51 protein-coding genes are annotated in these 54571 nt (G+C 65.9%); 23 read left to right on the top strand and 28 right to left on the bottom strand.

Going from position 1 to position 54571, the window contains the following annotated elements; all coding sequences use genetic code 11:
* Together ACO2RV_RS22060 and ACO2RV_RS22055 are read right to left on the bottom strand one after the other, a co-directional pair.
* Positions 1-739, bottom strand: a 739-nt coding sequence (locus ACO2RV_RS22060) for an electron transfer flavoprotein subunit beta/FixA family protein (RefSeq protein ID WP_423296390.1), incomplete at its 3' end; no start/stop codon positions are given.
* 27 nt (positions 740-766) lie between these two features.
* Positions 767-2806, bottom strand: a complete 2040-nt coding sequence (locus ACO2RV_RS22055) for an NAD(P)-binding protein (RefSeq protein WP_423296389.1) — start codon at positions 2804-2806, stop codon at positions 767-769.
* A 129-nt stretch (positions 2807-2935) separates the two neighbouring features.
* Here ACO2RV_RS22055 and ACO2RV_RS22050 point away from each other — a divergent pair, with 129 nt between their 5' ends.
* A complete protein-coding gene (locus ACO2RV_RS22050; RefSeq protein WP_423296388.1) occupies positions 2936-3742 on the top strand; it encodes a pyrroline-5-carboxylate reductase family protein in 807 nt (268 codons plus the stop codon).
* Here the strand turns inward: ACO2RV_RS22050 and ACO2RV_RS22045 are convergent.
* On the bottom strand, positions 3719-4735 hold the full coding sequence (locus ACO2RV_RS22045) for an Ldh family oxidoreductase (RefSeq protein WP_423296387.1): 1017 nt from the start codon (positions 4733-4735) through the stop codon (positions 3719-3721). The two genes, ACO2RV_RS22050 and ACO2RV_RS22045, sit on opposite strands and share 24 nt — an antisense overlap.
* 1 nt (position 4736) lies before the next feature.
* Positions 4737-6722: an FAD-dependent oxidoreductase gene (locus ACO2RV_RS22040; protein ID WP_423296386.1), complete on the bottom strand. Its 1986-nt coding sequence runs from the start codon at positions 6720-6722 to the stop codon at positions 4737-4739.
* Between the two features lie 302 nt (positions 6723-7024).
* Between ACO2RV_RS22040 and ACO2RV_RS22035 the strand changes: the two genes are divergently transcribed.
* From ACO2RV_RS22035 to ACO2RV_RS22005, 7 genes are all read left to right on the top strand, one after another.
* Entirely contained in the window at positions 7025-7819 is a 795-nt protein-coding gene (locus tag ACO2RV_RS22035) for an amino acid ABC transporter ATP-binding protein (RefSeq protein ID WP_423296385.1), read from the top strand.
* Positions 7816-8460 carry an amino acid ABC transporter permease gene (locus tag ACO2RV_RS22030; protein ID WP_423296384.1) on the top strand — a complete coding sequence of 215 codons (645 nt, stop codon included), beginning with the start codon at positions 7816-7818 and terminating at the stop codon, positions 8458-8460. The genes ACO2RV_RS22035 and ACO2RV_RS22030 overlap by 4 nt, the downstream gene beginning before the upstream one ends.
* Complete coding sequence (locus ACO2RV_RS22025; RefSeq protein WP_423296383.1) at positions 8457-9113, top strand: amino acid ABC transporter permease; 657 nt, start codon at positions 8457-8459, stop codon at positions 9111-9113. The genes ACO2RV_RS22030 and ACO2RV_RS22025 overlap by 4 nt, the downstream gene beginning before the upstream one ends.
* Positions 9114-9151: 38 nt before the next feature.
* Entirely contained in the window at positions 9152-9988 is an 837-nt protein-coding gene (locus ACO2RV_RS22020) for a substrate-binding periplasmic protein (RefSeq protein ID WP_423296382.1), read from the top strand.
* 178 nt (positions 9989-10166) lie between these two features.
* Positions 10167-10805, top strand: a complete 639-nt coding sequence (locus tag ACO2RV_RS22015; protein WP_423296381.1) for a TetR/AcrR family transcriptional regulator — start codon at positions 10167-10169, stop codon at positions 10803-10805.
* 555 nt (positions 10806-11360) lie between these two features.
* Complete coding sequence (locus tag ACO2RV_RS22010; RefSeq protein ID WP_423296380.1) at positions 11361-11927, top strand: hypothetical protein; 567 nt, start codon at positions 11361-11363, stop codon at positions 11925-11927.
* A 50-nt stretch (positions 11928-11977) separates the two neighbouring features.
* Positions 11978-12928 (top strand): amidohydrolase family protein, encoded by a 951-nt coding sequence (locus tag ACO2RV_RS22005; protein WP_423296379.1) that lies wholly within the window; start codon positions 11978-11980, stop codon positions 12926-12928.
* Positions 12929-13153: 225 nt separating this feature from the next.
* Here the strand turns inward: ACO2RV_RS22005 and ACO2RV_RS22000 are convergent, their stop codons facing one another.
* Positions 13154-13579 carry a GFA family protein gene (locus ACO2RV_RS22000; protein WP_423296395.1) on the bottom strand — a complete coding sequence of 142 codons (426 nt, stop codon included), beginning with the start codon at positions 13577-13579 and terminating at the stop codon, positions 13154-13156.
* Between the two features lie 57 nt (positions 13580-13636).
* Positions 13637-14821 (bottom strand): MFS transporter, encoded by a 1185-nt coding sequence (locus ACO2RV_RS21995; RefSeq protein WP_423296394.1) that lies wholly within the window; start codon positions 14819-14821, stop codon positions 13637-13639.
* Positions 14822-14912: 91 nt separating this feature from the next.
* Between ACO2RV_RS21995 and ACO2RV_RS21990 the strand changes: the two genes are divergently transcribed.
* Positions 14913-15842: a LysR substrate-binding domain-containing protein gene (locus ACO2RV_RS21990; protein WP_423296378.1), complete on the top strand. Its 930-nt coding sequence runs from the start codon at positions 14913-14915 to the stop codon at positions 15840-15842.
* Positions 15843-15882: 40 nt separating this feature from the next.
* Here the strand turns inward: ACO2RV_RS21990 and ACO2RV_RS21985 are convergent, their stop codons facing one another.
* The 3 genes from ACO2RV_RS21985 to ACO2RV_RS21975 all read right to left on the bottom strand — a co-directional run bounded on the left by ACO2RV_RS21985 (position 15883) and on the right by ACO2RV_RS21975 (position 17480).
* The gene (locus tag ACO2RV_RS21985) at positions 15883-16062 is read right to left on the bottom strand and encodes a cyclophilin-like fold protein (protein WP_423296377.1); all 180 of its coding nucleotides are present in this window, start codon (positions 16060-16062) and stop codon (positions 15883-15885) included.
* Positions 16063-16159: 97 nt separating this feature from the next.
* Entirely contained in the window at positions 16160-16399 is a 240-nt protein-coding gene (locus tag ACO2RV_RS21980; RefSeq protein WP_423296376.1) for a tautomerase family protein, read from the bottom strand.
* 37 nt (positions 16400-16436) lie between these two features.
* Complete coding sequence (locus ACO2RV_RS21975) at positions 16437-17480, bottom strand: NAD(P)-dependent alcohol dehydrogenase (RefSeq protein ID WP_423296393.1); 1044 nt, start codon at positions 17478-17480, stop codon at positions 16437-16439.
* Here ACO2RV_RS21975 and ACO2RV_RS21970 point away from each other — a divergent pair.
* Positions 17364-17708 (top strand): hypothetical protein, encoded by a 345-nt coding sequence (locus tag ACO2RV_RS21970; protein ID WP_423296396.1) that lies wholly within the window; start codon positions 17364-17366, stop codon positions 17706-17708. The genes ACO2RV_RS21975 and ACO2RV_RS21970 overlap by 117 nt on opposite strands.
* A gap of 57 nt (positions 17709-17765) precedes the next feature.
* Here ACO2RV_RS21970 and ACO2RV_RS21965 read toward each other — a convergent pair whose 3' ends face one another.
* Positions 17766-18164, bottom strand: coding sequence for a (R)-mandelonitrile lyase (locus ACO2RV_RS21965; protein ID WP_423296375.1), 399 nt, complete (start codon positions 18162-18164; stop codon positions 17766-17768).
* A 102-nt stretch (positions 18165-18266) separates the two neighbouring features.
* Positions 18267-19019 (bottom strand): SDR family oxidoreductase, encoded by a 753-nt coding sequence (locus tag ACO2RV_RS21960; RefSeq protein ID WP_423296374.1) that lies wholly within the window; start codon positions 19017-19019, stop codon positions 18267-18269.
* 259 nt (positions 19020-19278) lie between these two features.
* On the opposite strand from ACO2RV_RS21960, the gene ACO2RV_RS21955 reads away from it, so the two are divergent.
* The 3 genes from ACO2RV_RS21955 to ACO2RV_RS21945 all read left to right on the top strand — a co-directional run bounded on the left by ACO2RV_RS21955 (position 19279) and on the right by ACO2RV_RS21945 (position 30547).
* Positions 19279-20175 (top strand): LysR family transcriptional regulator, encoded by an 897-nt coding sequence (locus tag ACO2RV_RS21955; RefSeq protein ID WP_423296373.1) that lies wholly within the window; start codon positions 19279-19281, stop codon positions 20173-20175.
* A gap of 571 nt (positions 20176-20746) precedes the next feature.
* Positions 20747-28729, top strand: a complete 7983-nt coding sequence (locus ACO2RV_RS21950; RefSeq protein ID WP_423296372.1) for an MBG domain-containing protein — start codon at positions 20747-20749, stop codon at positions 28727-28729.
* 3 nt (positions 28730-28732) lie between these two features.
* Positions 28733-30547, top strand: a complete 1815-nt coding sequence (locus ACO2RV_RS21945) for a ShlB/FhaC/HecB family hemolysin secretion/activation protein (RefSeq protein WP_423296371.1) — start codon at positions 28733-28735, stop codon at positions 30545-30547.
* A gap of 643 nt (positions 30548-31190) precedes the next feature.
* Here the strand turns inward: ACO2RV_RS21945 and guaA are convergent.
* From guaA to guaB, 4 genes are read right to left on the bottom strand one after another with little or no spacing between them, the layout of a single operon-like run.
* A complete protein-coding gene (gene guaA, locus ACO2RV_RS21940; protein ID WP_423296392.1) occupies positions 31191-32762 on the bottom strand; it encodes a glutamine-hydrolyzing GMP synthase in 1572 nt (523 codons plus the stop codon).
* A gap of 52 nt (positions 32763-32814) precedes the next feature.
* The gene (locus ACO2RV_RS21935; protein WP_423296370.1) at positions 32815-34128 is read right to left on the bottom strand and encodes an RsmB/NOP family class I SAM-dependent RNA methyltransferase; all 1314 of its coding nucleotides are present in this window, start codon (positions 34126-34128) and stop codon (positions 32815-32817) included.
* 10 nt (positions 34129-34138) lie between these two features.
* Entirely contained in the window at positions 34139-34570 is a 432-nt protein-coding gene (locus tag ACO2RV_RS21930; protein ID WP_423296369.1) for an MAPEG family protein, read from the bottom strand.
* A gap of 49 nt (positions 34571-34619) precedes the next feature.
* Positions 34620-36110 carry an IMP dehydrogenase gene (gene guaB / locus ACO2RV_RS21925; protein WP_423296368.1) on the bottom strand — a complete coding sequence of 497 codons (1491 nt, stop codon included), beginning with the start codon at positions 36108-36110 and terminating at the stop codon, positions 34620-34622.
* A gap of 302 nt (positions 36111-36412) precedes the next feature.
* Between guaB and ACO2RV_RS21920 the strand changes: the two genes are divergently transcribed.
* The gene (locus ACO2RV_RS21920) at positions 36413-37846 is read left to right on the top strand and encodes a DHA2 family efflux MFS transporter permease subunit (RefSeq protein ID WP_423296367.1); all 1434 of its coding nucleotides are present in this window, start codon (positions 36413-36415) and stop codon (positions 37844-37846) included.
* Positions 37847-37862: 16 nt separating this feature from the next.
* Here the strand turns inward: ACO2RV_RS21920 and ACO2RV_RS21915 are convergent, their stop codons facing one another.
* The 3 genes from ACO2RV_RS21915 to ACO2RV_RS21905 all read right to left on the bottom strand — a co-directional run bounded on the left by ACO2RV_RS21915 (position 37863) and on the right by ACO2RV_RS21905 (position 40143).
* Positions 37863-38567, bottom strand: coding sequence for an RlmE family RNA methyltransferase (locus ACO2RV_RS21915; protein ID WP_423296366.1), 705 nt, complete (start codon positions 38565-38567; stop codon positions 37863-37865).
* Positions 38564-39727, bottom strand: a complete 1164-nt coding sequence (locus tag ACO2RV_RS21910; protein WP_423296365.1) for a Ppx/GppA phosphatase family protein — start codon at positions 39725-39727, stop codon at positions 38564-38566. The genes ACO2RV_RS21915 and ACO2RV_RS21910 overlap by 4 nt, the downstream gene beginning before the upstream one ends.
* Before the next feature lie 146 nt (positions 39728-39873).
* Positions 39874-40143, bottom strand: coding sequence for a hypothetical protein (locus ACO2RV_RS21905; RefSeq protein ID WP_423296364.1), 270 nt, complete (start codon positions 40141-40143; stop codon positions 39874-39876).
* Positions 40144-40363: 220 nt separating this feature from the next.
* Here ACO2RV_RS21905 and ACO2RV_RS21900 point away from each other — a divergent pair, with 220 nt between their 5' ends.
* From ACO2RV_RS21900 to ACO2RV_RS21890, 3 genes are read left to right on the top strand one after another with little or no spacing between them, the layout of a single operon-like run.
* On the top strand, positions 40364-40609 hold the full coding sequence (locus ACO2RV_RS21900) for a hypothetical protein (RefSeq protein ID WP_423296363.1): 246 nt from the start codon (positions 40364-40366) through the stop codon (positions 40607-40609).
* Positions 40610-40642: 33 nt separating this feature from the next.
* Positions 40643-41545 (top strand): dihydrodipicolinate synthase family protein, encoded by a 903-nt coding sequence (locus ACO2RV_RS21895; protein ID WP_423296362.1) that lies wholly within the window; start codon positions 40643-40645, stop codon positions 41543-41545.
* A complete protein-coding gene (locus tag ACO2RV_RS21890) occupies positions 41542-41745 on the top strand; it encodes a hypothetical protein (RefSeq protein WP_423296361.1) in 204 nt (67 codons plus the stop codon). Before ACO2RV_RS21895 ends, ACO2RV_RS21890 begins: the two co-directional genes overlap by 4 nt.
* On the opposite strand, the gene ACO2RV_RS21885 is transcribed toward ACO2RV_RS21890, so the two are convergent.
* The 9 genes from ACO2RV_RS21885 to ACO2RV_RS21845 form a co-directional block, all read right to left on the bottom strand.
* Positions 41727-42410: a response regulator gene (locus ACO2RV_RS21885; protein ID WP_423296360.1), complete on the bottom strand. Its 684-nt coding sequence runs from the start codon at positions 42408-42410 to the stop codon at positions 41727-41729. The two genes, ACO2RV_RS21890 and ACO2RV_RS21885, sit on opposite strands and share 19 nt — an antisense overlap.
* A complete protein-coding gene (locus ACO2RV_RS21880) occupies positions 42407-45103 on the bottom strand; it encodes a DUF4118 domain-containing protein (RefSeq protein WP_423296358.1) in 2697 nt (898 codons plus the stop codon). The genes ACO2RV_RS21885 and ACO2RV_RS21880 overlap by 4 nt, the downstream gene beginning before the upstream one ends.
* A 12-nt stretch (positions 45104-45115) precedes the next feature.
* A complete protein-coding gene (gene kdpC, locus ACO2RV_RS21875; RefSeq protein WP_423296357.1) occupies positions 45116-45697 on the bottom strand; it encodes a potassium-transporting ATPase subunit KdpC in 582 nt (193 codons plus the stop codon).
* Positions 45698-45707: 10 nt separating this feature from the next.
* Positions 45708-47774, bottom strand: a complete 2067-nt coding sequence (gene kdpB, locus ACO2RV_RS21870) for a potassium-transporting ATPase subunit KdpB (RefSeq protein WP_423296356.1) — start codon at positions 47772-47774, stop codon at positions 45708-45710.
* Between the two features lie 24 nt (positions 47775-47798).
* The gene (gene kdpA / locus ACO2RV_RS21865; RefSeq protein ID WP_423296355.1) at positions 47799-49508 is read right to left on the bottom strand and encodes a potassium-transporting ATPase subunit KdpA; all 1710 of its coding nucleotides are present in this window, start codon (positions 49506-49508) and stop codon (positions 47799-47801) included.
* 41 nt (positions 49509-49549) lie between these two features.
* The gene (gene kdpF / locus ACO2RV_RS21860) at positions 49550-49636 is read right to left on the bottom strand and encodes a K(+)-transporting ATPase subunit F (RefSeq protein WP_423296391.1); all 87 of its coding nucleotides are present in this window, start codon (positions 49634-49636) and stop codon (positions 49550-49552) included.
* Between the two features lie 3 nt (positions 49637-49639).
* On the bottom strand, positions 49640-49879 hold the full coding sequence (locus ACO2RV_RS21855) for a hypothetical protein (RefSeq protein WP_423296354.1): 240 nt from the start codon (positions 49877-49879) through the stop codon (positions 49640-49642).
* 143 nt (positions 49880-50022) lie between these two features.
* On the bottom strand, positions 50023-51228 hold the full coding sequence (locus tag ACO2RV_RS21850) for a tyrosine-type recombinase/integrase (RefSeq protein WP_423296353.1): 1206 nt from the start codon (positions 51226-51228) through the stop codon (positions 50023-50025).
* A gap of 1 nt (position 51229) precedes the next feature.
* Positions 51230-51538 (bottom strand): Arc family DNA-binding protein, encoded by a 309-nt coding sequence (locus tag ACO2RV_RS21845; protein WP_423296352.1) that lies wholly within the window; start codon positions 51536-51538, stop codon positions 51230-51232.
* A 118-nt stretch (positions 51539-51656) separates the two neighbouring features.
* On the opposite strand from ACO2RV_RS21845, the gene ACO2RV_RS21840 reads away from it, so the two are divergent.
* From ACO2RV_RS21840 to ACO2RV_RS21815, 6 genes are read left to right on the top strand one after another with little or no spacing between them, the layout of a single operon-like run.
* Positions 51657-51866 carry a DNA-binding protein gene (locus ACO2RV_RS21840; protein ID WP_423296351.1) on the top strand — a complete coding sequence of 70 codons (210 nt, stop codon included), beginning with the start codon at positions 51657-51659 and terminating at the stop codon, positions 51864-51866.
* Entirely contained in the window at positions 51863-52117 is a 255-nt protein-coding gene (locus ACO2RV_RS21835; protein WP_423296350.1) for a hypothetical protein, read from the top strand. Before ACO2RV_RS21840 ends, ACO2RV_RS21835 begins: the two co-directional genes overlap by 4 nt.
* Complete coding sequence (locus ACO2RV_RS21830) at positions 52114-52356, top strand: hypothetical protein (protein ID WP_423296349.1); 243 nt, start codon at positions 52114-52116, stop codon at positions 52354-52356. Before ACO2RV_RS21835 ends, ACO2RV_RS21830 begins: the two co-directional genes overlap by 4 nt.
* Positions 52353-53108: a hypothetical protein gene (locus ACO2RV_RS21825; RefSeq protein WP_423296348.1), complete on the top strand. Its 756-nt coding sequence runs from the start codon at positions 52353-52355 to the stop codon at positions 53106-53108. The genes ACO2RV_RS21830 and ACO2RV_RS21825 overlap by 4 nt, the downstream gene beginning before the upstream one ends.
* Positions 53095-53346: a DUF6074 family protein gene (locus tag ACO2RV_RS21820; RefSeq protein ID WP_423296347.1), complete on the top strand. Its 252-nt coding sequence runs from the start codon at positions 53095-53097 to the stop codon at positions 53344-53346. The genes ACO2RV_RS21825 and ACO2RV_RS21820 overlap by 14 nt, the downstream gene beginning before the upstream one ends.
* Entirely contained in the window at positions 53343-53603 is a 261-nt protein-coding gene (locus ACO2RV_RS21815; protein ID WP_423296346.1) for a hypothetical protein, read from the top strand. The genes ACO2RV_RS21820 and ACO2RV_RS21815 overlap by 4 nt, the downstream gene beginning before the upstream one ends.
* Positions 53604-53790: 187 nt before the next feature.
* Here ACO2RV_RS21815 and ACO2RV_RS21810 read toward each other — a convergent pair.
* Positions 53791-54571 (bottom strand): hypothetical protein (locus ACO2RV_RS21810; RefSeq protein WP_423296345.1); only part of this gene is annotated, 781 nt, incomplete at its 5' end.

Below are 54571 nucleotides of genomic sequence, written 5' to 3'. Positions count from 1 at the left end.
CCGCCGTCTTGAGATGGGCCACCAGTTCGGCGGCGGAGGAAACCTTGATGCCGGCCGTGCGGCCCGCCGGCTCGGTGGTGGAGATCACCTCCAGATGCGGCGTGAGGTCGACGCCGAGATCGGCGGCCGACTTCTCCTCGATCGGCTTCTTCTTCGCCTTCATGATGTTGGGCAGCGAGGCGTAGCGCGGCTCGTTCAGCCGAAGATCCGTGGTCAGCACCGCCGGCAGCGCCAGCTCCAGCGTCTGCAGCCCGCCATCGATCTCGCGGGTGACGGCGAGGCTGCCCTCACCGGCCTTCACTTTCGAGGCGAAAGTCGCCTGCGGCCAGCCCAAAAGCGCCGCGAGCATCTGGCCGGTCTGGTTGCAGTCGTCGTCGATCGCCTGCTTGCCGAGGATCACGAGGCCCGGCTGTTCCTGCGCCACCAAGGCTTTCAGGATCTTCGCCACGGTGAGCGGCTCGACACCCGCCTCGTCCGTCTTCACCCAGATGCCGCGATCCGCACCCATCGCCAGCGCCGTGCGGATGGTCTCGTCCGTCTTCACCGGCCCGACCGATACCGCGATCACCTCGGAAGCCTCCCCCCCCTCCTTCAGCCGCAGTGCCTCTTCAACCGCGATCTCGTCAAACGGGTTCATCGACATCTTGATGTTCGACAGCTCAACGCCCGAACCGTCCGAACGCACACGGATCTTCACGTTGTAATCGACAACCCGCTTAACGGGCACCAGGATCTTCATCGGTTTCTTCCTTCGGCCGGAACGGGCTCAGAGGTCCTTCACCAGACGCAGCGCGTCATAGATCGCGGCATGGGTGTTGCGCGCAGCCACCGCATCGCCGATGCGGAACAGCTGGAACATGCCGTCCGGGTTGTCGTCGCGGGTCTGCGGGCGTCCCTCGATCAGCGCGTCGTAATCGACCGCGCCGCGGTTCGACGACAGCGGCTTCAGCTCGAAATACAGATCGTCCAGCGGCAGCGTGCCGTGATTGACCACGATCTGGTCGACGATGCGCTCCTGCCACACTCCGCCATAATCCGAGCCGATGAGGGCCCTGATCGCATTGCCCGCGCGCTCGGCGGATTCGAGCCGCCATGTCACGGTGAAGACGGCGTCGAACTTCTGCAGTGCGCGCATATAGGGCACGAGGTTCATGCCCATGACTTCCGGCGCGAAGACCCGGTCCGGCGTCATGATCTCGACCTTGCCGCCGGCCTGGGCGATCACCTCCGCCGCCTGAAGGCCGACATTGTCGCCGGCATCGTCGAACACCAGCACGTTGCGGCCCGGCTTCACGTCGCCCGAGATGATGTCCCAGGCGGACACCACGAGTTCGTTGCCGGTGGTGAGCACGTCGGTGTTCGGCAGGCCGCCGGTGGCGAGGATCACCACGTCGGGTTTTTCCGCCAGCACGGTGTCGGCTTCAGCCCAGCTATTGAAGTTGAGCGTAACGCCGGCCGCCTCGCACTGGGCGACGCGCCAGTCGATGATGCCGATCATCTCGCGGCGGCGCTTGCTCTGCGCGGTCAGCCGCACCTGTCCGCCAGCCTGCGGCGCGGCCTCGAACAGCACGACCTCATGGCCACGCGCGGCGCCAACGCGGGCCGCTTCCAGACCGCCCGGTCCCGCGCCGACGATGACGATCTTGCGGCGCTTGTCGGCCGGTGGGATTTCGTGCGGCATGGTGGTCTCACGGCCGGTCGCACCATTGTGGATGCAGAAGGCGGCACCGCCCTGATAAATGCGGTCGAGGCAGTAATTGGCACCAACGCAGGGGCGGATGTCGTCTTCCCGCCCGGCCAGGATCTTGCGCACGATGTGCGGATCGGTGAGGTGAGCGCGGGTCATGCCGACCATGTCGACCTTGCCAGAGGCGATGGCATGGCGGGCGGTCGGCACATCGGGAATGCGCGCCGCGTGGAAGGTCGGCCAGCGCGTCTCGGCGCGGATCTCGCCGGCGAAATCGAGATGCGGCGCGCTCGGCATGCCCTGGATCGGGATGACGTCGGTCAGCGCCGAATCGGTGTCGATATGGCCACGGATGATGTTGAGGAAGTCGACCATGCCGCTCGCCTTCAGTCGGCGCGAGACTTCCATGCCTTCCTCGCGGCCCATGCCATCCAGCATGTCCACCTCGTCGGCAGTGTAGCGCACGCCGACGATGAACTCGGCGCCGACCCGATCGCGGATCGCCTTCAGCATGTCGAAGGTGAAGCGCAGCCGGTTGTCGAGCGAGCCGCCATAGGGAGCGCCGAGATCATTGGTCGACGGAGACCAGAACTGCTGCGCCAGATGGCCATAGGCCTCGATCTCAATGCCATCCAATCCCGCTGCCTTCATGCGTTCGGCCGCATCGGCGAAGTCCTTGATGACGCGCTCGATGTCCCAATCCTCGATGCGCTTGGGAAAAGCGCGGTGCGCCGGCTCGCGGGCATGCGAGGGCGCGATGACCGGGAGCCAGTCGCCCTTGTCCCAGCGCGTACGGCGGCCGAGATGGGTGATCTGGATCATCACCGCCGTACCCTGCTCGTGGCAGGCGTCGGCGAGGTCGCGCATCCACGGCACCACTTCGTCCTTGTAGACCAGCACATTGCCGAAGGAGGGTGGGCTGTCCTTCGACACCGAGGCGGAGCCGGCGGTCATGGTCAGTGCGATGCCGCCCTTCGCCCGCTCCACATGATAGGCGCGGTAGCGCTCCTTCGGCATGCCGTCTTCGGCATAGGCAGGCTCATGCGACGTCGTCATGATGCGGTTGCGGAGCGTCAGATGCTTGAGCTGGAAGGGCTGCAGCAGAGGATCGTTCGACATGTCGGCCTGCGTCGCGGGGGAGATTGAGAACGAGCTTAGCTCTGTGTACACCTATGTCAATATTTCAAACATAAGCGTACATTTCATTGGTCAACGTCCGCCATGACGGGCAATGGTTGGGAGGCGCGCATGGCATGCACGACGCGGCGGATCGGCATTATCGGCGGTAGCGGCTGGCTCGGCGCGGCCTTTGCCCAGGCCATGCTCGACACGCGGTTCATCGCCGCGAGCCAGCTCACTCTGTCCAGCCGTACGGGCAGCGGTGGCATCGCCGGTGCGTCCTGGACGCGCGACAACCAGCGGCTTGTGAACCGTTCGGACGTCGTCCTCCTCTCCGTACGGCCGGAACAGTTCGGCGATGTCGTCATCGACGCGCGGGGCAAGCTGGTCATTTCCGTCATGGCCGGCGTGTCGCTGACGACGCTGGCGCGGCACACGGGCGCAGACCGACTGGTGCGGGCCATGCCTAACGCGGCGGCGACGATCGGCGCATGCTACACGCCCTGGTGCGCGACGCCCGCCGTCTCGGAGGCGGACAGGGCGCTGGTGCAGGGGCTGTTCGAGACCTGCGGACAGGCTGACGCGGTGCCCTCGGAAGCCGACATCGATTATTTCTGCGGCCTCACCGGCTCCGGCGCCGGCTTCCCCGCACTGCTGGCGAGCGCGATGATTTCCCACGCCGAAGCGCGGGGCCTGCCGCCGGCACTGATCCGCCGCGCCGTGCTGAGCGTCGTCACGGGCGCGAGCCGGCTGCTGGTCGATACCGATCCCGCGCAGATGATGCAGGCGCTGATCGACTATCGCGGCACCACGGCTGCGGCGCTGCAGGCCATGATCGATCGCGGGTTCGAAGGCGCCGTGCATGCGGGCCTCGACGCAGCCGACGCGCGCGCGACCGAGATGGCGCGGTCGTCAGCCAGGCGGCTCGATCCCTGAGAGCTGGGCAATACGCGCCAGCACGTCAGCGCGCAGACGGATACTCCGCGTAACATCGGTCGCCCGCTCGTCCCGCTTGCCGCGACCGGGCACGTGAACACCGAGACCCGCCAGCCGCTCCAGCTGGTGCCCGAGCCTTGCCGCCAGGCCGGCCGCATGACCGCGAGGCGCGATGGCGAGCACGAACTGGCCGACACCCGGCGAGCGATCTCCCGTTACAAAGCTCGGCGCGTCGAGCGACCAGTTCGCCCCGGTCAACCCGGCGGCGAGGATCTCGACCATCAGCGCGATATTGGCGCCGCGCGCGCCGCCGAAGGTTAGGAGGTGGCCCGCGAGGGCCGCCGCCGGGTCGGTCGTCGGCGCGCCAGCGGCATCCACCGCCCAGCCCTCGGCAATCGGCTCGCCGCGCGAGGCGGCCGCGCGGATATTGACGAAGGCGGTGGCGCTGGATGCCTGGTCGATCAGTAGCGCCGGACCTTCCTCGCCCGGTGCGGCAAAGGCGAACGGGTTGGTGCAGTAGACCGCGCGGGCGACGCCGGGCGGGCTCATCAGCGGCGAGCCATTGGTGGCTACCAGCGCCACCAGCCCCTTTTCCGCAAGGCGCAGGGCATAGTCGCCGAGTTCGCCCGTGGTGAAGCTGTTGCTCACGGCAAGGCTGGCGACACCCAGTTCAGAAGCGCGGGCGCACAGTGCCTCGAAGGCGACATCGAAGCCGAGTTGGGCGATGCCGCCTTTCACATCCACCTCGATCAGCGCCGGCGCAGGCGACGACACCACCGGCGCGGCGCGCCCGTCGATGCGTCCCGCCTTCAGGGATTCGACATAGTCCGTCAGATGCGCGAAGCCGACCGAGGCACGTCCGCGCAGCTCCGCGGCAACGGTCGCCTCGGCGAGCGAGCGCGCCATCGCCGGATGGGCGCCGACAGCCTCCAGCGCCCGCCGTGCGAAATCGCGGGCTACGTCGGGAGCGAGGTCGAGCATGTCGTCGGCCATGTCAGATCCCCAACGCGGCCTTGCGTCCCTCGAAAATGGCGTAAGGCGCCTGGCGGGGCGCGGCGCCATCGCCGATCTCGATGAACTCGACATCCGCCTCGCGCAGTTCGTGGGCGAGCCAGTCCGCGGCGACATTGGTCGTTGCCGTTACTAGGGTGTCGGCAGCGATGTGCTGGCGGCTGCCGTCGAGATGGGAGATGACGGTGGCGCCGTCGCCGTGCCATTCGAGAATGCTGGATTCGAGCACGAATTTCACGCCTAGCCGCGCCAATGTCCGGCGCAGCGGACCATCGGCAGCGGTGCGCTGCAATTCGCGCCCGACCATCGGGTCGGGCGTGACCAGCGTCACCTCATGCCCCTCCTCGGCGAGCTTCCACGCCGTGCCGCAGCCACGCCAGCCGCCGGCCTCGTCCAGCAGCAGCACCCGCTTGCCCGGCCGGGCCTGCCGCGCCATCACCGCCTCGATGGAATAGGCGTTGCCGCGGTCCCAGCCGGGCATGGTCTCGATATGCGGGAAAGCCTTCTGGAAGCCGGTGTCGGGCGGCACCGAGCCGGTGGCGAGAACGACGACATCGGCCTGTTCGGCGGTGACATCGCCAGCTTCCACATAGGTGTTGAGCCGCACCTCCACCTGCAGCTTGGTCAGTTGGCGCTCATACCAGTCGATCAGGTCGGTGATCTGCGCCCGGCGCGGCTGGAGACCGGCGAGGCGGAAATTGCCGCCGAGTTTGTCGGAAGCTTCCGCCAGCACCACCCGGTGGCCACGCTCGGCGGCCGCGCGGGCGGCTTCCAACCCGGCTGGACCGCCGCCGACGACCAGTACCTTGCGCGGGCGGGCGGCGGGAGTGAAGCGGTCGCCGCCCCATTCGAATTCACGGCCGGCGGACGGGTTCACGACGCAGCTGATCCAGTAGTCGCGCGAGCGCCGCCCCCAGCACATCTGGTTGCACGAAAGACAACCGCGAATGTCCTCCGGCCGGCCCTCGGCCGCCTTGTTGACGAGATGGGGATCGGCGATCTGCCCGCGCACGATGGAGACGAGGTCGGCGGCGCCCTCCCCCAGCACCGTCTCCGCATTGTCGGGCGTGCGGATATGGCTCTCGGCGGTGACCAGGGCGTGGCGCACGACCTTCTTCAACTCACGCGCCAGGTCGACGCCGAGCTTCTCCGGGTACTGGAAGGTCGGGATGATCTTGTAGAAATCGAAGTAGGAGCCGCTGCCGCAGGTCACATAGTCCATCAGTTGTGCGTCATCGTGCAGCTTGATGATCTCGGCGAGGTCGCGTCGTTGCAGGGCGACCTCGACATCCGGCTCGTCATTGACGGCAAGGCCGATGATGAAGTCCTCGCCGCACAAGGCGCGGATGCGTGTCATCACCTCGCGCGACATCCGGGTGCGGTTCTCCAGCGAGCCGCCCCATTTGTCCTCCCGCCGGTTCGACCACGGCGTCCAGAACTGGTCGATCATGCCGTGATAGGCGGCCCACACCTCGACGCCATCGAAGCCGGCGTCCTGCGCGCGGCGGGCGGCCTGAACAAAGCCGTCAATGGTCTCTTCGATCTCGTCCTCGCCCATGGCGTGCGAGCCGTCGCTGTCGTGGTAGCTCGGCTTGCCCGAGGGTGACCAGTGCGGATGGTAGGACAGGTCGGAATCGCCGTGGCTGCCGACATGGTAGAGCTGCTGGATGGCGACGGCACCATGCCCCTTGATGGCGGCGGTGATCGCCTTGAACGGCTCGACAATACTGTCGTCCGAAGGGCGGAAATTGCCGCGCGTCAGCACGGCTGCCGGATGCACTGGCACCGGTTCGACGACGATCATCGCCGCACCGCCACGCGCGCGCTCCTCGTAATAGCCGACATGGCGCGGCCCCGGCAGGCCGTCCTCCGCCATGTTCGCGGTATGCGCCCCGAAAACCACTCTGTTCCGCAGCGTTCTGCCGCGAAGTCGGATTGGTGCAAGCATCTTGGGGAAGCTACTCGCCATCGTGAACCGTCCCTCTGTTCGTCACGGCGTCCAACGCTCCGACGACACTCCGGCGTGTCATCGGGACGGGGCTATACATTGGTGTCAAGTTTATAAACTGTCACGTACATTTTGCGCTTGCGTGGCATTCTAAAGTTCGCTTAGCGTGGAGTGCTTGCCGCCTGGACGGGCACGCCCGCGATAGAGGCAGCCACCAACAAATGCTGCCCGGCCGGGACGCGGGGCAGGCATTTCGCGAGGCGCGATTCATGCTGACACGTCTTCGTCCGTCGCACGAAGCAGCGTTGAAACCGGGAGAGCCGATGAGCCTCAAATCCTCTTCGATCGCCGTCGAAGGTGTCGCGCCGAAGGAGCCGCTGCTGCGGCTCAATGGGGTGGGCAAGACGTTCGGCACCCATGTCGTGCTCGAAAACATCGACCTGAGCCTCGCCCCAGGCGAGGTTGTCGCGATCATCGGCCCCTCGGGTTCCGGCAAGTCGACACTGCTACGCTGCATCAACCAGCTCGAGCCGCCGACCAGCGGGCGGGTGACGATCCACAACACCACCATCGAGTCCGGTCACACGCCGACCCGGCGCGAGCTGATGGCGCTGCGCCGCTCCATCGGCATGGTGTTCCAGTCCTTCAACCTGTTCCCGCACCTCACCGTGCTGCGCAATGTCAGCCTGGCGCAGGAGCGGGTGATGAACCGGACGCGGGCGGAGGCCGACGCCGTCTCCATGCAGCTGCTTTCGCGCGTCGGCCTCGCCGACAAGGCGCAGCAATTTCCGAGCCGCTGCTCGGGCGGTCAGCAGCAGCGCATCGCCATTGCCCGCGCGCTGGCGCTGGATCCGGAAATCATGCTGTTCGACGAGCCGACCTCGGCGCTCGACCCCGAACTCGGCCTCGAAGTGCTGGCGGTCATGCGCGAACTGGCGGAAGGCGGCATGACGATGATCGTGGTGACGCACGAAATGCACTTCGCCGAGGACGTCTCCGATCGCGTCATCATCATGGCCGACGGCAAGATCGTCGAGCAGGGTCCCAGCCGCGACGTCATGCGCAATCCGAAGACTGAGCGCGCCCAGCGCTTCCTGCACGCGGTGAAAGACCGATGACGCAGGAAATCCTCCTCAACATCGCCATCGGCGTTCCCTGGACCATCGCACTCACGGCCATCTCGCTCATCGTCGGGATGCTGCTCGGCATCCCGCTCTGCGCCATGCGCCTGTCGAAACTCGGCGTGGTCCGGGCGGTCGCCAACACACTCATCCTGACGCTGCGGGCCATTCCGCCGATCGTCTGGCTGTTCGTGATCTTCTTCGGTCTCGATAACGGCTTCGTCTCGCTCACCCCGTTCCAGGCCGCCGCGATCGGCCTCGGGCTGATCACCGCCGCCAACATGGCCGAGATCTATCGCGGCGCGATGTCGGCCATCCATCCGGGGCAGTGGGAAGCAACGCATGCGCTCGGCATGTCAACCTGGCACCGGTTCTACGACGTCATCGCGCCGCAGCTCTTTCGCGTCGCGCTGCCTTCCGCGGCGAGCTACGCCATCGGCCTGCTGAAGGACTCGGCCATCGCCTCGACCATCGGCGTGCATGAGATCGCCTTCCAGGCCTCGCACGTCTCCCAGCGCACCTTCCGTGGGCTGGACGTCTATGCGGTCGCCGGCCTGCTCTACATCCTGCTCAGCCTGCCGATCGCCTGGGCCTCGCGCTGGGCCGACCTGCATCTGCGTTCGAGGGTTGCGCGATGAGCGATCTGTTCGACTTCTGGGCCGAGCACCTGCCGGCCATGCTGGACGGCCTCCTGGTCAGCGTGCAGGTCACCGGCGTGTCGCTGGCCATCGGCGTCCCGCTCGGCCTCGTGCTCGCGCTCATGGTGCAGTCGAAGTCGCGGCCGCTGCGGGGCATCGCGCTGACCGTGGTCGAGGTCGGGCGCGGCGCGCCGGCTCTGATCCTGCTGCAGTTCACCTATTTCGGACTGCCCAATGCCGGCCTGTCGCTCGACAGCTTCGCCTCGGCGGTGATCGCCCTGTCCTGGTGCACCGGCGCCTACACCAGCGAGATCATCCGCGCCGGCCTCGAGGCGGTGCCGCACGGCCAGAAGGAGGCGGCGGAGGCCATCGGCCTCAACCATGTCGACGCACTGCGTTATGTGATCCTCCCGCAGGCCCTGCGGGTTTCCGTGCCGGCGCTGCTGGGCTTCGCGATCCTGATGCTGCAGGCCTCCTCGCTGTGCTTCGCCATCGCACTGCCCGAGCTGGTGAGCCAAGCCTATCTGATCGGCTCCACCACCTTCCGCTACATGCCGATCCTGTTCCTTGCAGGGGTGCTCTACGCCGCTATCTGCATACCCGCGACCATCGCAGTCAGCGCTCTCGAGCGCAAACTGGGTGCCCATGCCTGAACCGCGTTCCGAAAACATTTTCCAGAGGGATAACAGGAATGACGACTCTACGCATACGCAGCCTCGTCGGGCTGGCCGCCCTGACCGTCGCCTTCACGGCCACAGCCGCCACCGCCCAGACCTGCACGCCGGCGCACAAGTTCCCCACGGTCGCCGAAGGCAAGCTGACCATCGCGATCTATGAATATCCGCCCTTCTCCACCGCGAGCTCGGACGGCAAGATCGGCGGCGTCGACAGCGAGATCGCCAAGAAGTTCGCCGCCGCCAACTGCCTGACCCTGGTGCCGGCGATCGTCGACCCGGCGGCCACCATCCAGTACGTTCTGTCCGGCAAGGCCGATCTCGCCGGCGGCGACTGGTACCGCACGGCCGAGCGCGCCAAGGTGCTCGGCCTGTCCTGGCCGACCTATCTCGACCAGATGGGCATCTATTCCAAGGCCGGCTACTCCAAGATCAAGGACCTGGAGGGCAAGAAGGTCGGCACCGTGTCGGGCTTCCTGTGGGTCGCCGAGCTGCAGAAGCTGCTGGGTTCCAACCTGAAGCTCTACCAGAACCCCGTCGCCCTCGCGCAGGACCTCGAAGCCGGCCGCGTCGATGTCGGCGTCGACAGCTTCGGCACTGGCGCTTACGCGCAGGCGAAGGGCGGCTATCCCGGCATCAAGATCAAGGTGGCCGAGCCCGACCCGCGCGTGCAGGCCTCGATCCAGGCGGCTCAGGCCAACCTGCTCTACACCAAGGCCAATACCGAGCTTGGCAAGGCGCTCGACGACGCTATCCAGCAGATGCACAAGAGCGGCGACCTCAAGGCCATCCTGAAGGCCAACGGCCTCGATCCGTCGGGCTCCGACGTCGGCGAGCCCCGCGTGGTGAACTGACATAACGAGATTACGCGGCCCGGATCGCCGGGCCGCGTTTATCCCGGCGCAGCGACCCGCTAAGAACGCCGGGCATCGTCCGCATCGATTCTCGTCGATACGGGCGGCGGCAGACGACGAATGCGCGGGACGCGCGGCCTTCGCCGGCCGGCCGCGGTAACGGGACGGAGTGCCTGGCTTGAACGAAACGGGATGGAGAGGCTCACCGGAGATCTGGCTGGAAACGGCCTATGCCAGCCTTGTCGAGGGCGGGGTCGAGGCCGTCCGTATCCAGCCGCTGGCGCGCAAGCTCAAGCTGTCACGCACCAGTTTCTACTGGTTCTTCAAGGACCGCGAAGAACTTCTTGCCGCACTTGTCGACCGCTGGCGGGCCAAGAACACCGAGAACCTGATCGGACGCAGCCGCGCCTATGCGGAAACGCTCGTCGAGGCCATGCTCAACGTCTTCGACTGCTGGCTCGACCGCGATTTGTTCGATGCCCAGTTCGAATTCGCCATCCGCAGCTGGGCGCTGCAATCACCTGAAATCGCTGAGGAAGTCAGCCGCGCCGACGAGGCGAGGCTTGCCGCGCTGGCTGACATGTTCACCCGTTTCGGCGTCGCCCCCCTGCCCGCCGACGTGCGCGCACGCGCCTCTTACCTCGTCCAGATCGGCTACATCTCGCTGAATACGAGCGAGGATCTCGCCACCCGCATGCAGCGGGTGCCCGACTATGTGACGATCTTCACCGGGCAGTCCCCGCAGCCGCGGGAGTTGGACCGCTTCTTCGCCCGCCACAACTATGTGCCCGGCGAACCCGCCGTCGCCATGCGCTGAGCCCTGGGCCGCCTCCAGCACCGCCGCCACTACGCGCGGGGCACGCTTGGCAACGAATTATGCTGCGGCGTGGCCCGTTTCCGATACAGCCGGCGCAGCTTCTTCTGGTTCATGACGATGCCCTGGCGCCTCAGCATGATGTGGATGCGCCGGTAGCCGAAGTGGCGGCGCTAGCCGGCCACGGCCCGCATGGCCCCCCGCAAGCTGGCGTCACCTGGACTTACGCTCCGATAGCGCACGCTGGTGCGATCGACGCCCAGCGCCTGAACCGCGAGGCTCGCATCGTCCGTCCCATAGTCGATGAACTCTACCTACATCTGAAGGACGATCAGGGCCTCAGGTCACCGCTTTTCGGCACATGCAAGGGGTCCGCTCTTGGCGCATATTGGCATGAATTCATTCACGTAACCCTACGGAAATCATGCGCAGAAAATAGCTCGATGCGCCTCCGGTCGGGTGGCACATGGGCGGCGCCTTTCGTGTTACGGTAGCGGCAGTATGGAGACGAGGTGTCGAGACCAAATACAATTTCAGATAAAACTCGGGAGACCCTTGATGCGAATGTTCGGAGCTGGTCGGGCGATCGTAGTTCTGTCAATCGCTCTTGGCGCAACACAGCCAGTTACGGCGACAAATTACCTTTGTAATCAGCAGTTTGCGCTCTGCACTTCCGCTCCCTGCGTTCCGCAGCCCGGCAATCCGAATATCTCGATCTGCGTCTGCGACATGCAGGAGGGGCCGAACCTCGCGACCGTCGCGTGCGACACGGTCAAGCCGAGCACCGATGCCACTGGTGTTCGCACGGTCTACTCGCAATTCGCGCTCACACAGTTCGAGCAGGGCAAGAAGGGTTTGAAATGCGAGAGTGGCACGCCCTGGTCGAACTGCCTCAACAAGATCTGCACGGTCGACCCCGCCAATCCCGCCAAGGCGATCTGCGCCTGCGACGTGGTGCGCGGCGGTGAATGGCAGACCGCCGGTGGCGATTGCGACGCGGCGACCTGTAAGACCGCCTACTGGTCAGGGGCCCTGCTGGCCGATTCCAAGAGCAACGCCGATTTCATGATGGAACAGCTCAAGATAGCGAAGTCTCCGGCTCAGGCGTGCACCGCTCCCAACTGACGATAATGGCCGGACGGAAACCTCCATTCCGACAAGACTGAGGAGCGGGCATGCGCAAGATAGCGCTCGAAGAGCATTTCACCACGCCCGAGCTTGCCGCCTACGTGGCAAGGCCGACGCAGAGCGACGCTATCTTCGCGGATGTGGAACGGCGTCTGGCCGATTTCGATCAGTTGCGGCTGGAGATGATGGAGCAAACCGGCATCGAGCTGATGGTGCTCTCCGTCACAACGCCAGGCGTGCAGGGCGTGCGCGATGCGGTGCAGGCCATCCGGCTCGCCAGCAGTGCCAATGACTTACTCGCTCGGGAGGTGCAGAAGCGGCCGGATCGCTATGCTGGCTTCGCCCATCTTCCCATGCAGGACGCTGGCGCCGCGGCCGCCGAGCTCGAGCGGGCCGTCAGTGAACTGGGCTTCCGCGGCGCGCTCATCAATGGCCAGACCAATGGGCACTATCTCGACGAGGACCAATATTTGCCCTTCTGGGAGCAAGTGCAGGAACTGGACGTCCCGATCTACCTACATCCGGGGGCCATGGCCGACCAGCCCGCGATGTTTGCGCATCGGCCCGAACTGGGCGGCCCGATCTGGGCCTGGACTGCGGAGACCGCCGCACATGCCTTGCGGCTTGTCTTCGGCGGTACGCTCACGCGCTTTCCCAAGGTGAAGATCATCCTCGGCCATATGGGCGAGACGCTGCCCTTTCTGCTCTGGCGCTTCGACAGCCGGAGGGAATTCGACCTCGGTGAAAAGCTCGCGCCGGATGCCCGCCCCTCGGCAATCATCAGGCGCAGCATCGCCATCACGACATCGGGCGTTTGCGATCCGGTGGCGCTCGCTGCGGCCATTCAGGCGCTGGGGGAGGACAATGTGATGTTCTCCGTCGACTATCCCTATGAGGACGCACAGGTCGCGTCCGACTTCATAGAGTCCGTGCCGATCGGCGAAGATGTGCGCGCCAAGGTCTGCCACGGCAACGCGGAACGGCTGCTCCGCCTGTAGGTGCCGGTGCCGACGGAAGCCCATCGTGAAAGAATTTCATTGTACTCAGGGAGGAATGCCCCGGAGGAAAGAAGTCAGCAGACGCGCGGCACCGAATGTCGCCTACTCGGCTCCGAACTTGCGACTGCTTCTGGCGCGACGCGGCAAGCGAGTTGGACCGCATGGCACACCGAGATATCGGTGCTCGCGCCTTTACGGACGGAAGGACCTACGGATTCGTGACGGTCAGCTTGCCGGAAAGAACCGCAGAGTGCCGGCCCGGCGCGTCGGCTTTCCGGTGTCGCTGGTGTGGTTGATGCCGTCCATGACCGGCACCTCGGGGAAATCGAACGGGCTTATGCCGTCGAGGCAGGCGACGTTGACCGCGTACAGGTGCTGGTCGGAGCGACGCTGATGGTGCGTGTAGATCCCGCAGTGCGAACAGAAGAAGTGCTGCGCTGTGCCGATATGAAAACGGTAGCTGGTCAGTGCCTCTCCCCCCTGCAGGATGTCGATCCCGCCTGTTTCGGCCATCGCGACCACTGCGCCGCGCATGCGGCAGTAGGAGCAGGAGCAGCGCCGGATCGACGTGAAGCCGTCGCTGAGTGCCACCCGGAAGCGCACCGCCCCACAATGGCACTGTCCAGATCGCGTGTTCGTATCGCTTGTCATGTCGTTCCCTGTCGATGTCTCCCGCAGCATGGGCTTGCGCCGCGTGACGGTCGCCGCTCACCGCCTCGCCAGCTTCGGTCCGAGGGCGAGGGCGAGCGGCAGATTGATCAGCGCCGCCGCGGCGGTCCCGAGCGTCGCGATGACGGCTCCCGCCTGGTCGCCGAGCACGCCGAACAGTATCGGCGTCAGCGCCCCGGAGCCGATCACGCCGGTATAGAAGATGGCGAAGGCCCGCTCGGTCCGGTCCGCCGGCGCCAGTTCCGGTACGGTACCGTAGAGCACCGACGACGTGCCGTTCAGGGTGAGTCCGAGCAGAGGCAGGAGAACGAGCAGAGGCCCCAGCGGAAGGATAGCGGCGAGCGCGATCATGAGGGCTGTGAGCCCCTCGGTGCACAATGTGACCCCGACGATGCCCCAGCGCTGGGCGAGCCAGCCGCAGACAAGCTTGCCCGCGGCGCCGCCGAGGAAGACGAGGGCAAGCGCCGCTCCGATCACCGGCTGCGAGGCGCCCTTCAGCTGCAGTAGGAACGGCAGGAAAGTGAGGAAGCCCATGCGCACGCCGGTGTCGATCACGCCGATCGCCAGCAGCAGCGGGAAGCCGTTTCCGCCGCGCGACAACGTGGAACGCCGGGCGGGCGGCGGCGGGGCGGGCGCGATCCGTGGCATGGCGACGGCGATCAGGCCGGCAACCATGATCCCCGCCAGCGCCAGCAGCCAGAGCGAGGGCCGCCACGGCGCGAATGACAGGCCGAAGGACAGCGCCGCCGGTAGCAGGGCCTTGCCGAGGTCGCCGCTGAAATTATAGGTGCCGAGCGGCCCGCGCGCCGCCGGCCCATAGGCGCGCGACACAGCGCTGGAAGCGATGGGATGCTGGACGCTGGAGCCCGCGCCGGCGAGGAACAGTGCCGCGCAGAGCCCCAGTGCGCCGCCGCTGAAGCCGGCCAGCCCATAGCCGGCCGCGGCGATCAACGTACCGAGGATGAGCACCGCTCGCCCGCCCATATGATCGGCGAGCCAGCTTGCGGGCACCTGGAGGGCGGCCATGGCGCCGGCATAGAGCCCGCGCAGCAGGGCAAGAGCGACATAGTCGAGTCCGAATTCGGCCCGCCAGATGGGAAGCAGCACATAGATCGCGTCGGTGTAGCCATCATGAAGCGCATGGGCGAGGCCGGAGAGGACCAGTGTGCGCTGGCGGGTTCGCGGCGCGCAGGGCTGCGCCGACGAGGTGGGGATGGAGGCGATGCTGGATGAATTTGTCACCTCACGACTGTGCACCTGCTAGAATGCGGGGCGCAAACGACTAATTCGCCCTTTTGATGTCAGAAAAACTCACATGTCCGCACCTTCGAAAGACCGGCCTCTGCCGCCCCTCAACGCCGTGCGAGCGTTCGAGGCGGCGGCGCGCCGGTCGAGCTTCAAGGACGCGGCGGCGGAACTCGGCGTCACCCATGGCGCGGTCAGCCGGCAGATAAAGCTGCTGGAGGAATGGCTCGGCCCGCCAGCCCTGTTCCGTCGGCGGAGCCACGGGGTCGCCCTCACGGCGGAAGGCCGGGCGCTCCTCGCCGAGATTCAGCCCGCGCTGGAGCGCATCGCGCGGGCCGCCGCGGCCCATGGCGGTAAGCCCAGCGGCACGGTGGTGCTGAGGGTCCATGCGCTCGCCACCTTCAGCCTGCGCTGGCTGGTGCCTAGGCTCGGCCGGCTACGCGAGGCGCATCCCGAAATCGAGATCGAACTGACGACCGGCAGCGAGCCGGTGGATGGGCTGGCCGGCGACTATGACCTGATCATTCGCGGCGGGCCGGATGCCTTTCACGGCTTCGAGGCGCGGCTACTGCTGCCGGAGAGGCGGCTCCCCGCCTGCAGCCCGGCGCTGCTGCGGCGCCAGCCGTTGGGGCAGGTGAGCGACCTCGCGCGGCACACGTTGCTGCATGTCGCCAGTATGCCGCGGCTTTGGCGCGACTGGCTGACGAAGGCCGGGCACGGCTCTCTGGAGCCGGCGGCCACGTTGATGCTCGACCACTTTTATCTTTCGATCCAGGCTGCGGTGGACGGGCTCGGCGTGGCGATGGCGCCGTCTACCCTCATCGCCGACGATGTGCGGGCGGGCCGGCTGGTGACGCCATTTCCGCACATCTGGCTACCGTCGCGCAGCTATTTCGCCTACATGCCGTTCGAGTCGCAGCTGCGCGCCACCAGCGATCGGGTCTGCGCCTGGATCGAGGGGGCCGACGAGGCGTCCACCTCGCAGATCGCCGAGCGGTAGTTTTAGCTACCGTTGTGGTCGCTCAAATGGCCGCTTGGGGTCATACCGGACGGGCTCCCCTTGGTGGAGGCTTGCCCGGCAGATCAGCGATCTTCTCCGTCGCGCTGCGGTCGCCGAGGACGAGCTTCAACGGCAGCAGGGCAAGAAAGCCGCGGGTGGCGGCGTTGTCGTCGAGTTCGACGACGGCAGCCTGGGCCTCGGTGGAAATTCTGATCTGCATGTGGCTTCCCGGTTCCATTGCTCCCGCCGTCGGCGGCGATGCGAGAACCGCTGAGGCAACGATCGACCATCGCCTCGTCGAGTGGGGGATCATGGAGTCACGCTTTCGCTAAGGAAGCATAGCCGGGCAACTTGTAGAGCCGGTCCCGGTTCGCCTCGATCTCGGGTGTGAAGACCTCGCTCATCCAGGCCCCCGCTTTGACGTCGAAAATCGCGACCGAAATCGACTCGTCTTCGCATCCGAGAACCGACACGACGACTCTCGCGAGCTCAGTGGCGAGCATGCGCTTCTGTTCTTCGGATCGCCCGGAGATCATCTTCAGTGCGACATGCGGCATTGGTTCTGCCTCCCGAGCGATACGACGACTGCTCCGCTCACGCCTTTCGGCCCTTGGTCATGTCGATGACAAAGCGATAGCGGACGTCCTTGGCCATCACCCGGTCCCAGGCGCGGTCGATCTGGTCGGGGGTGATCAGTTCGATGTCGGCCTTGATGTTGCGCGCCGCGCAGTAGTCGATGACCTCCTGCGTTTCGGCGATGCCACCGATCAACGAGCCGGCGAAGCTCTTGCGGCCGAAGGCCATCATCATGCCATTGATGCTTTCGAGCTGGCCGAGCGCACCGACGTTGATAAGCGTGCCGTCGAGCTTGAGAGCGGCGATCACCGGCATTATCGAATAGCTCTCTGGCACGGTGGAAATCGCCAGATCGAGTGTGCCGGCCAACCCTGAGACGGCATCGCCATCGCTGAGCAGAACTGCGTTCTTGGCCCCAAGACGCTTGGCGTCATCTATCTTGCCCGGTGATGTGGTGAACACCGTGACCTCGGCTCCGCGGGCGGCCGCCAGCTTGACTGCCATATGGCCAAGACCGCCGAGGCCGACAACGCCGACGTTCTGCCCACGGCCGAGCTTCCAATGCTGCATGGGCGAGTAGGTAGTGATGCCGGCGCACAGTAGCGGAGTGAAGGCAGCGAGATCGACGCCCGGCGGAATGCGGATGCCGAACTTCTCGGTGACGACGATGGCGTCGGAATAGCCGCCGTAGGTGACGCCGCCGCTGACCTTGTCGGCGGAGTAATAGGTGAAGGTCGTGCCCTTGAGGCAGTTCTGCTCGCGGTCGTTCAGGCAGTTCTCGCATTCGCCGCAGGAAGCCACCATGCAGCCGACGCCGGCGACGTCGCCGACCTTGAACTTGGTCACCTTGTCGCCGACGGCGACAACGCGACCGATGATCTCGTGGCCGGGCACCGTGGGATAGTTCGGCTTGCCCCAGTCCCCCCGCACGGTGTGAATGTCAGAATGGCAGATGCCGGCGAACAAGATGTCGATCTTGACGTCATTGGCGCCAACGGCGCGGCGGGCGATTTCAGTCTGCGCGAATTTTCCCGTGGCAGTGGAGGCAGCGAAGGCCTGCACCTTGCTCTGTCCCATGGCCGCTGCCGGGGCCGACTGCGCCACGGCAGCGGAGCCGGAAACCGCAACGAAAGGCGCGGCGGCACCGCCGAGGATGAGCCGACGACGATTGAGATCGCTTCCGGCATGATTCAGGCTGAGGTTTCCACACATCTCGCACATAGCATCGTCTCCGTGCTGGGGCTTGCACGACGTGCCACAGCCGGCCGCGCCGATATCCGAGCAATTTGAAAAATCAGAAGCCGATGGCACCGCTTCGAAGGCAATCCAGTGTCATCGGCACGTCCCTCACTTCGGCACGTACTGGGTGTCGCTGACGTGCTCCATCCAGGTTACGGCAGAGCCGTCGATCGCTTCCTGAATGGCGATATGGGTCATGGCCACATCCGGGGCGGCGCCGTGCCAATGTTTCTCGCCAGCCGGAAACCAGACCACGTCGCCGGGGCGGATTTCCTCGATCGGGCCACCCTCGCGCTGGACACGGCCGAAGCCGGAGGTGACGATCAGCGCCTGACCGGCGGGGTGGGTGTGCCAGGCGGTGCGGGCGCCGGGTTCGAAGGTGACGGTAGCGCCAGACGCCCGGCCAGGGGCTTCGGTGGCGAACAGCGGGTCGATCCGGACGGTGCCAGTGAACCAGTCCTCCGGGCCCTTCATCGAAGGTGCAGCGCCGACGCGCGAGATTTTCATGGTGGTTCCTGTCGAGGCAATCACTGGAATTGGTGAGCTTGTTCTGGGGCAAGGCAGGAGTGCGAGCTGAACCCTTCGCTCTCGCGCCTCGCCGCTGTTGCATCACCAGGGCTGCTTGGCCGGTCCGACGGTGAATTCGTTGACCGTCGTGTCCTCGGGCAGGTCGAACGCGAAGGCGACGACCTGGGCGATGCGGTCAGGCGCGATGCCGAAGGCGGTGTAAATGCCGGCCATGCCTTGCGCCGCCCCCTCGTCGGTGATCGTGGTCAGGAGTTCGGTATTGATGGCCGCCGGATAGAGCGTGACGGTACGGATGTTGGTGCCTTCCATCGCCGATTCCATGCGCAGGCACTCCATGAAGTCGCGGACGAACCACTTGGTACCGCCATAAACGGCAGTGCCCGGGTAGGCCTTGATGCCGGCGACCGAGGAGACGGCCAGGATGTGACCGGATTTCTGGGCGGTGAAGATCGGCATGACCGCGGCGACCCCGTTGAGAACGCCGTTGATGTTGACGTCCACCATCTGCTTCCACTCGGACGTCTTGAGGGCGGAGACATTAGACACCGGCATGATGCCGGCATTCAGCAGGATCGCATCGACCTTGCCAAAGCTGTCCTTGGCGAGTTTGACGATGGCGTCGTTGTCGTCCTGGCGCGTCACGTCCAATGCCTGATAGACCGCCTGGCCACCTGCCTTAGCGATGTTGTCGGCGATCGCCTTCAGCTTGTCCTCGCGCCGCGCGCCGAGCACGACCTTGGCGCCCTTGGCGGCGAGCAGCTTCGCCGTTGCCTCGCCAATGCCGGACGATGCGCCAGTGATGATCACGACCTTGTCTTTGATATTATTGGTCACTTTGTTTCTCCTGATTGACCTTGGCCCATACTCTCGGCCGGTCGGCCGGCGCCGCCGCAGATCACACCGCGTGCCGCAAATAAGCGCGATGCTCGCCGGAATTGATCATCACGGGGTCGGATTGACCTTCAAGCTAAGTCCGCTGCATCGAGCCGACAATTGCACGCAAGGCCATTGCAACCATGAATCAAAATCATAGATATTCCATTGCGGTCGCCAGAAAATTGCGCGAAATGGACTTTGGATGCGGGGACTATGAATGAAGCGCGACGAATTGAGCGATCTTTCCGTCTTCATGACGGTGGCCGACGACAGTAACTTCACCCGCGCCGCCGCGCGTCTTGGCATCTCGCAGTCGGCGGTGAGCCACACCATTCGCCGCCTTGAGGCGTCGATCGGACTGAAGCTGCTCAACCGCACCTCGCGTCACGTGACCACGACCGATGCGGGCGAGAAGCTGCTGGCGGCATTGCGCCCGGGTTTCGGGCAGATCGAGGCGCGGATCGAAGAGCTGCGGCTTCTGGGCGACACCCCCCGCGGGCTGGTGCGGCTGACCACAAGTCGTGCGGCCCTGCACGGCTTGCTCTGGCCTGTACTGTCGCAGATTGTGCGCGACTATCCGGAGGTGAAGATCGAACTCAGTACCGAAAGCCGCCTCACCGATATCGCCGAAGACCGCTTCGACGCCGGCGTGCGTCTTGGAGAGTTCGTTGGCCCCGACATGATCTCGATACGGATCGGACCGCCGATCCGGATGGCCGCCGTAGCCTCACCGAACTATTTCAGGTCACATGGCGTTCCCGAGCACCCGACCGATCTCGATGGGCACGCCTGTCTTGGCCTACGCTTCAACCCGCACGCTCTGCCTTACGAGTGGGAATTCGAGAAGGATGGCGAAGCGATCACCAGGAAGGTGTCTGGTCCCTTCATGTTCAATGAAAGCGACGTCTGCATCGAGGCCGCGAGGGAGGGCCACGGCATTGCCTTCGTGGTCGAGCCGGAGGTCGCCGCCGACATCGAGGACGGGACCCTACGCCGTGTATTGAACGACTGGTGCCCGCCATTTGAGGGATTCCATCTGTTCTATTCAGGCCGACGCCAAGTCACGTCGGCCTTGCGCCTCGTGATCGATCGGTTGCGTTACCGGCAGTCATAGAATCATCTACTGGAAAGGCGGTAGACGAGGTGAACCGCCCGAGATTACTGGACGCCTTCTTTCCTAAATTTGAGGCTAGGAAGCCCCGACGGGCCAAGCGAACTTCACCTAGGACTTTAAGCGCGGCACGGTCGTTCAGATGATGAGGTGGCCGTCGCCGAGAACTTCTTTCACCTGCTCAAGCGCGAACGCATCGGCCGTGGACATACCCTCTCTCCGGCATCTTGCTGCTGCACTCAAACGGGACTCGCCCCCATGAACCCGTCCACCACGGAAGGTAGGGCGCGACGGCGGTTTCAATCCATGCCACCGGGCGGTGATATCGCACGGGAATGCGCAAAAGCGGATTGGCGATTGTCCAAAGACATTTTTCGCCACTGGACCTCAATAAGAGAATTCAAAATTGATATGTAAAGGTAAAATCTGAAGCTGAGAAAGCTGCCCCTCTTGCGCGGGTCCGTTGGCTAAGCCACTACGTTGCATCAGTGGCTTATTTGAACGTGCCATCATGATCGGGGTGGGGAATTTGAGCCAGCGGCGCTCTTGCTTGGTCCGTTCGGGAAGTGCTGGAGTGGTACACCGGTCTGCCGCCGCTCTCCTCGCCAGCACGGCACTGGTTGTCCCCGCTTTGCCTGCCTTTGCCCAGGTCCTCCCCACCTCAGGAAGCGTTGCGTCTGGAAGCGCAGTCATTACGTCGCCGTCAGGCACCGGCGTTCTCGTCACCCAGTCCTCACCCAACGCCATTATCAACTGGGGCTCCTTCTCCATCGGCGCCGGCAACACCGTGCGCTTCGAGAACGGCTCCGGTGCCACGCTGAACCGCGTCACCGGCCTCTCTCCGTCGCAGATCAATGGTAGCCTTTCGGCATCCGGCAGCCTGTATCTGGTCAATCCCAACGGCATCACCGTCGGCCCGAGCGGGCGGATCACGACAGGCGGAAGCTTCGTCGCCTCCACGCATGACATTTCCGACGCGGCCTTCAATGCCGGAGGCGACCTGACTTTCCGGGGGGCGAGCACCGCCAGCGTCATCAATTACGGCTCCATCGGCGCGCTGGGCGGCGACGTCGCGCTGATCGCCCGCAGGGTCGAGAATGCCGGCACCATCACCGCACCCAACGGAACGGTAGCCCTGGCGGCCGGTTATGAGGTGCTGGTGCGCGATGCCGCGCTCTCGGACGGTAAGTTCGTCGTGAAGGTAGGCGGGGCCGATACCGAGGTGAAGACCTCGGGCATCATCAAGGCCGCCGAGGTGGAATTGAAGGCCAATGGCGGCAATGTCTATGCGCTGGCCGGCAACACCGAGAGCATCACCAAGGCCACAGGCGTCACCAGCAAGGGCGGGCGGGTCTTCCTGACCGCGGGCGACGGCGGCAGCGTCACCGTGAGCCAGAAGGTGGTGGCCCGGGCAGCCACGTCCAACGGCAAGGCGAAGGGCGGCGAGATCCGGGTCTCCGGCGGCAAGGTGAAGGTGTCGGGCACGCTGGACGCCAAGGGGGACGGCGATGCGGGCGGCGCCGTAACGGTGACCGGCAGCGACCTGACGCTGGCCAGCGGCGCGGTGGTGGACGTGAGCGGCGCATCAGCCGGCGGCACGGTGCGCATCGGCGGCGACGTCCAGGGCGGCGGCACGCTGGCCCACGCGCAGACGGTGGTGATCGAGGCGGGCAGCGTCATCAACGCCGATGCCACCAACACCGGCACGGGCGGCAGCGTGGTGGTCTGGTCGGACGGCGTCACCAATTTCGCCGGCACGATCTCGGCCAACGGCGGGGCGCTCGGCGGCGACGGCGGCTTCGTCGAGACGTCCGGCCACAAGCTGGGCTTCGGTGCCGGACTGCAGGTGACGACGACGGCGGCCAATGGCGCGACGGGCACCTGGCTGCTCGATCCCTACAACGTGACGATTTCCAACGCCGCCGACAGCTTTGTCTCGGTCGACACGATATCCTCGCCGAACACCGCCACGCCGTCCGGCGGCAGCGGGACCAACCTGAATGTCGCGCCCCTTCAGAGTGCGCTCGCCAGCAACAATATGGTCGTCCTGACCTCGGGAGCAGGCAGCGAGGCGGGAAACATCACCGTCGTTGATGCGGTGACCTGGTCTGCCAACACGACGCTGACGCTGAATGCGAATACCTCGACCGGGGGCATCTTCCTCAACGCGAACGTGACCGGAACGGGCAGCGGCAGCGGCCTTGTCCTCAACGCAGGGGCGGGCGGCATCAACCAGAGCGTGGCATCGCCCACCACTACCGCTTCCTCTATCACCGTGAACACGCTGAACGCCACGGCGACAAACGGCGGTTCGGTCGCCCTGACCAATTCTGTCAACGCGATCACGACGCTCGGTACGTCCAGCGCCTCGGGCTCGTTTGCGCTGACCAACGGGCAGGACCTGAACGTATCCGGCCCGATCACCAGCAACGGGACGCTGTCGCTCGTCACGACCACCGGCGATCTGAACATCACCGCTGCGCTCAGCGACAGCCAGGCAGGCGCGAGCTACACGCTGTCGGCGGCAAACGCGCTGAACATCAGCAAGGATCTGACGCTCAGCGGGTCCGGAGCGCAACTGAGCCTCAGCGCCGGAATCTCCTATTCGCTGCTCAGCGGCGCGCGCGTATCGCTGCCAGATAGCGGGGCATCGCTATCCATCAACGGTACGTCTTATACGCTTATTCACGATGTCACCGCCCTGCAAAGCATGAGCAGTTCGGGAAACTTTGCCCTCGGCAACGACATCGACGCCTCGGCCACCGCAAGCTGGAACGGCGGCGCGGGTTTCAACCCGATCGGAAGCAGCACGATCTTCTCCGGCACCTTTTCCGGCCTCGGCCACAATATTGATAGCCTGACCATCAATCGACCCGGGACGACCTTTATCGGCCTGTTTGCCCAGGCCGACGGCGCCACGCTGCGTGACATGACGCTCTCCAATGTCTCTGTGAGTGGCGGCGCCCGGGTGGGAGCGCTGGTGGGCCAGGTGAATAACTCCAGCCTGAGCAACATCCATGTCACCGGCAGCGTGACCGGATTCCAGGAAGCCGGCGGCATCGCCGGTTGGTTGTCTGATACCACATTATCGAACGCCTCCTCCGCCGCGTCCGTGACGGTGTCGTCCAATGGAGCCGGCGGCCTTGTGGGCTATGCGCTTTACACCGTCACGATCTCCGATTCCTACGCCACCGGAGCGGTGACGGCCGCCAGCAACGCCGGCGGCCTCGTGGGACAGGCCCTGGGCGGTCCGCTCACCCTGACCAAGGTCTATGCCAGCGGCAGTGTCACAGGGGCCAGCAGCGTCGGCGGCCTGATCGGCTTCATGGATCAGGGCCCGGCGGCACTGACCAACGCGTACTGGGATGCAAATTCGACCGGGCAGGCGGCGGCGGTCGGCACCTTATCCTCGTCGACCGTGACCGGCACGGCCGTGGATGTCTCCGGCGCCCCACGCACGCAGGCGACCTACGCTGGCCTCGATTTCACCAACACCTGGGTGATGATCGACGGCGACACCCGCCCGATGCTGCGCAACGAATATTCGACGGTGATCGCGACGCCGGCGGCGCTCCAGCTCATGGTGCTGGACCTCTCCGCCGGCTACACGCTGGGCGCCGACATCGACATGGCCAGCGCACAGGCCCTAGGGAGCAACGGCTATTATAGCGGCCTGTGGGGTGCCTCCGGCTTCGTGCCGGTCGGTACCCAGCTCCCCGTGGATTCCCGTTTCACCGGAACTTTCGATGGCCAGGGCCACACGATTTCGGGCCTGACCATCAATCGCGGCAGCTCGGAGGAGGTCGGTCTCTTCGGCTACACCTTCGGCGCCACGGTGACGAATGTCGCGCTCTCGGGTGGCAGCATCACCGGCGGTGCCTATGTGGGTTCGCTGATCGGCGTCATGGACAACAGCGCGGTCTCATCGGCCTCGTCGAGCGCGACGGTCTCAAGCCCGGGTGTCGTACATCCGACCGTCGGCGGCCTCATCGGACGTTTCATTGGCGGCACCATCAGCGATTCCTTCGCGACCGGCGATGTGACCGCCGCAGGGCAGTACGCTGGCGGTCTCGTCGGCGATATGTCCGGGGCAGCGACCATCACCCGCTCCTATGCCACCGGCAATGTCACCAGCACGAGCCTGGTGGGGGGATATGTGGGCGGTCTGGTCGGCAACGCCGGCACCTCCACCACCATCAGCCAGTCCTATGCGACGGGAACCGTCACGGGCGCTGACGGCCCGATCGGCGGTTTCGTGGGGTTCAACGACGGCGCGATCACCGATTCCTACGCGACCGGCCGCGTCAACGGCGCGGGGGTCACCTATGTGGGTGGGTTCGTCGGGCTGAACTTCACCAACGGCACCATTACAAACGCCTACTCCACCGGCTATGTCACGGGCGCCTCGGGCGTCGGAGGCTTTGCCGGAGTGAACAGCGGCCCGTTCTCGGCCTTCACAAACGTCTATTGGAACACGCAGACCAGCGGCCTCTCAGTGGGCGTCGGAGGCGGCTCCGGCAGCCCCACAGCCCGCACCACCGCCCAGCTCCAGGGGAGTCTGCCCGCCGGCTTCTCCTCCTCCATCTGGGGCACCGGCACCAACCTCTATCCTTATCTCGGCTGGCGCTATTCGACGACGCCCATCGCCGTCTCGGGCGTGGCCTACAGCGATGCGGGCACCACCGCGCTGGCGGGCGTCACGGTGACAGCCGTTTCCGGCGGCAGCGCCATCGGCAGCGGCAGCAGCGGGGCCAACGGCTATTACTACATCCTCGCCGCGGCCAGCGGGCTCTCCTCCAGCGGCGTCCTCACCTATCTGGATAACGGCACCGCCAAGGGCGCGGCCTTCTCGGACGTGGCGGGCACGAACGGCGTGCAGAACGTCACCATCTATGGCACGGCGGCCAACGTCATCACCGGCCAGTCCACGCTGACCGCAACCCGGACAAACTATCTCGCCACGCGCGGCAGCTATACCGACACCGACCTGTCCTTCCTCTCCTCCAGTTCCTTCACGCCGCTGACCACGACGGCGGGATATGGCGTCTATCTCAACACCTCCGGCAATTACACGCTCAACGCCAGTCTCGGCTCCTCCGGCCTCCTCACCATCGACAGCGGCGGGACGTTCGGCGTCAGCGGCGCGATCACACTCTCGGCGGGCGGCGCGCTCACCATCGCCGATGCCGTGTCCTGGTCGGATGCCTCCAGCCTGAGCCTGTCCACCACCGCGGGCGGCAACATCGGCCTGGGGGGCGCCGTCACAGGCACCATCGGCACGCTGATCGTGAACGCCAGCGGCACCGCCACCACTTCCAGCGCCATCGACATGGGCACGTTCAACCTCACCAGCGGCACCTGGAGACAGATCACGGCGACGCTTCCCTCGTTTGCCGCCAAAAATTTCGTGATCGGCAGCTCCGCCACCTTCCTGCGCGCCACCGGCGGCGATGGTTCGGCGGCGACGCCCTATCAGATCGAGGATCTCTACGGCCTCCAGGGCGTCGGCTCTGCGGGCCTGCTCTCCCAGAATTTCGTCCTGACCGCGGACATCAACGCAACGCCGTCCGTTATCTGGAACGCCAGCGCGGGCTTTGCCCCCATTGGCAGTTCCGCCACCACTTTCACCGGCAGTCTGGATGGCGGCGGGCACACCATCGGCGGCCTCACGATCCACCGCCCGGCGGGTGCGGCCGGCCTGTTCGACTACATCGGCGTCGGCGGGAGCGTCAGCAACCTCACGGTTGCGGGGGTGGTGACGGGTGTGGACGCAGGCATGATTGCCGCTTTCAACTCGGGCACGATCACGAATGTGACCGCCTATGGCAGTGTCGGCAATACGGGCGCCAGTACATACGGATCCATCGGCGGCGCCGTGGGTCAGAATTCGGGCACCATTACCGGTTCAACCTCTGCCGCCACCGTCTCGGCCACTGGCGTAGACGGCAGCTATGCCGGCGGCCTCGTTGGCTACAACTATTTGAGTAGCAGCATCATCGCCAACTCTTCCGCCTCGGGTACGGTGTCCGCTACAACTTCGGTCGGGAGTTCGGCGGGTGGTCTCGCAGGGTTGAATGCAGGCGTAATCAGCGGCTCCTTCGCGACCGGGAACGTCGCCAGCGGATATAATTCCGGCGGCCTGGTGGGTAATAACAATGGTGGCAGCGTCTCAAATTCTTTCGCGACCGGCTCGGTCTCCGGCTTTTACCAGGGTGGCCTTCTGGGCTTTCTGAGCGGCACGGTTACAGACACATACGCGACAGGTTCTGTTTCTGGCTCCAACGGCTATTATAGTGGAGGCCTTGTTGGATACAGCGACGGAACAATAAATAGCAGCTACGCCACCGGAGCCGCATCGACCGGCGTATATGTTGGTGGGTTGGTCGGCTATAACAATTTCGGCACCATCGTCGACAGCTTCTGGAACACAACGACCTCCGGGAACGCTCTGGGCGTCGCCGGCGGTCCTGATTCCGGTGCCGTGGGCCTGACCGCGACACAGATGACGAACCTTGCAACGTTCACCAACGTTGGTTGGAGCATCGACGACGCGGGCGGCACCTCCTCCGTCTGGCGCATCTATGATGGCTACACCATGCCGCTGCTGCGCAGCTTCATGGCCAGCCTGACGGTGACGGGCGGCAGCGGCTCCAAGACCTATGATGGCCTTGCCACCTCGGCCGATGTGGGCACTCTGGTCTACAGCCCATCGGGATACGATACGTCGCTGGTCTCGGGGACCGCCGGCTACACCGCCTCCAGTGCCGATGCAGGCAGCTATACCGGCGCCGACCTCTCCCTTTCCGGGCTTTATTCCAGCCAGTTCGGCTATGACATCAGCTTCGTCTCGGGCTCCCTGACCGTCGCCCAGGCCGGACTGACGGTGACGGCGAACGATGCCGGCAAGACCTATGATGGCGCCGCCTATTCCGGTGGCAACGGCGTCACCTACTCCGGCTTCGTCGGCAGTGACACATCCTCCAGCCTCGGCGGTACCCTCGCCTATGGCGGCACCTCGCAGGGGGCAGTGAATGCCGGCACCTATTCCATAACGGCCTCCGGCCTGACCTCCACCAACTACGGCATCACCTATGCGGCCGGCACGCTCACGGTCGGCACGGCGGCGCTGACGGTGACCGCGAACGATGCCGGCAAGACCTATGATGGCGCCGCCTATTCCGGCGGCAACGGCGTCACCTACTCCGGCCTCGTCGGCAGCGACACATCCTCCAGCCTCGGGGGCACCCTCGCCTATGGCGGCACCTCGCAGGGCGCGGTGAATGCCGGCACCTATTCCATAACAGCCTCCGGCCTCACCTCCGGCAACTACGACATCACCTATGCACCCGGCACGCTCACGGTGGGGACGGCGGCGCTGACGATTACGGCCAACAACGCCAGCAAGGTCTATGACGCCACCGCCTATTCCGGCGGCAACGGTGTGTCCTATAGCGGCTTCGTCGGCAGTGACTCGTCCTCCAGCCTCGGGGGCACCCTCGCCTATGGCGGCACCTCGCAGGGGGCAGTGAATGCGGGCAGCTATTCAATAACGGCGTCCGGCCTCACCTCCGGCAACTATGACATCACCTATGCCCCGGGAACGCTCACCCTCTCCCCCGCTGCGCTGACTGTGACGGCGGACGCCGCCACCATGCTCTATGGCAACGGGCTGCCGACCTTCACCTATGTCGCCACCGGCACGCTTTACAGCGGCGATACCCTCACAGGCGCGCTCGCCAGCCTCGCCTCTTCCACGTCGAACGTCGGCGCTTACGCCATCACGCAGGGCACGCTCGCGGCCTCGTCCAACTATGCGATCACCTATGTGAGCGCGAATATCGCCGTCACGCCACGGTCCTTGAGTGTGGCAGCCGCCGGGCAGTCCATGGTGTATGGCGACAGCGCGCCTACCCTCACCTACACGGTGGGCGGCGCCGGCCTCGTCAACGGTGACACCCTCTCGGGCGCCCTTGCCACAACGGCCTCGTCCAACTCGAATGTCGGCGTTTACGTAATCACGCAGGGCACGCTCGCGGCCTCGTCCAACTATACGCTCAGCTATACCGGCGCGGAGATCGTCGTCTCGCCGCGCCCGCTCATCGTGACGGCCGACAATGCGAGCCGCCCGGCCAACGTCGCCAATCCGGCCTTTACCTACACCATCGGCGGGCTCGGGCTTGCCAATGGCGACCTGTTGACCGGCGCGCTCACCAGCGATGCCACCATCAGCTCACTGCCGGGACGTTATGCCATTCTGCAGGGCACCCTCACTGCCAGCTCCAACTATGCCCTCACCTATGTTCCCGGGGAACTAACCGTCATCGGCTCCACGCAGAACACCGATTTCGTCGAGACCAGCGTGCCGGACCAGGTGGTGGTGACGCTGGAGACGGATGGTCTCATCGCCGTCATCGACCGGCTCGAGACCCCTTCCGAAAACACGCCAGCCCCGCGCCTCACCGCCTGCGGCGGTTCCTCGACCGCAGGAAAATGCGTCTTCCTGCCCATGGCTGCCAACCTGCCGGCTACCCCGCATCTGCGTTTCGGGGGGTTGTGAGGCATGACACGCACCTCTTCCATCATGGGCCTCCCTACGCCGCTGCGCGCGCTGCCCGTCACCCTCGCCGCCCTGCTCGTGGCTCCGCCCGCCGGGGCCCAGACGATCGCCCCGGTGGAGCGGAACCTGCCGCCGGTCATCTCCGGTCAGGGCCGACTGCTGGTCGGCCCGCAGGATCTGGCCGGCAGCCCGGATGACAGCCCGCTCGGGGTCGCCCTCTCCGGCATCAGCCTCATCGGCACGCGGGAGACCGTCGCCACACGGCCCGGACGCGGCATCAGCATCGGCGCCGTGGGCGAGATCGACCGCGCCGCCCTCACCCGCGCGCTAACGCCCTTCCTCGGCCAGCCGCTGTCACGCAAGCGCATCTCGGACATCCAGGCCGCCATCGCGTTGGCCTATCGCGCCGCCGGCTATCCCTTCGTCTCCGTTACCCTTCCCCCGCAGGAAGTCACCGGCGGCGTACTGACCCTACGGGTGGTGGAATTCCGCACCGGCGCGGTGCAGGTCTCCGGCGCGGAACCGGGCGCGCAGGCGGACATCGCCAGCCGCGTGCGAACTGCCCCAGGCCAGCGCATCGCGGTGGATGCCCTCGAGGAAGACCTCGACTGGCTCAACCGCTCGCCCTACCGCTCGGTCAATGGCGTGTTCTCGCCGGGTGACGACCTCGGCCTCAGCACGCTCACCCTTGAGGTGACGCCGCTGAAGCCGTGGCAGGTGTTTGGCGGCTGGTCCAACACCGGCACGCACACCACCGGCTTCGACCGCTATTTCGCGGGCATTGGCGCCGCCCTGCCGGGCCTGCCCGACAGCTTCGTGTCCTACCAGCTCACCGGCAGCGACAATTTCTGGAGCGATCCCGGCTCCGTCGGCAGCGGGCCGCAGCAGCCCAGCTATTACAGCCAGGCCGGCCGCCTCGTGCTCTCCACAGGCGCTCGCCAAAACCTCGAAATCGTCCCCAGCTATGTGGCCACCCGGCAGAACGCCCTTGGCGACGCGTTCGCCTATGACAACGAGACGCTGGAAATCCCGGTCTATTACCGCACCGCGCTCTCCAACCTCGTGCCCGGCCTGTATGCCGGCGATCTCATCCTCGGCGCCTCGGCCAAGACGGTCTCGCGCACCAGCTACTTCACCGGTGAGAATCTGGGCGGCGCCAGCGCCGACCTGTTCGAGCTGATCGCCGGCTGGTCGGTATCGCGCTCGGACCCCTACGGCACCACCGGGCTCGATCTGAAGCTCATCGGCAATCCCGGCGCGGTGCTCGGCGGCAACAGCGATGCGCTCTGGACCACCTATAGCGGCGGGCGCGTCACCGACGTAACCTATGTCTATGGCACCGGCGCGCTCAACCGCGTCACCCGATTGCCGATAGGGTTCAGCTGGATCAGCAACCTCTCTGGCACGGCGGCGGGGCAGCCCCTGCCGGATACGGAGCAGCTGAGCCTTGGCGGTCTCTTTGCCACGCGCGGCTACACGCTGGACGATGCCACCGTGGACACCGGCGTCGTCTGGCGAAACGAGCTGCGCACGCCCACCTTCGGCCTGCTTTCGGCACACGGTGTCCCTCGCGCCAGCGACCAACTCTCGCCCTACGCCTTCCTGGATATGTCGTGGGGCCGCACCTACGCCTATGAGAGCCTGGTCGGCCCCGTGCCGCAGACTGATTATGGGCTGGCCGCTGTCGGCCTTGGCGCCGACTATGTGCTGAACCGCGCCATCACCGCGACGCTGGTGGGCGGCGTCGCCCTCACCGACGCCATCTACACGCAGGCCGGCGACATCACCTTCCAGGCCCGCGTCTATGTGAGCTATTGAAACTGCGGGTAGATACCGGTCGCCAGGCTGCGGCCTCATAGCGACAGGATCCAGACGCGAATTGCTGCGAGATCGAGGGCTGCCAGGTTGTTGTCCGGTCGGCGATCGCAGCGCGTGGCTGGGTGGCGCATCTGGGTGATGCGGCTGAAGAAGCGTTTAATCTGGTTTCTCTGGCGATAAAGCCGGGGGGCAGACTCACAATGGGCTCGAACGAACTTCACGCTGGATTGGCGAGGAGGGGCAAGGTCACGGAGGTCTCTGAAAGGCCCCTCGAGAGGCGGCTAAGGGGCAAGACCGCCACAAGTTTCACTCGTCGCGGTCTTCTTCGAACAACTGCGTTCCCACCGTCTTCCCGTCACCTTTTAGATCTTGGCCCTCGGCTTGAGATTTTTCAGTTCCTTATCAGTGAGTTCGCTCATAAATCCGCATCCGGTCGGGGGGGGGCGAACGGCTACTATCAACAGGCGCTGTTGGTACCGGAAGCCCGTTTCTCGACCATCCTGCGCCATACCAACATCGCTACCAACACAGTGGCTCGGCTGGGGTGACATGCAGCGATACGGGATAGGAAGAATTATCCTTACCAATCAGAGGGATCGTGCGATATGTGGCACGGAGCGGGACGGTCTGAAACGACCTTAATTCACTCCCACTCGATCGTCCCCGGCGGCTTCGACGTCACGTCGTAGACCACGCGATTGACGCCCTTTACCTCGTTGACGATGCGGGTCGCCACGCGGCCGAGGAAGGCCATGTCGAAGGGATAGAAATCCGCCGTCATGCCGTCCACGGAGGTCACGGCGCGCAGGCCCACCACATAGTCATAGGTGCGGTAGTCGCCCATCACGCCCACCGTCTTCACCGGCAGGATCACGGCGAAGGCCTGCCAGATCTCGTCATAGAGGCCGCCGCGGCGGATCTCCTCGAGATAGATCTCGTCGGCGAGGCGCAGGATATCCAGCTTCTCGCGGGTAATCTCGCCGGGGCAGCGTATGGCGAGGCCCGGGCCGGGGAACGGGTGGCGGCCGACGAAGACGTCGGGCAGGCCGAGCTCGCGACCGAGCGCGCGCACCTCGTCCTTGAACAGTTCGCGCAGCGGCTCGACGAGCTTCATGTTCATGCGCTCGGGCAGGCCGCCGACATTGTGGTGGCTCTTGATCGTCACCGAGGGACCGCCGGTGAAGCTCACGCTCTCGATCACGTCGGGATAGAGCGTGCCCTGGGCGAGGAAGCCCGCGCCGCCAATCTTCTTGGCCTCAGCCTCGAACACGTCGATGAACAGCTTGCCGATGGTCTTGCGCTTCACCTCGGGGTCGGTGACGCCTTCCAGCGCGCCGAGGAACATCTCGGAGGCGTCCACATGCACCAGCGGGATGTTGTAATAGTCGCGGAACAGGGTGACGACCTTCTCCGCCTCGCCGAGCCGCAACAGCCCGTGGTCGACGAAGACGCAGGTCAGCTGGTCGCCGATCGCCTCATGGATCAGCACCGCCGCGACGGAGGAATCCACGCCCCCCGACAGACCGCAGATCACCTTGCCGTCGCCCACCTGCTCGCGGATGCGGCGGATGGACTCCTCGCGATAGGCCTTCATGCCCCAGTCGCCGCGCGCGCCGGAAATCTTGCGCACGAAGTTGCGGATCAGCGCCGCGCCATGGGGCGTGTGCACCACCTCCGGGTGGAACATAGTGGTGTAAATTCGCCGCCCCTCGTTCACCGCGATGGCGAAGGGCGCATTCTCCGAGGTCGCGACCACCTCGAAGCCTTCCGGCAGGCGCGTCACCCGGTCGCCATGGCTCATCCAGACGGGATAGCGGCTGCCAACTTCCCACACGCCCTCATAGAGCGCGCTGGGCTTGTTCACCGTCACCTCGGCGCGGCCGAATTCCGCGGCATGGCCGCCCTCGACCTCGCCGCCGAGTTGCAGCGCGCAGGTCTGCTGCCCATAGCAGATGGCGAAGATCGGCACGCCGGCGTCGAAGGCTTCCTGCGGCGCGCGCGGGCTGTTTTCGTCCATCACCGAGGCCGGACCGCCGGAGAAGATGATGCCGACGGGCTTGAGCCGCCGTACCGCCTCGGCCGCGCTCTGATAGGGCACGATCTCGGAATAGACCCCCTCCTCGCGGACGCGGCGGGCGATGAGCTGCGTCACCTGCGAGCCGAAGTCGATGATGAGGATGGTGTCGTGATGGGCGGGGGCGTCGGTTTCGGTCATGTGCGGCTCTATCGTCTGACGGGCGGCGATCTCGGTGGCGTTCATATAGGGATCAGGCTTCGCGCACCATCAGGGCGACGAAGAAGCCGTCGGTATGGGTGCGGCGCGGCGTCAGCAAGAGGCCCTCGGGGCGCTCCAGCGCGGCCTCGCGCAGGGCAATGCCGCGCTCGCCGAGCGCCAGCACGGCCTCGGCGGGCGGAATAGGGCGGAAGGCCGGGTGGCGCGTCACGAAGGCGCGAATCTGGTCGACATTCTCCTCGTCGAGCAGCGAACAGGTGATATAGGCGAGGCGCCCGCCGGGCTTCACGAAGCGGGCGGCGGCGTCGAGAATCTCCGCCTGCTCCTTCACCCGCTCGGCCAACGCGCCGGGGCGCATGCGCCATTTGGCGTCCGGGTTGCGGCGCCAGGTGCCGGTGCCGGTGCAGGGCGCGTCGACGAGGACGAGGTCCATGCGGCCTTCGAGGTCGTCCAGCACCTCGGCGCGGGCAGCGCCCTTACCCCGGGGGGAACGGACCTGGACGTTATGCGCGCCGGCGCGCTGCACGCGCTCATGGATCGGTGCGAGGCGGCGCAGATCGTCGTCATAGGCATAGAGCTGACCGGCGCCATCCATCAGCGCCGCGAGCGCGAGGGTCTTGCCGCCGCCACCGGCGCACAGATCCAGTACCTGACCGCCGCGCGGCGGGGCAGCGAGGATGGCGGCGAGCTGCGAACCCTCGTCCTGGACCTCGACCAGCCCCTTGAGATAGGCCGGCTCGACCGTGACCGGAGGCGCCTTGCCGTCGGCGGAAAGCGCGATGCGCAGCGCCAGCGGCGACCACTGCCCCGGCACGGGGTCGAGATGGGAAAGCTGCTGCGTCGCCTTGTCGACCGCGCCTTTCAGCGTGTTGACGCGCAGGTCCAACGGCGCGCGCTCAGCCAGCGCCATACCCTCCTCCGCCCGTGCCTCGCCGAATACCGACGCCAGCGAGGCGTCGAGCCAGTCGGGGTAGTCGCCGCGCACATGGGCGGGTGCGTCATCGAGCGAGGCGGCATCCAGCTGTGCGCGCTCATCTTCGCTCAGCGGCTCGGGGGCAAAGCGCGCGCCGTCGCACAGCGCGGCGATTGCCTCGACGTCGAGGCCGCGTGCGAGCCGCAGCGTGCCGAGCACAAGCGCGCGCGGGGTTTCCCCGCCCATGATCCACCCGGCGGAGGCGCGGCGGCGCAGAGCGTCATAGACCAGCGAGGACAGCGCGGCGCGGTCGCCGGAACCGGCGAAGCGGTGGCTGCGACCCCAGTCCCTCAGCACGTCGGCCGCAGGGCGGCGCTCGGTCAGGATGGAGCCCATCACCTCGATGGCGGCGGAAAGCCGGGCGGCGGGAGTCATGCGAACCTCGTCACGGCATTGCCGGCGAAAGGAGAATGCCCAGCGCGAATATCACCCACATCACGAACAGCACCAGCACACCGACCAGAAAGGACGGAAAGCGCAGGCGGATGTCGTTGCTGGTCACATGGACGAGCGCGTGGGCGATGCGGCTGAGCGTGAAGACCCAGGCGAGCAGCACGAACAACCCATCCGCCTGCCGCGTCACCAGAGCCAGGATCATGACCGTGTAGAACAGCACGGGCAGTTCGAACTGGTTGCGGAAGCAGTTGCCCGCTTGCCGCACCGTCGCCGGCCATCCCGTCTCGTCGATCACCACCCTGTCGTGCTCCACCGCGCAGGCCCGGATCGCCGCGGCCCGCACAATCCCAAGCCGGAGCAGCACCGCGAAGGTGAGCCCGACCTGGACGAAGACGGGAAGCAGAATAGCAGCGACGGACACGGTGCGGAGTTTCTCCTGGAAACCGGATCGGGAAGGAGAATGGGGGCCGTCAGGCCCCGTTCGGATAGTTCGGGCTCTCGCGGGTGATGATCACGTCATGGACGTGGCTCTCGCGCAGCGAGGCGCCGGAGATGCGCACGAACTGCGCCTTCTCGCGGAACTCCGCCAGCGTGCCGCCGCCGACATAGCCCATCGCCGCGCGCAGGCCGCCAGCGAGCTGGTGCAACACGCCGCCGACCGGCCCCTTATAGGCAACTTGCCCCTCGATGCCTTCCGGCACGAGCTTCAGCGTGTCCTTCACCTCGGCCTGGAAATAGCGGTCGGCCGAGCCGCGCGCCATGGCGCCCACCGAGCCCATGCCGCGATACGACTTATAGGAGCGGCCCTGATAGAGGTAGACCTCACCGGGGCTCTCATCCGTACCGGCCAGCAGCGAACCGATCATGGCGCAGTCGGCACCGGCGGCCAGCGCCTTGGCGAGATCGCCGGAATACTTGATGCCGCCATCGGCGATCACCGGCGTGTCGTTCTTGCGGGCCACCTCGACCGCATCGAGGATAGCAGTGAGCTGGGGCACGCCGACGCCCGCGACGATGCGGGTGGTGCAGATGGAGCCCGGCCCGATGCCGACCTTCACCGCGTCTGCGCCGGCATCGATCAGCGCCTGAGCACCTTCGCCGGTGGCGATGTTGCCGGCGAGGATCTGCACTTTGTTGGAGAGCTGCTTGATGCGGCTGACCTGGTCGAGCACCTTGCGCGAATGGCCATGCGCTGTGTCGACGACGACGAGGTCGACGCCCGCATCCACCAGCAGCTCGGCGCGGCGGAAGCCGTCGTCGCCGACGCTGGTCGCCGCGGCGACGCGCAGGCGGCCCTGCTCGTCCTTGGCCGCGTTGGGGTTGGTGACGGCCTTTTCCATGTCCTTGACGGTGATAAGGCCGACGCAGCGGCCCTCGTCGTCCACCACCAGCAGCTTCTCGATGCGGAACTGGTGCAGCAGCCGCTTGGCTTCGGCCTGCTCGACACCCTCGCGAACGGTGACGAGCCGTTCCTTGGTCATCAGCTCGGAGACGAGCTGGCCGGGGTTGGTGGCAAAGCGCACGTCGCGGTTGGTGAGGATGCCGACCAGCTTGCCGCCGCGCCCGTTGGAGCCGCGCTCGACCACCGGAATGCCGGAGATGCCGTGGTTCTTCATCAGCGCCAGCGCATCGGCCAGCGTCTGATCAGGATGAATGGTGACGGGGTTCACGATCATCCCCGACTCGAACTTCTTCACCATCCGCACATGCTCGGCCTGTACTTCCGGGTCGAGATTGCGGTGGATGACGCCGAGGCCGCCGGCCTGCGCCATGGCGATGGCGAGCCGCCATTCGGTGACGGTGTCCATCGCCGAGGAAATGATCGGAATGTTCAGCGAGATCGACCGGGTCACACGCGAGCCGATATCCACCTGACCCGGCATGACGTCGGACAGGCCCGGCTTGAGGAGCACGTCGTCGAAGGTAAGCGCTTCCCGCGCGAGGCCGTCGTATACCGACATCGCCAACTCCCGAATGAGGGCATGCAACGCGCAGCGAACGCGTCAGCCCGATGGATGGGTGACCGAGGCGAGGCGGTTTGCATGGACACCGCACGCCTTCGAGTTGGCGAGGGCTCATACCATGGTGCGGTGTGCTTTCCTAGGCATCTTGGTCTGTGTCGGACGCAATACCGCTGTGCATTCGCAAAAGCCCGTCTCACCCTATCGTGATTGCCCGATGCCGTGGCGGAACCTCTCGTCCGCCTGTGTCGAGCGAGATATATAGCGCCCAGCTCGATTATCCCGTCCCCGCTGGAAGTCCCGTGCGCATCGAACGTCTGGTTCCCCTCATCGTCGCCTGTGCGCTGTTCATGGAACAGCTTGATTCGACGGTGATCGCGACGTCGCTGCCCGCCATCGCCGCCGACCTTCACGAAGACCCGATCTCGCTGAAGCTGGCGCTGACGTCCTATCTGCTCAGCCTTGCCGTCTTCATCCCCGCCAGCGGCTGGTTCGCCGATCGATTCGGCTCACGCACCGTGTTCCGCGCGGCCATCGTGATCTTCACCCTCGGCTCGTTGTTATGCGGGCTCGCGACATCTCTGCCGGACTTCGTCATCTACCGCATCATCCAGGGCATGGGCGGCGCGATGATGGTGCCGGTCGGCCGGCTGGTGATCCTGCGCACCGTACCCAAGGAAGATCTCGTCTCGGCACTGGCCTGGCTGACCGTGCCGGCACTGCTCGGGCCGGTCATCGGTCCGCCGCTGGGCGGCTTCATCACTACCTATTTCGACTGGCGCTACATCTTCTTCCTGAACATCCCGATCGGATTGGCCGGCGTCGTGCTGGCGACGCGCTTCATTCCGGACATACGCGAGGACGACCTCCCGCCCTTCGACTTCCATGGCATGGTTCTGTCGGCGGTCGGCCTCGCCGGACTCGTCTTCGGCTTCGCGCTGCTCGGCCAGCACGCGGTGCAGCCCTGGATCGCGCTTGTCGTGATCACCGTCGGAGCGGTGTCGATGTTCTTCTATGTGCGGCACGCGCGTCATACCGACAGGCCGATCCTGGATCTCTCGCTGCTGAAGATCCCGACCTTCTTCGCCGGCGTGGTGGGCGCCTCGCTGTTCCGCACCGGCATCGGCGCCCTGCCCTTTCTGCTGCCGCTGATGCTGCAGCTCGGTTTCGGCCTCTCGCCCTTCGCCTCCGGTATGATCACCTTTGCCTCGGCAGCGGGCGCGATGACCATGAAATTCACCGCCGCGCCGATCATCCGCGCCTTCGGCTTCCGCCGCGTGCTGATCGTCAATTGCGTCATCGCCTCGGCCTGCATCGGCATGATCGCCTTCTTCCGACCCGACATGCCGCATCTGTTCCTGATCATCGCGCTGCTGTTCGGCGGTTTCTTCCGCTCGTTGCAGTTCACCAGCACCAACGCGCTCTCCTATGCCGACATCTCCAGCGAACAGATGAGTCGTGCCACCAGCTTCGCCAGCGTCGCACAACAGGTCTCGATCTCGACCGGCGTCGCCGTCGCGGCGCTCGTGCTCGACACCCTGCGCAGCGCGCGCGGCGACGGCACGATCCACCTGTTCGACTTCAGCGTAGCCTTCACCGTCGTGGGGCTGATCGCCGTTTGCTCGGTGTTCTTCTTCCTGCGGTTGCCGAAGGATGCCGGCGCCGCGCTGGCCCGCCGGCGGGAAAAGCCGGCGGCACCCTCCGAGGCCCCCAGCGAGATGGGCAGCGCCGCCTGAGAACGGCGACGCCCGCTTAGCCGCCGCGGCCGCGAAAGCCTGTCGCCACCACGTAGAGCTCGGCTGAATCGGCCCGGCTTGCCTGCGGCTTCACATGGCGCACCGTGGCGAAGTCGCGTTTCAATTCCGCGAGCAGCGTGCCTTCCGTGCCGCCCTGGAACACCTTGGCGATGAAGGAGCCGCCGGGCGCCAGCACCTGCCGGGCGAAATCGATGGCGAGCTCGACCAGACCGACGATGCGCAGATGGTCGGTCGCCTTGTGGCCCGTCGTGTTCGCCGCCATGTCGGACATGACGATATCCGCCTCGCCGCCGAGCATTTCCATCAGGCGCTCGGGAGCATCCTCCTTCAGGAAGTCCATCTGGGCGAATTCGACGCCGGTGACCGGATCGATCTCCAACAGGTCGATGGCGACGATCTTGCCGCGTCCCTCTTCCGCCTTGGTGCGCTTCGCGGCAACTTGGCTCCAGCCGCCGGGCGCGGCGCCGAGGTCGACCACGCGGACGCCGGGCTTGAGTAGATTCAGCTTGTCGTCGATCTCGATCAGCTTGAAGGCGGCGCGCGAGCGCCATCCCTCGCGCTTGGCACGGGCGACATAGGGGTCGTTCAGCTGGCGCTGCAGCCACTTCTGTGAGGAGGAGGAGAGCGAGCGGGCCTTCTTCAACCGAACCTTGAGCGGGCGCGCCTCGCCGCCCTTGCGGGCTTCCGGCTTGTCGATCACCTGTCGACCCTCGTCTCGGGCACCGCCCGTTGGCGCCACACGCCGTCGGCTCGCATCAGTTCCACCAATATGCCCTCGCGCAATCCACGGTCGGCGACGCGCAGCCGATCGCAAGGGAAAGCGCGCCGCACCGATTCAAGTATGGCGCAGCCGGCCAGCACAAGATCGGCGCGCTCGGCGCCTATACAGGGATTCGCCGCACGTTCGGAGAACGGCATGGCGATCAGCCGGTCCACCACGACGCGAACCTGCTCCGCCCCGAGCCAGGTGCCGTCGACCTGCGAGCGGTCATAGCGCGGCAGGTCGAGATGCACGCCGGCGATGGTGGTGACCGTGCCGGAGGTGCCGAGCAGATGCAGCCGCCCGCAATTGTGCGGGCCGACCGCCTTCACGAACCCTTCGAGATGCGGGGTGAACTCGTTGACCATCGCCTCGAAATCGTCGCGCGTGACCTTCACGCCGCCATGGCGTTCCGCCACGGTCACGACGCCGAGCGGCACCGAGACCCAGGCGCGGATGACCGCGCTAGGTGGGCCACCGTCGCAGGTCTCGACGCGGTCGAGCCACACGACTTCCGTCGAGCCGCCACCGATATCGAACAGCACGGCGCCATCCGAATAGGGGTCGACCAGCGGCGTGCAGCCGGCCGCGGCGAGGCGCGCCTCGGTCTCGCGCTCGACGATCTCGAGCTTCAGACCCGTCTCGTCCTCGACGCGTTGGATAAAATCGGCGCCGTTCACCGCCGAGCGGCAGGCCTCGGTCGCGATCAGGCGGGCGCCGGCGATGCGTCGATTGCGGATCTTGCTGGCGCAGACGCCCAGCGCATCGACCGCGCGGGTCATCGCCGCCTCGCCGAGCCGGCCGGAGCAGATGAGCCCCTCACCGAGCCGCACGATGCGCGAGAAGGCATCGACGACGCGAAAGCCATTCGCGGTGGGCCGGGCGATCAGCAACCGGCAATTATTGGTACCAAGATCGAGCGCGGCATAGCAGCCCTCGCCGGAGTGCGAGCGGGCATCGGTGCTGTCGGCAGACGATGACGACGCAGACTCGCGACGGCCCCGCCACTGGCGATGGCGCGCGCCTGTCTGTGGCCGATCCTCGCGCGGCGACCTTTCGGCTGCCGGCTGGTCCGCCCAGGTCTGGGTCTCGTCGACCATGTGAGATTCCCCGGCCGAAGCCGTCGACCCCCGGCCGCATGTCGCGACGCGAAAGCCGAATTGTTCAACATTTCATTGGAAATGTAACATCGGGACGCGCCGACGCAATCGACTTCATGACAGCCCTGCGGTGAGAGCGCCTCTCGTCAGGCCACGGCATGGTGGAGCAGCTGAACGCCGTACGCCGGAAACATCAGCCACAGCGCCTCATCCCAGCCGCAGAAGCGATCCGTTTCGAAGCGCTTGCGCCGGACGAAAGCATGCATCGCGGTGAACAGCGCCAGCATGGACAGCATGGCCGACAGCATCATGGGCGTCGGCTCGCGGCTCACCGCGGTCGGCACGAGCGCCAGCGCGATCCTCCACCGAAACCGCCAGAAGGTGCGGTGTGATTCCATATCGGTCCAGGGGGTCAAGAGGCGGCTCCCGGCGGGTGAAGACCCTTCCCATGCCGCGAGGGCGCGTAAGTTCTCCATGCGGTTCTCGCACCCTCCGCATAAGGGCCGCGACGAAACGGGGGCGCCCTTATGCCGGCTTTACGAAGCCGGCCGCATCTTCCCATCGTTCCCTGAGACGGACCGACCTAGCTTTCCACCGCGGCGCACGATCCCGCGCCGTCCAACCCTCTTGGAAAGCATGAGCACTCTGAGATCCAGGACCGTCGCCGGCAAGATCATCGCGGGGATGGCCCCGATCGCCAACCGCATGCGCTTCGCCGTCGGCAAGGACCCGTTCGGACGTTGGGTCGCGCTGGAGGAACATGGCTGGGCCGGCGGCTTCTTCCGGTCGCGCGACGACGCGATCCGCTATGCCCAGCGCGAATGCGGCGGCCAGCCCGATGCGGTGCGCCTGGTACGGCGCCGGCTGCTGCTGCCGTTCTGACGCCAGAAACCCTGCATTTATCGAGAGACCGACATGCTCAGCGGCGTCTTCGTTCCGCTTGTCACCCCCTTTCTCGGAACGGGGCTCGACGAGGATTCCTTCGCCCATCACATTGAAATGCAGCTGGCGGCGGGCGTCAGCGGCCTGATCACCGGCGGCATCGTCGGCGAGGGGCCGACGCTGACCCCGGCCGAGAGCACGCGCCTCATCCGCCTCGCGGTGGAAACGGCGGCGGGGCGCGTGCCCATCATCGCGATGACCGGCACGAACGGCACGGCGACCACCATCGCCGCCACCTGCGCCGCGCATGAGGCGGGCGCATCGGCTGCGCTGCTTGTCACGCCCTACTACAACAAGCCGACACAGGCCGGGCTGTTCGCGCATTTCGAGGCCATCGCCCGCGCCGTCGACCTGCCGCTGATCCTCGGCAACGCGCCCCGGCGCACCAATGTGGCGCTGGCACCGGAGACGATCAATCGGCTCGGGCAATTGCCGTCGATCTTCGCGCTGGTGGACGAAAGCGAGGACGCCGGCCACCAGCGAGCGCTGGCCGATGCCTGCGCCGAGCGCCTGTGGCGCGTCGCGCCGGACTGCAGGACGCCGTTCCTGCCCGGCCTGCGTCCTCCTCGCGCCTGCATCTGCGCCGCCGCCAACATCGCCCCCCGTCTGTGCGTCGAGATCTGGCGGCAGCGTCTTGCCGGCCCTGCCGCATTGCTGCGGAACGGCGTTGCGTCGCTGGACATCCTCCAGCACGCGCTTGACCTCGAACCGGAGCCAGCCGGCGTAAAATACGCCGTCTCGCTGCTCACTCCCACCTTTGGCCCGGCACTACGCCTGCCGTTGACCGAACCCGGCCCGGCCTCGGCCGCTGCCATCCGTGTCGCCGTCGCCGCGCTGGCGCGGCTGCCGCTGCACCAGACGAGCCTTGCCTCATGAAGACGATCTTTCCCGGCCCCCACCCCTATTCGCGCCGCGCTCGTCGCCCTGCCACGCGCTATGCCCGCAGCCACGCGCTGATGACGCGGATCGCCGTCATGCTGAGCCTCGTTTTCGCGCTCGGCATGGTCATCAGCCGTGTCAGCCGGCCCGAGACCGTGCCGCCATCGCAGCCCGGCGTTCAGTCGCCGGTGCGGTAGCCGACGCCCGGCTCGGTGATGATGATCGCGGGATTGGTGGCGTCGGCCTCCAGCTTCGCCCTGAGCTGGCCGATATAGACCCGCAGGTACTGGGTGTCGTGCTCGTTGGCCGGCCCCCAAACCTCGCGCAATATGTGCCGGTGGGTCAGGACCTTGCCCGGATGGCGGGCGAGGAAGGCCAGAAGCTCGAACTCCTTCGGCGTCAGGCGAATCTCCTCGGCCGCGCGCATCACCCTGTGGCGCGGAATATCGATCTCGATATTGCCGATGCGCAGCACCGGCGTCTCGCCCTTCTCCTGCATGCGATGGCGCAGCGCGGCGCGCAGCCGCGCCATCAGTTCGCCCATACCGAAGGGCTTGTTGACGAAATCGTCGGCGCCAAGGTCCAGCGCCTCGATCTTCTCGATTTCGCGGTCGCGCGCGGACAGCACCACGATCGGCACATCCGACCAGGCGCGCAACGAGCGGATCACCTCCTTGCCGTCCATGTCCGGCAGGCCAAGATCGAGGATCACCACGTCCGGCCGCCGGTTGACGACGAGACTGATCGCCTGCGCGCCCGTATCGGCGCGCAGCGGCTCATAGCCGTTCGCGGTCAGCGCCGGCGCCATGAATCGGTGGATCGCCGGCTCGTCGTCGACCACGAGGACGGTCATGGGCCTCATGTCGCGGCCTCCGTGTCCGGGGTCGGTTCCAGCGGCAGGCGCAGGGCAATGCGGGTGCCGTTGCGCTGTCCCGGCGCCGGGCTGCGCGCCGACACGGTACCGCCGTGGGCCTCGACGACTCCCTTGGTGATGGCAAGGCCGAGACCCGAGCCGTCGCCACCATCGCCGGCGGTGCGTGCGGCACGCACGAACTTCTCGAACACATGCGGCAGCGTCTCGGCCGGAATGCCCGGCCCATCATCGGTGACGGCGATGACGAGCTGTCCGTCGATCACCGTGGCCGAAAGCCCGACCCGCGCATTGGTGCCGGCATAGCGCACGGCATTGCCGACGACATTGCCGAGCGCCTGGTCCATCAGGTTCGGGTCCGCGCGCAACAGCGGCAGGTCCGGCGCGGCGGTGACGACGAAACGCTGCGGCGCCCCGCGCTTGCGTGCTGCCGAGACGGCTCGGTTCATCAATTCCACCACGTCGATCCAGTCCTTGCGCAGATCCAGCCCACCGGCCTCCAGCCGGGTCATCGACAGGAGGTTGCGCACCATCTGGTCGAGATTCTCGGCCTCGTCGCGCATCTGCAGCAGGAGGTCGCGCCGCGCCGGCTCGGGAATGTCAGCGCCATAGTCGATGAGGCTGGTCGCCGCGCCAAGGATCGAGGCGAGCGGCGTGCGGAAATCGTGGCTTATCGAGGCGAGCAGTATGTTCCTCACCCGCTCGGTCTCCGCCGCCGTACGCGCATGCGTGACCTCGGCCGAGAGGCGCGTGCGCACCAGTGCCGCCGCCGTCTGCTCCGCCAGCGTGCCGAGAATGCGCTCGCTTTCCGTGTCGAGGACCGGCTCGCCCGCACTGCGTTCGATGCCGACGACGCCGATCGGCGCGCCGGCCTCAGTGCCCGTCAGCGGGCGGAAGAACCAAGGCACGCTCGGCAGCGTCCCGGTTCCCGCTCCGGCCGGCTCGCGATGCTCATAGGCCCACGCCGCGGCGGTCATCGAGCCGGTGTCGAGCCTGTCCTCGGGCGGCCAGGCGGCGGCAATCGTGAGCTCGCCGTGCTCGGCCATGAGGATCACGCTGGCCCGCCCGAAGGCGGCATGCAGTTCCACCGCCGCCGCCTCGGCGACCGACGCGCCGTCCGCCTGCGCGGAGAGCTTGCGGGTGAACTCATAGAGCCGGCGCGTCGCGCGCATGCGCTGCGCAGCGATGCGGGTCTGTTCCCTGCCGCGCCCCGCCAGCGCCGAGATGAGCACCGCGACGATGAGGAACACCAGCAGCGCCAGCAATTCATGCGGGCGCGCGACGGTGAATGTCTCGACCGGATCGATGAAGAAGAAATTGTAGGACAGGAACGACAGCGCCGAGGCGATGATCGCCGGCCAGACGCCATAGAGCAACGCCGGCAGCAGCACCGCCAGCAAATACAGCATCGAGACGTTCGGCAGCGCCACGAAGCGCGTGAGAAACAAACCGATCACCGTCGCGACACCGACAGCCAGCGGGGCGGCGACATAGCCGGCCACCGGACCGAAGGGCGGCAAGCGCAGCCAGCCGCGCCGGGTGCGGTCGGGCGCTTCGGCGGTGACGACATGGATGGCGACGCCGTTCGCTCCCTTCACCAGCGCGTCGGCCAGCGAACCGCGCAGCAGCCCCTGCAAGCTCCGGTGGCGCGCCTTGCCGATGATGATCTGGGTGACATTCTCGAAGCGGGCGAAGCGCAGCAACTCGGTCGGCACATCGGCAGCGACGAGCGGACGAACCTCGGCACCGAGGCTCTCGGCAAGGCGCAGCCCCGCCTCCAGCCGCAGACGATCGCGCGCCGCCATCACATGGCCGGGCCGCTCGACGGTAACGGCGAACCATGCCGCATCCATCAGGTCGGCGAGGCGCTTGGCCTCGCGCACCACGGGCTCGGCCGCCATGTCCGGCCCGACGCAGACCAGCAGGCGCTCGCCCGCGGCCCATGGCCCCTGGATCGCCGAGCCGCGCATGCGCGCGACAAGGTCGCTGTCGACCCGCGCGGCGACCTGGCGCAGGGCGAGTTCGCGCAGCGCCGTGAGGTTCGACGGCTTGAAGAAGCTCTGCACCGCGCGCGAGGCGGTGTCCTCGACATAGACCTTGCCGTCGGCGAGGCGCTTGATCAGCTCGTCCGACGGCAGGTCGACGAGGATGATCTCGTCCGCCTTCTTCAGTGCGGAATCCGGCACGATCTCGCGCACCCTGACGCCACTGATGCGCTGGATGACGTCGTTCAGGCTCTCGACATGCTGGATATTGAGCGTGGTCCACACGTCGATGCCGGCGGCGAGCAGTTCCTGCACGTCCTGCCAGCGCTTGGGATGACGGCTGCCCTCGACATTGGAGTGTGCATATTCATCGACCAGCAGCAAAGCGGGGCGCCGGGTGAGCGCCGCCTCCAGATCGAACTCCGGCACCAGCCGGCCCTTATAGGGGATGCCCTTGCGCGGCAGCTCCTCGATGCCGTCGACCAGTGCCAACGTCTCGGCGCGGCCATGGGTCTCGACGATGCCGATAACGACGTCGCCGCCCGCGGCCTTGAAGGCGCGGGCGGCGGAAAGCATCGCGAAGGTCTTGCCGACCCCCGGCGCGGCGCCGAGGAAGATGCGCAGCTTGCCGCGCGTCTCCCGCTCGGCCGCGGCGAGCAGGGCATCGGGATCGGCGCGCAGCGGTTCCTCGGCACTCATCGGCAGTCCTGCTCAGGAGGGCGGCAGCGCCGGACCTGCTGCGTCGAGCGCGAGGTTGAGGGCAAGCACATTGACACGCGGATCGCCGAAGACGCCTAGCTGGGGTTTCTCTATGTGATCCTCGACAAGGTCGCGTACAAGCGCCTCGTTGACACCGCGGGCCTTGGCGACGCGAGCCACCTGCGCCAGCGCGTTGGCCGGCGAGACATGTGGGTCGAGCCCACTGCCCGAGGTGGTAGCGGCATCGGCGGGAACCACGGCCGGGAAGCCCGCCGCACGGAGCGCATCGGCATCAGCCTTCAACCGGTCGGCCAGCTTGGCGCTGGTCGGGCCGAGATTGGTGCCGGAGGACGCCGCCGCGTCATAGCCGGTGCCGGCGGCCGAGGGACGCGGATGGAAATAGCGGTCCTCGGCGAAGGTCTGGCCGATCAGCGAGGAACCGATGACCTTGCCGTCGCGCTCGATCAGCGAGCCGCGCGCCTGCGCGGGGAACAGCGCCTGCGCGACCTCGACCATTCCGAGCGGATAGGCGAGGCCGGTGAGGCCGGTGAGGGCGATGAGGAGCGTCAGCGCCGGGCGAAGATGGGTGAACATGAATGTCTCCTCAGGCGAGGCCGATTGCGGCGATGACGACGTCGATCAGCTTGATGCCGACGAAGGGCAGCACGATGCCGCCGCCGCCATAGATGGCGAGGTTGCGGGCGAGCACCGTGCCGGCCTCCTGCGCGCGGTACTTCACGCCGCGCAGGGCGAGCGGGATCAGCGCGATGATGATCAGCGCGTTGAAGATGACCGCCGAGAGAATGGCGCTCTGCGGCGAGTGCAGCCCCATCACGTTGAGCAGGCCGAGTTCGGGGATCGCGGCGATGAACAGCGCCGGGATGATGGCGAAGTACTTCGCCACGTCGTTGGCGATGGAGAAGGTGGTCAGCGCACCGCGCGTCATCAGCAACTGCTTGCCGATGCCGACGATCTCGATGAGCTTGGTCGGATCGCTGTCGAGATCCACCATGTTGCCGGCCTCGCGGGCGGCCTGGGTGCCGGACTGCATGGCGACGCCGACATCGGCCTGGGCCAGCGCGGGCGCGTCATTGGTACCGTCGCCGCACATCGCCACCAGCCGGCCGTGACGCTGCTCGGTGCGGATATAGGCGAGCTTGTCCTGCGGCGTGGCCTCGGCGATGAAATCGTCGACGCCGGCCTCGGAGGCGATGGCGGCGGCGGTGATCGGGTTGTCGCCCGTCACCATCACCGTGCGGATGCCCATGCGGCGAAGTTCGGCGAAGCGTTCCTTGATGTCCGGCTTCACCACGTCCTTCAGGTGGATGACGCCGAGCAGACGGCCATTCTCCGCGAGCCCCAGCGGCGTGCCGCCGGAACGGGCGATGCGCTCCACCGCCGCGTCGAAGGCGACGATGCCGGTGCTGGCGCCCGGATCGACCGAGTGGACGAAACGCTTCACCGCATCCACCGCGCCCTTGCGGATGCGCCGCCCGGCGACGTCGACGCCGGAGAGACGGGTCGCCGCGGAGAAGGCGACGAAGGTCGCGCCCTCAAGTGCCGCCGTCTCGGTCGTGATGCCGTATTTCTCGCGGGCGAGGGCGAGGATGGAGCGGCCCTCGGCGGTATCGTCGGCAAGGCTCGCCTGCACGGCGACCAGCGCCGCCTCATGCTCGTTGATGCCGGGCACCGGGATGATCTCGGACGCCATGCGGTTGCCGAAGGTGATGGTGCCGGTCTTGTCGAGCAGCAGCGTATCGACGTCGCCCGCCGCCTCCACCGCGCGGCCCGACATGGCGAGCACATTGTGGCGGATGAGACGGTCCATGCCGGCGATGCCGATGGCCGAGAGCAGGCCGCCAATGGTGGTCGGGATCAGCGTGACCAGCAGCGCGACCAGGATCGGCACCGGCACGTCGGCGGCGGAGTAGCGGCCGAGCCCGGCGAGAGAAATGACGGCGATGAGGAAGATCAGCGTCATGCCGACCAGCAGGACGGAAAGCGCCAGTTCGTTCGGCGTCTTCTGCCGCTCGGCGCCTTCCACCAGCGCGATCATGCGGTCGAGGAAGGAAGAGCCGGGCGCCGCGGTGATCCGCACCACGAGCCAGTCGGAGATAACCGTCGTGCCGCCGGTGACGGCCGATCGGTCGCCGCCGCTCTCGCGGATCACCGGCGCGGATTCGCCGGTGATCGCCGCCTCGTTGACCGAGGCGATGCCCTCGACGATCTCGCCATCGCCGGGGATGAGGTCGCCAGCATCGACCAGCACATGATCGCCGACCTTGAGGTCGAGCGCGGAGATGCGGTCGAAGGCGTCGCGCCTGGCGGGATCGCGCAGGCGTCTCGCGACGGTGTCGGTGCGGGCCTTGCGCAGGCTGTCCGCCTGTGCCCTGCCCCGCCCCTCGGCAATGGCCTCGGCGAAATTGGCGAACAGCACGGTGAACCACAGCCAGGCCATGATCTGGCCGGTGAAGCCGAGCGGATTGCCGACCAGGAAGTCGCGCACGAACAGCACGGTGACGAGCGCCGCGACGACCTCGGTGACGAAGATCACCGGGTTGCGCATCAGCGCCACCGGGTTGAGCTTCACGAAGGCGTCCCGTATCGCCCGGCCGATCAGCTCGGGCGAGGCGAAGGCGGAGCCGGACTTCGCGTGAGTGTGGGTGGACATGGAATGTCTCCGAAACGGCGGGGTTCAGAAGGTCTTGCCGGCCAGCATCTGCACCTGCTCGGCGATGGGGCCGAGGGCGAGAGCCGGGAAGAACTGCAGACCGCCGAGGATGAGGATGACGCCGACCAGCAGGCCGACGAACAGCAGCCCATGCGTCGGGAAGGTGCCGGAGGAGGCGGTGAGCCGGGTCTTGGCGCTGAGCGAGCCGGCGATCGCCATCATCGGCACGATATAGGCGAAGCGTCCCAGCAGCATGGCGAGGCCGAGCGTGGTGTTCCACCAGGGCGAATTGGCCGAGAGACCGCCAAAGGCCGAGCCGTTGTTACCCGCCGCCGAGGAATAGGCGTACAGGATCTCCGACAGCCCATGCGGACCGACATTGCCGAGACCGGCCAGCGCGTCCGGCAGCACGGCCGCCACGGCCGAGAAGCCGAGGATGGCGGTGGGCAGGATCAGCACGGCGAGAATCGCCATCTTCACCTCCTGCGCCTCGATCTTCTTGCCGAGATATTCCGGCGTGCGCCCGACCATGAGGCCGGCCACGAAGACCGCGATGATCGCCATCACCAGCAGGCCGTAGAGCCCCGAGCCGACACCGCCCGGCAGAATCTCGCCGAGCTGGATGAGGAACATCGGCATCATCCCGCCAAGCGGCGTGAAGGAATCGTGCATCGCGTTCACCGCGCCGTCCGACAGGCCGGTGGTGACGGCAGCGAACATGGACGAGGCGGCGAGGCCGAAGCGGACCTCCTTGCCCTCCATGTTGCCTCCCGTCGGATCGAGGCCAGCGGCGACCAGGGAGGGCGTGCCGGCGGCTTCCGCCCAGTAGGCGACGGCGATGCCGGCAACGAGAATGACGGCAACCGTCGCGATCAGCGCGCGTGCCTGCCGACGATCGCCGACGAGACGGCCGAAGGCGAAGACCAGCGCCGTGGAGATGACCAGCATCTGCCAGATCTCGAGCGCGTTGGAGAGCGCGGTCGGGTTCTCGAAAGGATGGGCGGCGTTGACGTTGAAGAAGCCGCCGCCATTGGTGCCGAGCTGCTTGATCGCCATCTGCGAGGCGACCGGGCCCATGGCGATGGTCTGCTGCGCGCCCTCGACCGTGGTCGCGGCCACGGTGGCGTCCATGGTCTGCGGCACGCCCATTCCCACCTGCACCAGGGCGGTGAGGATGGCGAGCGGCAGCAGCACATAGAGCACCGAGCGCGTCACATCGACGAAGAAATTGCCGACCGTCGACGCATTGGAGCGGGCGAAGGCACGCACCAGGGCCACGGCCAGCGCAAGGCCGGTCGCGGCGGACAGGAAGTTCTGCACCGTGAGGCCGGCCATCTGGCTGAACAGGCTCATGGTGGTCTCGCCGCCATAGGACTGCCAGTTGGTGTTGGACACGAAGCTCACCGCCGTGTTGAAGGCGAGATCCGGGCTGACGCCGGCAAAGCCAAGCGGATTATAGGGCAGCAGGCCCTGTAGCCGCAGGATCGTGTAGAGCAGCACCACGCCGGCCGCATTGAAGGCCAGCATGGCAAGCGTATAGGCGAGCGCGCCCTGCTCGCGGCTGGGGTCGACACCGGCGAGGCGGTAGAGACCCCGCTCCACCGGGCCGAGCAACGATGAGAGGAAGGTCGGCTCGCCGGCATAGATGCGCGCCATGTAGCCGCCGAGCGGCACGGCCGCGACGACGACGAGCGCGAGAATAATGGCTATCTGAAGCCAGCCGAGAACGGTCATGGCATTGTTCTTTCTGAGAGAAGCGAAAAGGCGAGGCGCGGTCAGAACTTCTCGGGTCGCAGCAGCGCGGTCACGAGATAGACGGCGAGCGCCAGCGACACGGCAGCGCCGAGGACAAGATCGAACATGGCCTATCCCTTCGACACGGCGCGGGCATAGGCCGACATGGCGATGAAGAAGCCGACGGCTACGGCCAGATAGAGAACATCAAGCATTGCAGCTCTCCCTTTTGGAGCTGCGCGATGATCTAGGCGCCGCACGATAAGCGTTCGATCCGGAATGCGGCACAGGGACATAAAGGAAGCATAAAGCCCGCCGCTTGCCGCGCGGAAGGGCGGCCATGGCAGCACGAGGGCACGGCGCAGGACCATGCCGGCACGGCCATCCGCGTAATCACGGCGTTTGAAGTTTGACCATGAGGTGGCTGGGGGACCAGGATTCGAACCTGGACTAACGGAGTCAGAGAGTTTGAAGACGCCTTACGTTTCCTTACCTCTCGACCTCCATGTCGCGTCTATGTCGCGTTGACCGCTAGAAGACGGCTCTCGGCATCGGCCAAAGCCTGGGCTTCGTCCGCCGCCGGGAACAGGTGCCCATAGGTGTCGAACGTCACCTGAATGCTGGAATGGCCCATGCGCGCCTGGACCGCTTTCGGCGACAGCTCGAGGCCGCCGTCCACCTTCCGATTGATGCACCACGACGCGAACCAATGCCGCAGGGCGTGGAGTCCTGTGTACTTGGCGACCATGACCGGCTGCCCTTCCTCATCCCGCTTGCTCGTCGGCACCGCCACGCCGGCTTTGATCAGCGCCGGCCACAGGCCGCGCTTGATGATGTTCTGGTGCCACTCGACCTTCCCCTCCCCGTTCGGGAACACGAGGTCGAGCTCGCCTTTCGGGCATGCCAGGCGCCATTCCTTCAGCGTGTTCACCACCATGGGCGTCAACGGGATTGTCCGCTGCCCGGCATCCGACTTCGGCATGCCGATGACGTGGTACTTGTCCGCGCGCTGCCGGACGTGGATCTGCGCCTTATCGAGGTCGACATCCGCCCATGTCAGGCCGCGGAGCTCGGAAGCGCGCATGCCGGTGAAGATGGCCGTGACGAGGAACGGCCGGTAGCGGCCTTCAGCCGCCACCAAGATCGCCCTGATCTCCGCCATGGTCGGAATGTCCACTCCGTAGCGGAGGCGCGCCTTCTGGCGCTTCTCCGGCTTTGCGCCACCCTTGCGGCGCTTGGACATCTCGGAAACGGCATTGCGCACGACTAGGCCGCGCTCCTGCGCGTCGCATAGGATGCTGCCGAGGCTCACGGTCACGCGCTTGATCATCGCCGGCGATCGGCCTTGCTCGCGCAATTGCTCCTGGAACGCCCGAACAACCGGCACCGTGATCTTGCTAAGCTTCGTCTCGCCGATCAGCGGCGCGATATGGAGCCGGAGATGCTGGCCATACTGATCGAGCGTCGACCGCTCCAGCCCAGCCGCGTCACAGCTCTTGAGCCAGAGTTCGCCAGCCTCCTTCACCGCCACCGTGGCGCGATCGGCGACATGGACCCCTTCGCGGATCTCGACGTTGGCCGTAGCAGCGAAGGCGTCGGCCTCTTTCTTCTTGGCAAAGGTCTTCAGCCGGCGAGCGCCTTTGGCGTCAACGTAGTCGACGACCCAGGCGGTTTTTTCCTCGCCCTTTGCCGTGGTCCAAGTTCGCTTGCGGACGGACATTTCAGCCCTTTGCCGCTTTAGGCAATTCCTGACCAGATTTTGCAGGCTGCTTGTTCATCTGCCTTAGGGCAGCTACCTGCTGAGAAATTTCTGCTGTCGCGCTCTGAAGTCCATCCACTGCCTGTTTCACAATGGCGCGGATCGCCTCTGTCCGGACGTCGAAAACCGGTTCGTCGAACGTGCCCTGAAGACGCAACACAATCTCACCATTCATTGAACGGCCCGAATCGGTGGCGGCCGTCGCCAATCGATCACGCAGAAGGGCCGGCAGTCGCAGTGTGATGCGCACCTCCTCGTCCGCCGCTGACATCGTCCATACCTCTCCAAATTGCCGACCAGCTCCAATAGCACCAAATCGACACCACGTCTTGACACCATTTTGGTGCGACACCAATATGGTGTCGATTTTGTTAACGGAGCACGCGAAAATGACAACCGTAGAGAACACCGACGACACCCTTCCTCCCCTCGACGTTCGGCACGGCATCAAGGCGCTCGCGGGCTATATCCGGAAGACGGAGCGGCAAACCTACTACTTGGTGACCACGGGCAAGATTCCGGCGCGCCAGATCGGCGGCCGCTGGTCATGGAGCCCCTCGAAAGTCCGCGAAGCTCTGCTTGGGGAGGCCGGCCGATGAAACTGGAGTTCATCTCCGAAACCCACGCCCGCGTTACCGATGACGGCCTGCAGGTGACTACCAGCGAGACGATCCGGGCATCTCGGCCGGACGCGGCGCCAGGCACCATCGACGTTTGCATCTCGATTCAGGGGGTGGAGCAGCCTTGGCCGACCTTCATGCGCCGCCTCGGCTTTTGGACAGTTCATCTCGCAGAGGCCGAAGCTTTGATCGAGCGCAGCCGCGCGGCAACTGGGAGGGTCGCGCAATGACGACGAGCATCGTCAACCGCAACAATATGCGAGCGCTTCGTCTGGTGACAGCGACCAAGGCGCTCGAGGACATCTACCACGAGCACATGACCGGCCCCTGCCTGACCTTTAAAGGGGAGGCTCATTGCGGCTTGCCTGAGGCGCAGGCGAATTTGCTGTGGTTGCTGCTCGACACAGCGGCGAGAGAAGCTCGCGAGCTACAAGCCGAGCTCGAGGCGGCGCCGGAGGACGCGGAGTGAGCGCCCTCTCAGAACGCCTGAGCGCCGCCTTCACCGAGTTCGAAGCCCTCCGGCAAGCACCGGACTTCGATGAAACGACATTCAGTCGGTACGACGCCGACGCTTTCGCGGAGCGCCATGGCCTGGACGGCGACGAGCTATTCGCCATCGTGAAGCACACCCGGCCGAAGGCATCGGCGGACCGGTTCAAATGGCTGGAGGCCGTGAACGCTCGCCGCGACATCGGCGTGCGCGGCCTCAGGACAGCCGTGGCGCTTTTCAGCTTTGCTGACGACACCGGCTTTCCCTTCCCGTCTCAACAGGCTTTAGCTCGTCGCGCAGGCTATCGCGACGACGCCGAAATCCGCCGTGGCCTGGCGTCACTTGTAGCGATCGGAGCGCTGCGTAAGGTGAGAGTGACAAACCTCCCGCCAGAGCTTGCAGCGAAGGCGCTGGGGCCCCGGAAGGCTGGCGGATCGGGTCGGAGCAAGCGGGGAACGGCCTATGCCCTGGTGCCGCCGGCGGAATGGCCTCGAAACGCTCAAACAGGGACGCCATGTCCCTCCCGATACAGGGACACGGTGTCCCTCCTTAACCACCAGGATAAACCTCCACCTGCTTCGCAGGATTCTTCCCATTCTGGGAAGGAGGGAAGGACTGGGAGCGTCGCTCCTAGCGGAACGGTTCTTCTTGGTGTGAGGAAGATAGGTTCAGAAGGCCCTATCTCGGTCCAAGACCCCACGCGCGAGGAGGCCCGCAATGACGCAGCGTGAGACGGCCTGCCAGGTGATCCCCTTCCCCGCAGCAAAACGGACCGGGCGCATTCAGCGCGTCGCAGGCTTCCTGAGCACACAGCGCGGTCGCGGTGGGGAAGCTTACTGGCAGCGCATCACTGACGACATGCATCGCCAGATGACGAAAGCCGGGATCGACCCGGATACGATCGCTCGGGAACTTGAGGAGTTCCGCCGCGCCGTCGCTGGCGCCATGGTCCAGGGAGGCGCTGCATGAGCATGCACTTCACTGTCGCTCGCTACGACATGCCCGTCATCCACCTCGAGGGTGGAGGCGTCAGGCAGGTCTACGACTTCGAGGGCGGAGCGCCCGACGCTTATGTGGTGTGGCGCGGAAAGATCATATGGGGGCTCGCCACGACCTACGGCGCCGCCCTGGCGATGGCTGAAGACTTCGCCCGCCAGAACGCCACCTATGTGGACGATCTGGTGCTCGAGACGATGCCCCCCGAGCGCCGCGCGCGGTGGCCGTGATCGCGGCGTGTCGGCCATCAAGAGCTTGATGCTGTCCAGAACGTGCCCATGCCGCTTTCCGAACACCAGAGCGACGTCCCGGCTCGTCGAGCGGCGCTCGCCGAGCGAGGGAACCATTCGGCAGTCGTGAGGCATGGAACGAGATAGAGGCAGTTGGCGGCGCTGACGGGAGGCGTACGGCCGCTCCCTACCGGCTCTCCGCCCCACCCTCAGCCTCAAGCCTCGCATCGTTTTCGGCAATCCAAGCCTCAAGCTTATCAGTCAGGCCAACCCATACTGTGGAGTGCTCGTACTCAAAGCAATCCATGTTGATGTCCATCAGCTTCAAATGATCGCGTGTGTGTTCCTTCCAGCGATCTCGCAATTCAGTGCAATGTGCGGAACGATCAAGTTTTGAATATCCGAGCAACATGCCATCCATGTTGGGGTGAGCCGATTCGGAAAGATCTGAGTAAATTCTTGCGATTCCTGAATAAACTTTGTCAACGTGCGCTATGATTGTCATAATATTTATAGCTGCAATCTCGCCCGAATTGCTGCGAGAACCTAGGAGTAATCTTGAGGTCTTGTCCGAAAAATCCTTGAATGATATTCTTTCGTCTAATGTGTCTTTAATAATTATGTTTAAATAGTACAATATGGCGGACGTTTCTATGGCGCTCCGTAACAATATTCTGGCGCCAAGCCCTCTGCAGTTTTTGTATAATTCATGTGATTGAGTCATTAGATCTAGGAATCGCCAGAATATTACTTCCCGGAGAACCACAGAACGGAATGGGGCCTTCCACTTGTACGCTACCGGATTGCGGGCAAGTAGGCCGGCGACTTCAATGCGGTCCTCTAACAGCCCGTTGACGAAGTCGCATTCGCCTGATTCCGTCTGAACATCGCGATTCGGACGGGGGCGTGTGAGATGGCGATGCGGCGGGAGACCGGGTCTCAGGGTGATCTGGTCGTGACATGGGCTG

It is taken from the genome of Ancylobacter sp. VNQ12, from assembly GCF_049445835.1.
Classification (GTDB): domain Bacteria; phylum Pseudomonadota; class Alphaproteobacteria; order Rhizobiales; family Xanthobacteraceae; genus Ancylobacter.
This window is presented reverse-complemented; position numbering and strand designations above follow the sequence as displayed.

Coding starts and splice junctions, on each gene's coding strand:
- ACO2RV_RS22055 (WP_423296389.1), bottom strand. CDS start 2,806: ATGTCGAACGATCCTCTGCTGCAGCCCTTCCAGCTCAAGCATCTGACG.
- ACO2RV_RS22050 (WP_423296388.1), top strand. CDS start 2,936: ATGGCATGCACGACGCGGCGGATCGGCATTATCGGCGGTAGCGGCTGG.
- ACO2RV_RS22045 (WP_423296387.1), bottom strand. CDS start 4,735: ATGGCCGACGACATGCTCGACCTCGCTCCCGACGTAGCCCGCGATTTC.
- ACO2RV_RS22040 (WP_423296386.1), bottom strand. CDS start 6,722: ATGGCGAGTAGCTTCCCCAAGATGCTTGCACCAATCCGACTTCGCGGC.
- ACO2RV_RS22035 (WP_423296385.1), top strand. CDS start 7,025: ATGAGCCTCAAATCCTCTTCGATCGCCGTCGAAGGTGTCGCGCCGAAG.
- ACO2RV_RS22030 (WP_423296384.1), top strand. CDS start 7,816: ATGACGCAGGAAATCCTCCTCAACATCGCCATCGGCGTTCCCTGGACC.
- ACO2RV_RS22025 (WP_423296383.1), top strand. CDS start 8,457: ATGAGCGATCTGTTCGACTTCTGGGCCGAGCACCTGCCGGCCATGCTG.
- ACO2RV_RS22020 (WP_423296382.1), top strand. CDS start 9,152: ATGACGACTCTACGCATACGCAGCCTCGTCGGGCTGGCCGCCCTGACC.
- ACO2RV_RS22010 (WP_423296380.1), top strand. CDS start 11,361: ATGCGAATGTTCGGAGCTGGTCGGGCGATCGTAGTTCTGTCAATCGCT.
- ACO2RV_RS22005 (WP_423296379.1), top strand. CDS start 11,978: ATGCGCAAGATAGCGCTCGAAGAGCATTTCACCACGCCCGAGCTTGCC.
- ACO2RV_RS22000 (WP_423296395.1), bottom strand. CDS start 13,579: ATGACAAGCGATACGAACACGCGATCTGGACAGTGCCATTGTGGGGCG.
- ACO2RV_RS21990 (WP_423296378.1), top strand. CDS start 14,913: ATGTCCGCACCTTCGAAAGACCGGCCTCTGCCGCCCCTCAACGCCGTG.
- ACO2RV_RS21985 (WP_423296377.1), bottom strand. CDS start 16,062: ATGCAGATCAGAATTTCCACCGAGGCCCAGGCTGCCGTCGTCGAACTC.
- ACO2RV_RS21980 (WP_423296376.1), bottom strand. CDS start 16,399: ATGCCGCATGTCGCACTGAAGATGATCTCCGGGCGATCCGAAGAACAG.
- ACO2RV_RS21970 (WP_423296396.1), top strand. CDS start 17,364: ATGGCAGATGCCGGCGAACAAGATGTCGATCTTGACGTCATTGGCGCC.
- ACO2RV_RS21965 (WP_423296375.1), bottom strand. CDS start 18,164: ATGAAAATCTCGCGCGTCGGCGCTGCACCTTCGATGAAGGGCCCGGAG.
- ACO2RV_RS21955 (WP_423296373.1), top strand. CDS start 19,279: ATGAAGCGCGACGAATTGAGCGATCTTTCCGTCTTCATGACGGTGGCC.
- ACO2RV_RS21945 (WP_423296371.1), top strand. CDS start 28,733: ATGACACGCACCTCTTCCATCATGGGCCTCCCTACGCCGCTGCGCGCG.
- guaA (WP_423296392.1), bottom strand. CDS start 32,762: ATGACCGAAACCGACGCCCCCGCCCATCACGACACCATCCTCATCATC.
- ACO2RV_RS21935 (WP_423296370.1), bottom strand. CDS start 34,128: ATGACTCCCGCCGCCCGGCTTTCCGCCGCCATCGAGGTGATGGGCTCC.
- guaB (WP_423296368.1), bottom strand. CDS start 36,110: ATGTCGGTATACGACGGCCTCGCGCGGGAAGCGCTTACCTTCGACGAC.
- ACO2RV_RS21910 (WP_423296365.1), bottom strand. CDS start 39,727: ATGGTCGACGAGACCCAGACCTGGGCGGACCAGCCGGCAGCCGAAAGG.
- ACO2RV_RS21900 (WP_423296363.1), top strand. CDS start 40,364: ATGAGCACTCTGAGATCCAGGACCGTCGCCGGCAAGATCATCGCGGGG.
- ACO2RV_RS21895 (WP_423296362.1), top strand. CDS start 40,643: ATGCTCAGCGGCGTCTTCGTTCCGCTTGTCACCCCCTTTCTCGGAACG.
- ACO2RV_RS21890 (WP_423296361.1), top strand. CDS start 41,542: ATGAAGACGATCTTTCCCGGCCCCCACCCCTATTCGCGCCGCGCTCGT.
- ACO2RV_RS21885 (WP_423296360.1), bottom strand. CDS start 42,410: ATGAGGCCCATGACCGTCCTCGTGGTCGACGACGAGCCGGCGATCCAC.
- ACO2RV_RS21880 (WP_423296358.1), bottom strand. CDS start 45,103: ATGAGTGCCGAGGAACCGCTGCGCGCCGATCCCGATGCCCTGCTCGCC.
- kdpC (WP_423296357.1), bottom strand. CDS start 45,697: ATGTTCACCCATCTTCGCCCGGCGCTGACGCTCCTCATCGCCCTCACC.
- kdpB (WP_423296356.1), bottom strand. CDS start 47,774: ATGTCCACCCACACTCACGCGAAGTCCGGCTCCGCCTTCGCCTCGCCC.
- kdpA (WP_423296355.1), bottom strand. CDS start 49,508: ATGACCGTTCTCGGCTGGCTTCAGATAGCCATTATTCTCGCGCTCGTC.
- kdpF (WP_423296391.1), bottom strand. CDS start 49,636: ATGTTCGATCTTGTCCTCGGCGCTGCCGTGTCGCTGGCGCTCGCCGTC.
- ACO2RV_RS21855 (WP_423296354.1), bottom strand. CDS start 49,879: ATGGTCCTGCGCCGTGCCCTCGTGCTGCCATGGCCGCCCTTCCGCGCG.
- ACO2RV_RS21850 (WP_423296353.1), bottom strand. CDS start 51,228: ATGTCCGTCCGCAAGCGAACTTGGACCACGGCAAAGGGCGAGGAAAAA.
- ACO2RV_RS21845 (WP_423296352.1), bottom strand. CDS start 51,538: ATGTCAGCGGCGGACGAGGAGGTGCGCATCACACTGCGACTGCCGGCC.
- ACO2RV_RS21840 (WP_423296351.1), top strand. CDS start 51,657: ATGACAACCGTAGAGAACACCGACGACACCCTTCCTCCCCTCGACGTT.
- ACO2RV_RS21835 (WP_423296350.1), top strand. CDS start 51,863: ATGAAACTGGAGTTCATCTCCGAAACCCACGCCCGCGTTACCGATGAC.
- ACO2RV_RS21830 (WP_423296349.1), top strand. CDS start 52,114: ATGACGACGAGCATCGTCAACCGCAACAATATGCGAGCGCTTCGTCTG.
- ACO2RV_RS21820 (WP_423296347.1), top strand. CDS start 53,095: ATGACGCAGCGTGAGACGGCCTGCCAGGTGATCCCCTTCCCCGCAGCA.
- ACO2RV_RS21815 (WP_423296346.1), top strand. CDS start 53,343: ATGAGCATGCACTTCACTGTCGCTCGCTACGACATGCCCGTCATCCAC.